The organism is Pseudomonas guariconensis, from assembly GCF_900102675.1.
Classification (GTDB): Bacteria; Pseudomonadota; Gammaproteobacteria; order Pseudomonadales; family Pseudomonadaceae; genus Aquipseudomonas; species Aquipseudomonas guariconensis.
The window spans coordinates 1-56174 of sequence record NZ_FMYX01000003.1 but is presented as its reverse complement, the minus strand read 5'-3'; the positions used below and the strand labels follow the sequence as shown (position 1 = coordinate 56174).

The 56174-nt window shown below is 63.5% G+C and carries 54 protein-coding genes, 1 rRNA gene and 1 riboswitch (1 of these 56 running past the window's edge); of the genes, 20 read left to right on the top strand and 35 right to left on the bottom strand.

Annotation, left to right across the window (positions count from 1 at the left end; translation table 11 throughout):
- The 8 genes in view from cobT to cobO are tightly spaced (at most 1 nt apart) and all read right to left on the bottom strand, a layout consistent with a single transcriptional unit that may run on beyond the window.
- A protein-coding gene (cobT, locus tag BLS27_RS05575; RefSeq protein WP_090343603.1) for a nicotinate-nucleotide--dimethylbenzimidazole phosphoribosyltransferase crosses the window boundary here: on the bottom strand, positions 1–20 show its 5' end (the start). It extends 1036 nt beyond the left edge of the window; 20 of the gene's 1056 nt are visible here — the first part of the coding sequence; the start codon lies at positions 18–20; its stop codon lies off the left edge, out of view.
- Positions 17–538: a bifunctional adenosylcobinamide kinase/adenosylcobinamide-phosphate guanylyltransferase gene (gene cobU / locus BLS27_RS05570; RefSeq protein ID WP_043215725.1), complete on the bottom strand. Its 522-nt coding sequence runs from the start codon at positions 536–538 to the stop codon at positions 17–19. The genes cobT and cobU overlap by 4 nt, the downstream gene beginning before the upstream one ends.
- A 1-nt stretch (position 539) precedes the next feature.
- Positions 540–1994: a cobyric acid synthase gene (locus BLS27_RS05565; protein WP_043215724.1), complete on the bottom strand. Its 1455-nt coding sequence runs from the start codon at positions 1992–1994 to the stop codon at positions 540–542.
- On the bottom strand, positions 1991–2983 hold the full coding sequence (cobD, locus tag BLS27_RS05560; RefSeq protein ID WP_090343601.1) for a threonine-phosphate decarboxylase CobD: 993 nt from the start codon (positions 2981–2983) through the stop codon (positions 1991–1993). Before cobD ends, BLS27_RS05565 begins: the two co-directional genes overlap by 4 nt.
- A complete protein-coding gene (cbiB, locus tag BLS27_RS05555; RefSeq protein ID WP_090343599.1) occupies positions 2976–3884 on the bottom strand; it encodes an adenosylcobinamide-phosphate synthase CbiB in 909 nt (302 codons plus the stop codon). The genes cobD and cbiB overlap by 8 nt, the downstream gene beginning before the upstream one ends.
- Positions 3881–4531 (bottom strand): 5,6-dimethylbenzimidazole synthase, encoded by a 651-nt coding sequence (bluB, locus tag BLS27_RS05550; protein WP_043215661.1) that lies wholly within the window; start codon positions 4529–4531, stop codon positions 3881–3883. The genes cbiB and bluB overlap by 4 nt, the downstream gene beginning before the upstream one ends.
- Positions 4528–5823 carry a cobyrinic acid a,c-diamide synthase CobB gene (locus BLS27_RS05545; RefSeq protein WP_090343596.1) on the bottom strand — a complete coding sequence of 432 codons (1296 nt, stop codon included), beginning with the start codon at positions 5821–5823 and terminating at the stop codon, positions 4528–4530. The genes bluB and BLS27_RS05545 overlap by 4 nt, the downstream gene beginning before the upstream one ends.
- Entirely contained in the window at positions 5820–6431 is a 612-nt protein-coding gene (gene cobO / locus BLS27_RS05540) for a cob(I)yrinic acid a,c-diamide adenosyltransferase (RefSeq protein ID WP_043215681.1), read from the bottom strand. The genes BLS27_RS05545 and cobO overlap by 4 nt, the downstream gene beginning before the upstream one ends.
- Before the next feature lie 122 nt (positions 6432–6553).
- Positions 6554–6777, bottom strand: a riboswitch (cobalamin riboswitch).
- A gap of 140 nt (positions 6778–6917) precedes the next feature.
- On the opposite strand from cobO, the gene BLS27_RS05535 reads away from it, so the two are divergent.
- On the top strand, positions 6918–7496 hold the full coding sequence (locus tag BLS27_RS05535; RefSeq protein WP_043215665.1) for a hypothetical protein: 579 nt from the start codon (positions 6918–6920) through the stop codon (positions 7494–7496).
- A 126-nt stretch (positions 7497–7622) separates the two neighbouring features.
- A complete protein-coding gene (locus BLS27_RS05530) occupies positions 7623–8924 on the top strand; it encodes a PQQ-dependent sugar dehydrogenase (protein ID WP_377736058.1) in 1302 nt (433 codons plus the stop codon).
- A 7-nt stretch (positions 8925–8931) separates the two neighbouring features.
- On the opposite strand, the gene BLS27_RS05525 is transcribed toward BLS27_RS05530, so the two are convergent.
- The 5 genes from BLS27_RS05525 to BLS27_RS05505 form a co-directional block, all read right to left on the bottom strand.
- Positions 8932–9468 (bottom strand): C40 family peptidase, encoded by a 537-nt coding sequence (locus BLS27_RS05525; RefSeq protein WP_043215667.1) that lies wholly within the window; start codon positions 9466–9468, stop codon positions 8932–8934.
- Positions 9469–9608: 140 nt separating this feature from the next.
- On the bottom strand, positions 9609–10247 hold the full coding sequence (locus BLS27_RS05520) for a C40 family peptidase (RefSeq protein ID WP_090343591.1): 639 nt from the start codon (positions 10245–10247) through the stop codon (positions 9609–9611).
- A 126-nt stretch (positions 10248–10373) separates the two neighbouring features.
- The gene (gene hda, locus BLS27_RS05515) at positions 10374–11078 is read right to left on the bottom strand and encodes a DnaA regulatory inactivator Hda (protein ID WP_070091725.1); all 705 of its coding nucleotides are present in this window, start codon (positions 11076–11078) and stop codon (positions 10374–10376) included.
- Between the two features lie 192 nt (positions 11079–11270).
- Complete coding sequence (locus tag BLS27_RS05510) at positions 11271–12344, bottom strand: AI-2E family transporter (protein WP_043215674.1); 1074 nt, start codon at positions 12342–12344, stop codon at positions 11271–11273.
- Positions 12345–12356: 12 nt separating this feature from the next.
- A complete protein-coding gene (locus BLS27_RS05505) occupies positions 12357–13412 on the bottom strand; it encodes a DUF2066 domain-containing protein (protein WP_090343588.1) in 1056 nt (351 codons plus the stop codon).
- 343 nt (positions 13413–13755) lie between these two features.
- Here BLS27_RS05505 and purM point away from each other — a divergent pair, with 343 nt between their 5' ends.
- The 4 genes from purM (at position 13756) to BLS27_RS05485 (ending at position 16606) form a co-directional block, all read left to right on the top strand.
- Positions 13756–14814, top strand: coding sequence for a phosphoribosylformylglycinamidine cyclo-ligase (gene purM / locus BLS27_RS05500; RefSeq protein ID WP_070572965.1), 1059 nt, complete (start codon positions 13756–13758; stop codon positions 14812–14814).
- Positions 14814–15467: a phosphoribosylglycinamide formyltransferase gene (gene purN / locus BLS27_RS05495; protein ID WP_090343586.1), complete on the top strand. Its 654-nt coding sequence runs from the start codon at positions 14814–14816 to the stop codon at positions 15465–15467. The genes purM and purN overlap by 1 nt, the downstream gene beginning before the upstream one ends.
- An 8-nt stretch (positions 15468–15475) precedes the next feature.
- On the top strand, positions 15476–16186 hold the full coding sequence (locus BLS27_RS05490) for a DUF3108 domain-containing protein (RefSeq protein WP_043215178.1): 711 nt from the start codon (positions 15476–15478) through the stop codon (positions 16184–16186).
- Positions 16187–16423: 237 nt separating this feature from the next.
- Positions 16424–16606: a hypothetical protein gene (locus tag BLS27_RS05485; protein ID WP_043215180.1), complete on the top strand. Its 183-nt coding sequence runs from the start codon at positions 16424–16426 to the stop codon at positions 16604–16606.
- A gap of 45 nt (positions 16607–16651) precedes the next feature.
- Here BLS27_RS05485 and BLS27_RS05480 read toward each other — a convergent pair whose 3' ends face one another.
- The 7 genes from BLS27_RS05480 to BLS27_RS05450 all read right to left on the bottom strand — a co-directional run bounded on the left by BLS27_RS05480 (position 16652) and on the right by BLS27_RS05450 (position 24960).
- The gene (locus BLS27_RS05480) at positions 16652–17191 is read right to left on the bottom strand and encodes a DUF2058 domain-containing protein (protein ID WP_043215184.1); all 540 of its coding nucleotides are present in this window, start codon (positions 17189–17191) and stop codon (positions 16652–16654) included.
- 24 nt (positions 17192–17215) lie between these two features.
- On the bottom strand, positions 17216–18049 hold the full coding sequence (gene mazG, locus BLS27_RS05475) for a nucleoside triphosphate pyrophosphohydrolase (protein ID WP_043215186.1): 834 nt from the start codon (positions 18047–18049) through the stop codon (positions 17216–17218).
- A gap of 104 nt (positions 18050–18153) precedes the next feature.
- Positions 18154–20394, bottom strand: coding sequence for a GTP diphosphokinase (gene relA / locus BLS27_RS05470; RefSeq protein ID WP_043215189.1), 2241 nt, complete (start codon positions 20392–20394; stop codon positions 18154–18156).
- A 97-nt stretch (positions 20395–20491) separates the two neighbouring features.
- Entirely contained in the window at positions 20492–21850 is a 1359-nt protein-coding gene (gene rlmD / locus BLS27_RS05465) for a 23S rRNA (uracil(1939)-C(5))-methyltransferase RlmD (protein WP_090343583.1), read from the bottom strand.
- Positions 21850–22749 (bottom strand): cysteine synthase CysM, encoded by a 900-nt coding sequence (cysM, locus tag BLS27_RS05460; RefSeq protein ID WP_043215206.1) that lies wholly within the window; start codon positions 22747–22749, stop codon positions 21850–21852. Before cysM ends, rlmD begins: the two co-directional genes overlap by 1 nt.
- 94 nt (positions 22750–22843) lie before the next feature.
- Positions 22844–24241: a sensor histidine kinase gene (locus BLS27_RS05455; RefSeq protein ID WP_090344018.1), complete on the bottom strand. Its 1398-nt coding sequence runs from the start codon at positions 24239–24241 to the stop codon at positions 22844–22846.
- A gap of 2 nt (positions 24242–24243) precedes the next feature.
- Entirely contained in the window at positions 24244–24960 is a 717-nt protein-coding gene (locus BLS27_RS05450; protein WP_043215192.1) for a response regulator transcription factor, read from the bottom strand.
- A gap of 238 nt (positions 24961–25198) precedes the next feature.
- Between BLS27_RS05450 and BLS27_RS05445 the strand changes: the two genes are divergently transcribed.
- The 4 genes from BLS27_RS05445 (at position 25199) to BLS27_RS05430 (ending at position 29962) form a co-directional block, all read left to right on the top strand.
- Complete coding sequence (locus BLS27_RS05445) at positions 25199–27961, top strand: response regulator (protein ID WP_043215194.1); 2763 nt, start codon at positions 25199–25201, stop codon at positions 27959–27961.
- A gap of 141 nt (positions 27962–28102) precedes the next feature.
- Entirely contained in the window at positions 28103–29092 is a 990-nt protein-coding gene (locus tag BLS27_RS05440; protein WP_090343580.1) for a 2-hydroxyacid dehydrogenase, read from the top strand.
- Between the two features lie 31 nt (positions 29093–29123).
- Positions 29124–29561, top strand: a complete 438-nt coding sequence (locus BLS27_RS05435; protein ID WP_043215198.1) for a hypothetical protein — start codon at positions 29124–29126, stop codon at positions 29559–29561.
- Positions 29558–29962, top strand: a complete 405-nt coding sequence (locus tag BLS27_RS05430; protein WP_043215199.1) for an META domain-containing protein — start codon at positions 29558–29560, stop codon at positions 29960–29962. Before BLS27_RS05435 ends, BLS27_RS05430 begins: the two co-directional genes overlap by 4 nt.
- Positions 29963–30035: 73 nt before the next feature.
- On the opposite strand, the gene BLS27_RS05425 is transcribed toward BLS27_RS05430, so the two are convergent.
- Positions 30036–30500: a TlpA disulfide reductase family protein gene (locus BLS27_RS05425; protein WP_043215201.1), complete on the bottom strand. Its 465-nt coding sequence runs from the start codon at positions 30498–30500 to the stop codon at positions 30036–30038.
- A gap of 85 nt (positions 30501–30585) precedes the next feature.
- On the opposite strand from BLS27_RS05425, the gene arsC reads away from it, so the two are divergent.
- From arsC to BLS27_RS05410, 3 genes are read left to right on the top strand one after another with little or no spacing between them, the layout of a single operon-like run.
- Positions 30586–30939, top strand: a complete 354-nt coding sequence (arsC, locus tag BLS27_RS05420; protein WP_090343576.1) for an arsenate reductase (glutaredoxin) — start codon at positions 30586–30588, stop codon at positions 30937–30939.
- On the top strand, positions 30936–31541 hold the full coding sequence (gene wrbA / locus BLS27_RS05415; RefSeq protein ID WP_070572948.1) for an NAD(P)H:quinone oxidoreductase: 606 nt from the start codon (positions 30936–30938) through the stop codon (positions 31539–31541). Before arsC ends, wrbA begins: the two co-directional genes overlap by 4 nt.
- Positions 31534–31947, top strand: coding sequence for a DUF2069 domain-containing protein (locus BLS27_RS05410; protein WP_043214543.1), 414 nt, complete (start codon positions 31534–31536; stop codon positions 31945–31947). The genes wrbA and BLS27_RS05410 overlap by 8 nt, the downstream gene beginning before the upstream one ends.
- Positions 31948–32040: 93 nt before the next feature.
- Here BLS27_RS05410 and BLS27_RS05405 read toward each other — a convergent pair whose 3' ends face one another.
- Together BLS27_RS05405 and ttcA are read right to left on the bottom strand one after the other, a co-directional pair.
- Positions 32041–32712, bottom strand: coding sequence for a DNA-3-methyladenine glycosylase I (locus tag BLS27_RS05405; RefSeq protein WP_090343573.1), 672 nt, complete (start codon positions 32710–32712; stop codon positions 32041–32043).
- 3 nt (positions 32713–32715) lie between these two features.
- Positions 32716–33540 carry a tRNA 2-thiocytidine(32) synthetase TtcA gene (gene ttcA, locus BLS27_RS05400; RefSeq protein ID WP_043214547.1) on the bottom strand — a complete coding sequence of 275 codons (825 nt, stop codon included), beginning with the start codon at positions 33538–33540 and terminating at the stop codon, positions 32716–32718.
- A gap of 253 nt (positions 33541–33793) precedes the next feature.
- Here ttcA and BLS27_RS05395 point away from each other — a divergent pair, with 253 nt between their 5' ends.
- Entirely contained in the window at positions 33794–34393 is a 600-nt protein-coding gene (locus BLS27_RS05395; RefSeq protein WP_043214549.1) for a Yip1 family protein, read from the top strand.
- A 128-nt stretch (positions 34394–34521) separates the two neighbouring features.
- Positions 34522–35016, top strand: a complete 495-nt coding sequence (locus tag BLS27_RS05390) for a SprT family zinc-dependent metalloprotease (RefSeq protein ID WP_043214551.1) — start codon at positions 34522–34524, stop codon at positions 35014–35016.
- A 140-nt stretch (positions 35017–35156) separates the two neighbouring features.
- Here BLS27_RS05390 and BLS27_RS05385 read toward each other — a convergent pair whose 3' ends face one another.
- The 4 genes from BLS27_RS05385 to BLS27_RS05370 all read right to left on the bottom strand — a co-directional run bounded on the left by BLS27_RS05385 (position 35157) and on the right by BLS27_RS05370 (position 39654).
- The gene (locus BLS27_RS05385) at positions 35157–36479 is read right to left on the bottom strand and encodes a dicarboxylate/amino acid:cation symporter (protein ID WP_043214554.1); all 1323 of its coding nucleotides are present in this window, start codon (positions 36477–36479) and stop codon (positions 35157–35159) included.
- Between the two features lie 411 nt (positions 36480–36890).
- Positions 36891–38237, bottom strand: a complete 1347-nt coding sequence (locus BLS27_RS05380) for an ATP-binding protein (RefSeq protein ID WP_090343570.1) — start codon at positions 38235–38237, stop codon at positions 36891–36893.
- Positions 38234–38911 (bottom strand): response regulator, encoded by a 678-nt coding sequence (locus tag BLS27_RS05375; protein ID WP_043214559.1) that lies wholly within the window; start codon positions 38909–38911, stop codon positions 38234–38236. Before BLS27_RS05375 ends, BLS27_RS05380 begins: the two co-directional genes overlap by 4 nt.
- A 140-nt stretch (positions 38912–39051) precedes the next feature.
- Positions 39052–39654, bottom strand: coding sequence for an outer membrane beta-barrel protein (locus BLS27_RS05370; RefSeq protein WP_043214562.1), 603 nt, complete (start codon positions 39652–39654; stop codon positions 39052–39054).
- A gap of 131 nt (positions 39655–39785) precedes the next feature.
- Here BLS27_RS05370 and BLS27_RS05365 point away from each other — a divergent pair, with 131 nt between their 5' ends.
- The gene (locus BLS27_RS05365; RefSeq protein WP_090343567.1) at positions 39786–40577 is read left to right on the top strand and encodes a dienelactone hydrolase family protein; all 792 of its coding nucleotides are present in this window, start codon (positions 39786–39788) and stop codon (positions 40575–40577) included.
- A gap of 77 nt (positions 40578–40654) precedes the next feature.
- Entirely contained in the window at positions 40655–41356 is a 702-nt protein-coding gene (locus BLS27_RS05360) for a 4'-phosphopantetheinyl transferase family protein (protein ID WP_043214567.1), read from the top strand.
- Positions 41357–41359: 3 nt separating this feature from the next.
- On the opposite strand, the gene BLS27_RS05355 is transcribed toward BLS27_RS05360, so the two are convergent.
- Positions 41360–42931: an ATP-binding protein gene (locus BLS27_RS05355; RefSeq protein WP_090344016.1), complete on the bottom strand. Its 1572-nt coding sequence runs from the start codon at positions 42929–42931 to the stop codon at positions 41360–41362.
- Positions 42932–42960: 29 nt separating this feature from the next.
- The gene (locus tag BLS27_RS05350; RefSeq protein WP_090343562.1) at positions 42961–43674 is read right to left on the bottom strand and encodes a response regulator; all 714 of its coding nucleotides are present in this window, start codon (positions 43672–43674) and stop codon (positions 42961–42963) included.
- Positions 43675–44452: 778 nt separating this feature from the next.
- Between BLS27_RS05350 and BLS27_RS05345 the strand changes: the two genes are divergently transcribed.
- The 3 genes from BLS27_RS05345 to BLS27_RS05340 all read left to right on the top strand — a co-directional run bounded on the left by BLS27_RS05345 (position 44453) and on the right by BLS27_RS05340 (position 49399).
- Positions 44453–47332 carry a ribonucleoside-diphosphate reductase subunit alpha gene (locus BLS27_RS05345; RefSeq protein WP_043214572.1) on the top strand — a complete coding sequence of 960 codons (2880 nt, stop codon included), beginning with the start codon at positions 44453–44455 and terminating at the stop codon, positions 47330–47332.
- Positions 47333–47503: 171 nt separating this feature from the next.
- The gene (locus BLS27_RS24045; RefSeq protein ID WP_256544354.1) at positions 47504–47635 is read left to right on the top strand and encodes a hypothetical protein; all 132 of its coding nucleotides are present in this window, start codon (positions 47504–47506) and stop codon (positions 47633–47635) included.
- 513 nt (positions 47636–48148) lie between these two features.
- Positions 48149–49399 (top strand): ribonucleotide-diphosphate reductase subunit beta, encoded by a 1251-nt coding sequence (locus BLS27_RS05340; RefSeq protein WP_043214574.1) that lies wholly within the window; start codon positions 48149–48151, stop codon positions 49397–49399.
- A gap of 84 nt (positions 49400–49483) precedes the next feature.
- Here the strand turns inward: BLS27_RS05340 and BLS27_RS05335 are convergent, their stop codons facing one another.
- The 6 genes from BLS27_RS05335 to rrf all read right to left on the bottom strand — a co-directional run bounded on the left by BLS27_RS05335 (position 49484) and on the right by rrf (position 56052).
- Positions 49484–50383, bottom strand: coding sequence for a LysR family transcriptional regulator (locus BLS27_RS05335; RefSeq protein WP_043214582.1), 900 nt, complete (start codon positions 50381–50383; stop codon positions 49484–49486).
- A gap of 46 nt (positions 50384–50429) precedes the next feature.
- Positions 50430–52445, bottom strand: coding sequence for a pyridoxamine 5'-phosphate oxidase family protein (locus tag BLS27_RS05330; RefSeq protein ID WP_090343559.1), 2016 nt, complete (start codon positions 52443–52445; stop codon positions 50430–50432).
- Positions 52446–52463: 18 nt separating this feature from the next.
- A complete protein-coding gene (locus BLS27_RS05325) occupies positions 52464–53093 on the bottom strand; it encodes a glutathione S-transferase family protein (protein ID WP_043214578.1) in 630 nt (209 codons plus the stop codon).
- A gap of 157 nt (positions 53094–53250) precedes the next feature.
- Positions 53251–53805 (bottom strand): UPF0149 family protein, encoded by a 555-nt coding sequence (locus BLS27_RS05320; protein WP_043214580.1) that lies wholly within the window; start codon positions 53803–53805, stop codon positions 53251–53253.
- 157 nt (positions 53806–53962) lie between these two features.
- Positions 53963–55606, bottom strand: coding sequence for an acetolactate synthase large subunit (locus BLS27_RS05315; protein WP_090343556.1), 1644 nt, complete (start codon positions 55604–55606; stop codon positions 53963–53965).
- 330 nt (positions 55607–55936) lie between these two features.
- A 5S ribosomal RNA gene (rrf, locus tag BLS27_RS05310) occupies positions 55937–56052 on the bottom strand.
- Positions 56053–56174: the final 122 nt, after the last annotated feature.

The following is a 56174-nucleotide window of genomic DNA, read 5'->3' as shown; positions in this document are numbered from 1 at the left end:
CGCCACCAGGGTTGAGTCATAGGGAGGGTCCTTTGAGCATGAGAGGAAGGCCAGCCACCGTCAGTACCACGCGCTCGCAGCGCTCGGCCACCGCCTGGTGCAGCCAGCCGGCCTGGTCGACATAGCGACGGGTCAGCTCGCCCATGGGCACCACGCCCAGGCCGGTTTCGTTGCTGACCAGGATGATGGTGCCTGGCAGTGTCTGCAGGCATTCGAGCAGCGCATCGCGCTCCTGGGCCAGGCGTGTGTCGTCGTCCAGCATCAGCAGGTTGGTCAGCCACAGGGTCAGGCAGTCCACCAGCAGGCAGCGCCCTTCGGCGGCTTCGGCACGCAGCACGCTGGCCAAGGCCAAGGGCTCTTCGATCAGCCCCCAATCGGCGGGGCGACGTTGGCGATGCAGTTGCACGCGCTCGTTCATCTCACCGTCCAACGGCTCGCTGGTGGCAATGTAGGTCACCGGCAGGCCGCTGGCCTGGGCCAATTGCTCGGCCAGGCGGCTCTTGCCGGAGCGGGCACCGCCCAGGATCAGGTTGCGCATGTCAGGCGACTCCACACAGTTGGCGCAGGCGCGCGGTGTCCAGGTGTTGTTCCACGAGGTCGGCCAGGCGCTCGATGTCCCGCTCGCGCAGGGCGTCGTAGTCGATGGTCTGGGCGTCTTCCAGCCCGGCCCAACGCAGCAGCGCCGCACACGAGTGGCTGCCCTCGAACAGGCCGTGCAGGTAGGTAGCGAGCACCTGTCCGTCGGCGCTGATCGCGCCGTCACAACGGCCATCTTCCAGGTGCACGGCGGGGTGCTCCAGGGCCGGGCCGCGGGTGACGCCTGCGTGGATTTCATATCCCCCTACCTCAGCCTGCTCCAGGCTCAGGGTGCCGCGTACGTTACGCAGTTGCTTTTCAGCCTCCAGCTGCGTGACGTAATCCAGCAGACCCAACCCCGGGCTCGAGCCTGCTGGGCCTTCCAGGCCAAGCGGATCGTGAACTTCACGGCCGAGCATCTGTAGCCCGCCACAGATACCGATGAGCTTGCCGCCATAGCGCAGGTGCCGGGCGATGGCAGTGTCCCAGCCGCGCGCGCGCAATTGCGCCAGATCGCCCCGCACGCTCTTGGAGCCGGGCAGGATGATCAGGTCCGCCGCAGGGATCGGCTGACCAGGGCCGACGAACTGCAGGTCGACCTGCGGGTGCAGGCGCAGCGGGTCGAAGTCGGTGTGATTGCTGATACGCGGCAACACCGGGACGATCACCTTGAACAGGCGCCCGGCCTGGGTCGCCTGCCGTGCATCGATGGCATCCTCGGCTTCCAGATGCAGGTCGGTCACGTACGGCAACACGCCCAGTACCGGCTTGCCGGTGCGCTGCTCCAGCCAGTCCAGGCCCGGCTGCAGCAAGGCGATGTCACCGCGAAAACGATTGATGACGAAGCCCTTGACCCGCGCCTGCTCGCTCGGCGACAGCAGCTCCAGGGTACCGACCAGGTGGGCGAACACACCGCCACGATTGATATCCGCCACCAGAATCACTGGGCAGTCCACCGCTTCGGCAAAGCCCATGTTGGCGATATCACCCGCACGCAGGTTGATTTCCGCCGGCGAGCCCGCGCCCTCGACCATCACCACCGGATAGGCGGAGCTCAGGCGCTGGTGGGATTGCAGCACCGCTTGCATGGCGATGGCCTTGTAGTCGTGGTAGGCCACGGCATTCATGCACGTGACGGCACGGCCATGGACGATCACCTGGGCCCCGGTGTCGCTGTTGGGTTTGAGCAGTACCGGGTTCATGTCGGTGTGTGGCGCCAGGCGGCAGGCCTGGGCCTGTACCGCCTGGGCGCGGCCGATCTCGCCGCCGTCGGCAGTCACCGCGCTGTTGAGCGCCATGTTCTGCGGCTTGAACGGCACCACACCGATGCCTTGGCGCAACAGCCAGCGGCACAAGGCGGTGACCAGCGTGCTTTTGCCGGCATCGGAGGTGGTGCCTTGCACCATGAGCGTGGTCATGCCGATTCCTTCTGGTATTGCGCCAGCGCCTGGCGCAGGCGCTGTTCGTCCGCTTCGTTGGCCGGTAGCCCCAGACGCACGGCCTGAGGCTGTTCGAACAGCCGCACCAGGATGCCCCGACGGGCGAGAAACTCATGCAGGTGCGCGGCTTGCGGCGTACGCACGTACTGGAACAGATCGCAGCCGCCGCTGGGCATCAGCCCCGCCTCTTCGAGCAGCGCCGCCAGACGCTGACTGGCTTGAGCACAACGGCTGGTCTGGGTGCGATGGGCCGCTGCGTCATTGAAGCAAGACTGCCCCAAAACCCGCGTCGGTCCGCTGATGGTCCAGGGGCCGAGCAGTTCGGCCAAGCGCTGCAACAGGGCCTGCTCGGCCATGACGAAGCCTAGTCGCACCCCCGCCAAGCCAAAGAACTTGCCGAACGAGCGCAACACGATCAGGCCCGCGCGATCGGCGCAATCAACGATGCTCTGGGCGGGGGTGTTGTCCATGAAGGCTTCGTCGACCAACAACCAACCGCCACGACGCGTCAGGCGAGCGTGCCAGTCGAGCAAGCGCTCGCGCGGTACGCACCGCCCCGTAGGGTTGTTGGGGTTGACCAGCACCAGCACATCGAGGCTGTCCAGGGCCTGTTCGACCTGCTCATCGGCCAGTTCGACCACTTGGTGTCCTGCACGCCGCCAGGCGTGAGGGTGCTCGGCATAGCAAGGCGCGAGCACGCCAACCCGTCCGGCGGGCCGCAGGGACGGCAAGCCTTGGATCGCCGCCTGGGAGCCGGCCACCGCCAGCAGGCTGTCGACGCCATAGTAGGTGCGCGCTGCCTGCTCCAGGCCATCTTCGACCTCGGGCAGGCGCGCCCAAGCCTCCACCGCAATCGCCGGGATGGCGTAGGGCCACGGGGCGATGCCGCTGGAAAGGTCTAGCCAGTGTTCACGGGCAATGCCGTACTGCCGCACTGCGCGCAGCAGACGACCACCATGTTCAAGCATTCCAATACGCTCCCAGGCAGATCACCAGCAACCACAGCCATACCCCGCGCTGCACCAGGCTCCAACCGCGTTCGATGGCCTCGGCGTCGGCCACAGGCCCCTCCCCCAGGCGCGCACGCTCGTGCAACTCGCCGTGGTACACCGCAGGTCCGCCCAGCTCGACACCCAGGGCACCTGCACCCGCTGCCATCACCGGGCCGGCATTCGGGCTGTCCCACAACGGCGCCTGGTTGCGCCAGCAGGCCAGGGCCAGGCGGGTCTTGCCCAGCAGCGCGTAGGTCAGCGCCACCAGCCGGGCTGGAATGTAGTTCAGGACATCGTCGATACGCGCCGCGGCCCAGCCGAAGCGTTCGAAGCGTTGATTGCGATAGCCCCACATGGCATCGAGGGTATTGCTCAGGCGATACAGCACCACCCCGGGCGCACCGGCCACGACAAACCAGAACAACGCCGCAAAGACCGCATCACTGCCGTTCTCCAGTACCGATTCGGTGGCGGCGCGGGCCACGGCGGGCTCATCCAGCTCGCGGGTTTCACGGCTCACCAGATACCCCACCCGCCGCCGCGCCTCGTCCAGATCCCCCCGACGCAGAGCTTCAGCCACCGGCTGAACATGCTCGCCCAGGCTGCGTAGCCCCAGGGCGCAATACAGCGCCAGCACATCCACCAGCCAGCCGATAAAGGGCAACCAGGAGAGCACCAGCGCCAGCAGAGTCAACGGCACCACGGCAAGCAGCCAGGCACTGACGCCATGGCTGCGCCAACCCCGACCGCCCGCGTTCAGCCGCTGCTCCAGGCGCGCGGCGAAGTTGCCGAACCCCACCAGCGGATGACGCCGTCTCGGCTCGCCCAGCAAGGCATCCAGGGCCACCCCGGCCACAGTCAGCAAAGCCACGCTCATTGCCGCTCTCCCCAATGGTTCTCATAGAGCATTTCACTCAGCGGCCGCTCCTGGGCCCATTGCTCCAGCACCAGCATTGGCGCCGGGTAGAACTCGACCACTGGCCCCAGGCACAGCACGGCCATCGGCTTGGCGCCCGCCGGCATGCCCAGCAGATCGCCCAGTGCCTGCGGGTCGAACAACGACACCCACCCCATGCCCAGGCCCTCGGCACGGGCTGCCAGCCAAAGGTTCTGAATGGCGCAGGCCAGCGATGCCAGGTCCATCTCCGGCAAGGTCCTGCGGCCGAAGATGTGCGCTTCGCGGTGGTCCATCAGTGCCGCCACCAATACCTCGGCACAATCCTGGATACCTTCGACCTTGAGCTTCATGAATTCATCGGAGCGCTCTCCAAGGGCCTGGGCGGTGCAGGCTCGCTCCTGTTCCACCAGCGCCTGGACTTGGCCACGCAAGGCGCGATCACTGATGCGGATGAAGCGCCAAGGCTGCATCAACCCGACACTGGGCGCCTGATGGGCAGCGGCCAGCAGGCGGGCGAGCAGCTCGGGCGCGACCTCGCCGCCTGCGAAATGGCGCATGTCGCGACGCTCGCCGATAGCGCGGTAGACCGCGGCGCGCTCGGCAGCGGAAAAGGCATGTTCACTCATGGTCGCAGCAGCGCCGCCGTCGCGTGGGGGTTGGAGGGGAAATAGAAGTGTACGTACGACGCAGTCAGGCGCCCGATCCGATAGACCGCCTCGTTGCCGCGCCCACCGTTGGGGCTCTGGCCTCGGGCGATCGGCTCGAGCGCCGTCTCGGTCAAGGAGTGATGATAGGTGTGGCCGCGCAAGGTGCCCTCCGGCAATTCCACCGCTTGCAGGGCAAGGGCAGCCAGGCGCTTTTGCATCACCGCTTCACCCGGCAGCAGACCCAGCAACTCGGCGCGCTCGCCTGCCACATCAGTCAGGGCGTCGAGCAAATAGAGCATGCCGCCGCATTCGGCCAGCAAAGGCTTGCCCTGGGCATGGTGGGCGCGGATCGCCTCGCGCATCGGCGCGTTTCTGGCCAGGGCGTGGTGGTGCAGTTCGGGATAGCCGCCAGGCAGGTAAAGGCTGTCCACGGACGGCAACGCCTGATCGTGTACAGGAGAGAAAAACACCAACTCCGCACCCAGCGCACGCAGCAAATCGAGGTTAGCGCCATAGGTGAAGGCAAAGGCTTCATCCCGGGCCACGCCAATGCGCACACCCGCCATGCACGGCAGCGCCTGTGCAGTTGTGGGGGCGGCGAATACCACCGGGGGCGGCAAGGCGGCATCACAGCTTTCGCCCAGGGCCTGAGCAGCGGCGTCCAGGCGCAGGTCCAGATCGTTGAGTTCACTGGCCTGGACCAATCCCAGGTGACGGCTGGGCAGCTCGATGCCGCGCTCGCGGGACAGCCCGCCATACCAGCGCAAGCCTTCAGTGAGGCTGCCTTCGAGCAACTGTGCATGACGCAGGCTGCCGACCCGGTTGGCCAGCACGCCGGCAAAGGGCAGGTCGCGCTGGTAGTGCGCAAGGCCCAGGGCCAGGGCACCGAAGGTCTGCGCCATGGCTGTGCCATCGATCACCGCGAGCACTGGTACGCCGAAGTGGCGCGCAAGGTCCGCGCTCGATGGCGTGCCATCGAACAACCCCATGACCCCTTCGATCAGGATCAGGTCGGCATCGCCTGCCGCCTCCCACAGCAGACGCCGACTCTCGTCAGCCCCGATCATCCACAGGTCGAGTTGGTACACCGGCGCGCCGCTGGCGCGCTCGAGGATCATCGGGTCGAGAAAATCTGGCCCACACTTGAACACTCGGACCTTACGGCCAAGGTTGCGGTGCAGGCGCGCCAGGGCAGCGGTGACAGTAGTCTTGCCCTGGCCAGAAGCGGGTGCCGCGATCAGCACCGCCGGACAATGCCGGGGCTGGCTCATAGCTCCACGCCCTTCTGGGCACGGATGCCAGCCTGGAAGGCGTGCTTGATCACGCCCATCTCGGTGACGGTGTCGGCCAGCTCGATCATTTCGGGCTTGGCGGCGCGGCCGGTGACGATCACGTGTTGCATGGGCGGGCGGGCCTGCAGATCCGACAGCACTTGGTCGAGGTCCAGGTAGCCGTGCTTGAGGGCGATGTTCAGCTCGTCCAGCACCACGAACTGTACCGAAGGGTCCTGCAACAGCTGGCGCGACACCGCCCAGGCGGCTTCGGCGGCGGCGATGTCACGTTGGCGATCCTGGGTCTCCCAGGTGAAGCCCTCTCCCATGACGTGGTAGCGCACCTGTTCGGGGAAGCGGCGGAAGAACAGCTCTTCGCCTGTGCTGTCGCGGCCCTTGATGAACTGCACCACGCCGCACTGCATGCCATGCCCCATGGCGCGGGCGAGCATGCCGAAGGCCGAGCTGCTCTTGCCTTTGCCATTGCCGGTGAGCACCAGCAGCAGGCCGCATTCATTGGGGGCATTGGCGATGCGCTCGTCGATGATCGCCTTCTTGCGCTGCATGCGCGCCAGGTGGCGTTCGTCGCGTTCGGTGGATTCGCTCATCAGGATTCTCCGCAAGCTGTCGACGCGCACGGAAGGCGACGACAGGTCGATAGACAGGCAGACGGAGAACGCGCAGAGGCCGCGGCAGAAGGCCACGGTGCACCGCACATCACCCTCCGTGATGCCGTTGGCAGTGACAGGCCGGTCTCCGGGCTCGTGAGCAGGGCCTTGGCCCATGGATCGCGCGCCTTCCCGGATACCTGTATCCAGTGGCCCTGCACGACCTTTGACTCACCTACCGTTGCGGGGGCAGCGCCGGATTCGCGCCTTGCTGGCGCCCACCGGCTTCCCAGTTTCACCCTGCCCAACCGAAGGCTGGCAGAGCACCTGAAACACGCCGCGAAGGTTAGAGGGTTGGGGCGGGAGCGTCAATGAAGCGCGCCCGAGGCAATGCTCGACTTCATGGCTTGTGCCGGACGTGCAGCAGTGATATCACATAGCCATCAGCGTTCGGCAATGCGATCAAAACTATAAGGAGAGCGCAGCATGCGAGGCCTGATCATCAACAACCAGAACCTGGAATTCCTGCGACCGGCCCTGGAAGGCTGGATCGAGTGCATCGACCGCTTCAACCAGGTCCATGGCGACAGCGAGGCGCCCTACTGGCACGGCGCGGCCACCAACAGCGGACTGCTCGCGGCCGCCGCCTGGCAGGCCGAACAGGTCGCCTTGGCGCACTATCCCAGCAAGAAGCAACGCGACGAAGGCGAACGCGAAGGCCGCTGCGACCTGTCGATCAGCACCGCCGAGCAATCCGTTCATCTACATGTCAGCCAACGCTGGCCGCGCATCGCCCGCCTGGACCTGGCCACTGCCCTGCAGGAAACCGCCACTCTCGCCCGCCCGATCGCCTACCCCAGCCAGCTCAAGGCCGGCGCGTTGTTCGTCAGCCCCTGGAAGGCCGGGCAGCACGCTAGTCCCGAGGAGCTGCAAGACTTGGTCGACGACCTGCAAAAACACACAGCCTGCGCCATCGCCTGGCATTTCCCCTACGCCTACCGTTCGCTGCACAACGAACTGGGGCAGTATTTCCCTGGGGTGGCATTGTTGCTCAAGCAGGCGTAGGCAAGCCGATGAGCCCACGCGGAAGCCATCCGGCGGTCGCTAGGCCCATTCGCCTGGAGTGAACCTACCCCGACGCATCCGACTCTCAATTCTCACAAGCCAATGAGGATTGCGAGCATGGACAGGATGCGTATCGCGATGGTGTTGGCCCTGAGTGCCAGCCTAAGCGCCTGCGGCGAGTCCGCGCGCCTGGAGGTCAGCGACGGCTTCGGCCCCTCGCCTCGCCTGCCCGAGCCCAACAAGACCCTGATCCCGACCGTCAACATCGCCCCGGCGACCGGCTGGCCGGACGGCGCCACGCCGACGGCCGCCGCGGGCACCCGAGTGGTGGCCTTCGCCAGGGACCTCGATCACCCACGCTGGCTCTACGTACTGCCCAATGGCGATGTCTTGGTGGCCGAAACCAATGCCCCGCCCAAGCCCGAGGACGGCAAGGGCCTGCGCGGCTGGGTAATGGGCAAAGTCATGGAGCGTGCCGGTGCCGGGGTCCCCAGCGCCAATCGCATCACCCTGCTGCGCGATGCCGACCATGATGGTGTCGCCGAGGTGCGCAGTACGTTCATCGAAGGGCTCAACTCCCCCTTCGGCATGACCTTGGTAGGCAAGGACCTCTATGTGGCCGACACTGACCGGCTGTTGCGCTTTCACTACGAGGAAGGCGCGATGCAGATCCGCGCCGAAGGACGCCCGGTCACCGACCTGCCCGGCGGCCCGTTGAATCACCACTGGACCAAAAACGTCATCGCCAGCCCCGATGGCAAGAAGCTTTACGTTACCGTGGGTTCCAACAGCAATGTCGGCGAGAACGGCCTGGAAAAGGAACAAGGCCGCGCCGCGATCTGGGAGGTTGACCCGGCCAGCGGTGAACACCGCATCTTCGCCTCAGGCCTGCGCAACCCCAACGGGCTGGCGTGGGAGCCCCGTACCGGCGCGCTATGGACGGCGGTCAATGAACGCGACGAGATCGGCAGCGACTTGGTGCCCGACTACATCACCTCGGTGAAGGACGGCGGCTTCTATGGCTGGCCTTTCAGTTACTACGGGCAGCATGTGGATCAACGGGTCGAGCCGCAGGATCCTGGCAAAGTCGCCCAGGCGATCGTCCCAGACTACGCAGTGGGGGCCCATACCGCATCGCTGGGGCTGGCGTTTGCCCAGGCCGGCGCGTTGCCGCCGCCCTTCGAGCAGGGAGCCTTCGTGGGCCAGCATGGGTCTTGGAACCGCAAGCCGCACAGTGGCTACAAGGTGATCTTCGTGCCGTTCGACAGCGAGGGTAAGCCCGCAGGCAAACCGATCGACCTGTTGACCGGTTTTCTCGATGGCAAGGGCAAGGCCATGGGACGCCCGGTGGGCGTGGTCAATGACCGAGGCGGGCTCTTGGTGGCAGATGATGTGGGCAATGTGGTTTGGCGCGTGAGCCGAAAGTGAGCGCAGCTCAGGGATTTTGAGCCAGATGCCCGGTTGGCAATACGCGTTTGGCCTGCAGATAGGCCCGGGACCAGTAGCTGTTGGAGAGGTAATCCAAGCGCACCGTGCCGCCTGTGGATGGCGCATGCACGAAACGCCCCTCCCCCACGTAGATCCCGGCGTGGCTGACCTGCGACCCGCCGCTGGTGGCGAAGAACACCAGATCTCCGGACTGCAGGGCGTTGATGTCCACATTGGGCGCCCGCATGACGATCATCTCGCGGGTCGAACGCGGCAGGCTGATCCCGGCGGCGTCCCGATAGACGTAGCCGATCAGGCCACTGCAATCGAACCCCGAATCCGGCGTGTTGCCGCCCCAGCGATACGGCGTGCCTACCAGGCCGATCGCACGGAACAGCACGTCCTCGGCCATGGGCGAAGACGACCCTTGCTGATTGAAGATGACCTTCGGCTTGACCACCGGAGCCGGTGCCGGAGCATGGCTGGAGCAGGCCGCGAGCAGTGCCGCCAGGGAAAGGAATGCGAAGCGCGCCAACATCGCCATGGTCAGAACATCCTGTCTGGAACCGTTCGGCCGCAGCCGAAGCCAAAAGTGGTGAGAATTTAGATTAGACGCTTTCTGTAAATGCGCACGGCGGCGAGCTTTTCAGCATCGCCGCCGCGGCAGGGTACATCATTTTGATATCAGTTGCGCGAGATTGTGGTCGGCGCCATCGCCAAGGCGCGCTTGGCTTCAATGAAGGTCTTGCTCCAGTAACGATCGCCAAGGCTGTCGATGCGTACACCGCCGCTGCGGCGGCTGCTGGAGTGGATGAACTGGTTGTCACCCAGGTAGATGCCGGCATGGCTGACACGGCCACGGCCGTTGGTGCTGAAGAACAGCAGGTCGCCAGGCTTGAGCTTGTTGCGGGACACCTTCGGCGCATCGACGTTGATCATTTCACGCGTCGAGCGCGGCAGGTTCAGACCGGCTTCTTCGCGGAACAGATAACCAATGAAACCACTGCAATCGAAGCCGGACTTCTCCGAAGTACCGCCAAAACGGTAACGGGTGCCGATCAGCGACATGCCACGCTCCAGGATGCTGTCGGCCAGGGCTGGCAGCTCGTAGGGCTTGCTGTTGCTGGAAAAGGCTTCCAGGTCTTCTTCAGTGGCCAGCGGCTCTTCACCGAAGACGGAAGAGGCAGAGGGTTTGATCAGGCTCGCGGAGTGCGCGGCGAGCGAGTGTTGATCCTGCGGCTGGGAAACGGGGCCTTGGGAGGCGCAGCCAAAAAGCAGGGTCACGAGTGCAAGTGGCACGAGGGGTGCGAAGCGCTTCAGCATGGGCACGACCGTGTCTGTAATCCTTTAGAAGGGTGAAACTATGCCCTCTATCATGGCCATTTGCAAATTTTATCGAAAAAAATGTGACTTTTCTGTTTTCGGGCTCTGGCCCGCGCTTTTCGGGGGTTACCAGCCCAAGGTTTCCTTGAGAAACGGAATGGTCAGCTTGCGCTGGGCCTGAAGCGAAGCCTGGTCGAGACGCTCGAGCAGGTCGAACAGCGCGCTCATGCTGCGCGCACCGCGTGTCAGGATGAAATGACCGACCTCATCGGTAAGGTGCAGACCGCGCCGGGAAGCGCGCAGTTGCAAAGCGCGCAGCTTGTCCTCGTCGGACAATCCGCGCATCTGGAAGATCAGCGCCAAGGTCAGCCGGGATTTGAGGTCAGGGAGTTTGATCGGCAGCTCGCGCGGCGAGGCGGAGGCCGCGAGCAATAGGCGTCGACCGCTATCGCGCAGGCGGTTGAACAGATGGAACATGGACTCTTCCCAATCCGCCTTGCCCGCGATGACATGCAGATCGTCGATGCACACCAGCTCGTACTGCTCAAGGTAATCGAGCAATTCCACGCCTCGGTCGAGCAGTTGTGCCAGAGGGAGGTAGACCGCAGGTTCACCCAACTGCTGGAAGCGGTGGGTGGCGGCCTGGAGCAGATGGGTACGACCCACGCCCTGCTTGCCCCACAAGTAGATGAGGCTCTCGGTCCAGCCGGCGTCGGCTTCGCATAGCCGCTCGACGTAGCCCAATGCCGCGGCATTGGCGCCCGGATAATAGTTGATGAAGGTGGCGTCATCGCGCAGGCGCACACCCAGGGGCAACTGGATCGGTTTCATGCTGGCGGGCGGTCGCGAGGACCACAGGGGGCCTTTGGTGAACAGTGTGCAAAGTCTATACCCGCAGCGCGGGCGGCACAATGCGCGAGGGTAAGAGCATAAGGAAAATCAAGGAGTTGCGAGAGCATTTTACCGTTTGAAGCCCATCGCCCCCCTTGCCTACGAAAAGGGCCGCAAAGCAGCCCTCTCGCATCAAAGCTGCGGATCGATATCCCCCGCATACATGTCCGACTCCTTGTAGAGGTCGTGCACATGGCGCAACAGCACCATGATCACCGCCGCCACTGGCAGCGCGAGCAGTACACCGGTAAAGCCGAACAGCTCGCCCCCGGCCAGGATGGCGAAAATCACCGCTACCGGGTGCAGCCCGATTCGATCGCCCACCAGCAGTGGCGTAAGCACCATCCCCTCGAGAGCCTGGCCGACCATGAACACCGCAACGATGCCCAACATCGGGTACAGGTCGCCGCCAAACTGGAATAGACCGGCGATCAAGGCCGCACCGATACCGATGATGAAGCCCATGTATGGCACGATGGCCGCAAGCCCTGCCAGAAGGCCGATCAACAGGCCCAGCTCCAGGCCTACCAGCATCAGACCTCCTGCATAGATCAAACCAAGCGCCAGCATTACAAGCAACTGGCCACGCACGAACGCCCCCAGCACTTCATGGCACTCGCCCGCCAGCCCCATCACCTGGCGCTCACGCTGACGCGGCAGCAGGCTGCGCAGCTTGGCCATCATCAGGTCCCAATCGCGCAGCAGGTAGAAGCCCACCACCGGAATCAGCACCAGATTGGCCAGCCAGGCGAGCAATGCCAGGCCCGAGGCAGTGGCCTGGGACAACAGCATGCCGACGATATCGGTGGTCTGGCCCATGTGCGCACCGATGGCGGCCTTGATCTTGTCGAACTTCCAGAACCCATCGGCCAGGCCCAGGCGGCTCTGCACCCAGGGCAAGGCGACATGCTGCAACCAGTCGAGCATCTGTGGTGTCAGTTCGTACAGGCGCACCAGCTGCTTGGCCAGCATCGGAACCAGCACCAGCAGCAAGGCCAGGAAAATGAGCGTGAACAGGCTGAACACCACCACCACGCCCCAGGTGCGCGACAGCCCCATGCGCTCCAGCCGATCGACCAGCGGGTCGGCCAGATACGCTAAAAGAATGCCTACCAAAAACGGCGACAAGATGTTGTGCAGGAAATAAAGCAGCGCAGCGACCAGCAGCGCCACACCCAGCCACGCCCAACGGCGAACCTCGATCATGCCTGGCACTCCTTACCAGCGAAAACGCAGGCCGTCGAACGGCTTGGGCGCAGCCGGCTGGGCGGCGGCGGGTTGTCCATCTGCCGCCGGAGCAGGTGCCGGAGCAGAGGACTGCTCAGGGGGCAACTCCTGCAACTTGGCCAGCCCCAGCTGAGCACGCAACTGTTCGCGGTTACCGGTGACGCTGTAAGTCAGGGTACCGCCGTCGACTTGCCGCAAACGCGGGGCGTAGGGTTCGAGTACCCGACTGAGCTCTGCATAATGCTGCAGGTTCATGCCCTGCACCTGCAGTTGCAGCTCGCTGCTGGCGCCCGGGCGGGTGACGTAGCGCGGCGCCAGACGCGTGCTGATCGCCAGCATCACCGCATCGGCCAGGGCGGCCTGGTCGGCGCCTTCGGCAGTGCCTTGCTCACGCTGGTCGCCCAGCCACAACTGCCATTTGCCCTGCCACTTGCCATCGGCCTCGTGGGCATGCACAGCCAGCAACGCATCGGCGCCGTAGCGCTCGGATGCCTCGCGCAGCGGCGCAGGGTCGCTGCCTTCGAGCTGCTTGGCGTTGGCGACCAGTTGCTCCTGCAGATCGGCCAAAGGCAGGCGCAGCGGCAAACCTCGGTGCTGGGCGGCGCGGCGCAGTGGCGCAGCTGTCGACTGGCCGTCGCCGACCAGGTTGCTGCCCTCGGCACTGTCGTTCAGCCACCAGCCGAGTATCGAGGGACGGTTGCTGCCCCACAGTGCCAGGCCAGCCTGGCGTAGGGCACGCTCGGTGCTGCCGGGGTCGAATTCCACCAACAGGGTTTCAGGCGGACCGGCTTCGGAGCCCACCTGGTTGATGATTTGTTGCGGGTCCTTGCGCAGGGCCGCCAGGGCTGGGCTTTGCGCGGCCTTGGGATCGCCGGTCAAACGCAGCACCAGTGTGTCCAAAGCTTTGCCAGTGGCTTGGGCGCGGGCGTCGCTGCCCTGCCCTTCGATCGGTTCACGGACTTGGTAGAGCCCCGAAACCGGCTCGGCCTGTGCGACGACACTGCCCGCGATCAGGCAGGCGGCAGCCAGGTAATTGAGAAAACGCATGGAGGATTCCTGTCCAGATGACCAAGGGGCACCGAGCCCCGAATCTGCTGCTGTGACCACGACACCGCGCAAAACGCTCCGCCATGCCGGACAGATTCGGCCCGCCGCCATTGCTATTACCTTATACAGGCACTGGCGAGGCAACCAGTCGCGGCCTGTGAAAGGATGTTTTTTGCCAGATTCGCGGCCTGCCCGTCGGCCTGAGGATGGCCGCTGCCCGGCAACCCTGATAAAATCGCGCGCCTTCGCAGACCAGTGACGTACAGGCAGCCGCCGCCCTTCGAGCCGGCCTTGGCCGTCGCGGTCGTTTTCCCGAATCCCTCCCTCTTAAAGGCCTGGATCAATGAGCAAGCAACCCTCCCTGAGCTACAAGGACGCCGGTGTAGACATCGACGCCGGCGAAGCACTGGTCGAACGCATCAAGGGCGTGGCCAAGCGCACCGCACGCCCTGAAGTCATGGGTGGCCTGGGCGGCTTCGGCGCCCTTTGCGAGATCCCGGCCGGCTACAAGCAGCCGGTTCTGGTCTCCGGCACGGACGGCGTCGGCACCAAGCTGCGCCTGGCGCTGAACCTGAACAAGCACGACAGCATCGGCCAGGACCTGGTCGCCATGTGCGTCAACGACCTGGTGGTCTGCGGTGCCGAACCGCTGTTCTTCCTCGATTACTACGCCACTGGCAAGCTCAACGTCGACGTGGCCGCCACCGTGGTCACCGGCATTGGCGCCGGCTGCGAACTGGCCGGCTGCTCGCTGGTCGGTGGCGAAACCGCCGAGATGCCTGGCATGTATGAAGGCGAGGATTACGACCTGGCCGGCTTCTGCGTCGGCGTGGTGGAAAAATCCGAAATCATCGACGGCTCCAAGGTCGTCACCGGCGACGCCCTGATCGCCCTGCCATCCTCCGGCCCGCATTCCAACGGTTACTCGCTGATTCGCAAGATCCTCGAAGTCTCCGGCACCGACATCGAGAATACCCAGCTCGACGGCAAGCCTCTGGCCGATCTGCTGATGGCTCCGACCCGCATCTACGTCAAGCCGCTGCTCAAGCTGATCAAGGACACCGGCGCGGTCAAGGCGATGGCCCACATCACCGGCGGTGGCCTGCTGGACAACATCCCACGCGTCCTGCCCGACAACGCCCAGGCCATCATCGACGTGGCCAGCTGGCAGCGCCCGGCGGTATTCGACTTCCTGCAGCAAAAAGGCAACGTCGACGAGCACGAGATGCACCGCGTGCTGAACTGCGGCGTGGGCATGGTCATTTGCGTGGCCCAGGACAAAGTCGACAGCGCCCTGCAAGTGCTGCGTGACGCCGGCGAACAGCCATGGGTCATCGGCCGCATCGCCGAAGCGCCGGCTGGCGCCGCCCAGGTCGAATTGCAGAACCTCAAGGCGCACTGATGCCAAGCAAGACCTGCAATGTCGTAGTACTGCTGTCGGGCTCCGGCAGCAACCTGCAAGCGCTGATCGACAACAGCCGTGGCGAAGACAGCCCGGTGCGCATCCGTGGCGTGATCTCCAATCGCGCCGATGCCTATGGCCTGCAACGGGCCCAGGCAGCGGGCATCGAGACCGCCGTGCTCGCGCACGGTGGCTTCGATGGCCGTGAAGCCTTCGACGCGGCGCTGATGGCGTTGATCGACGGCTTCAAGCCTGATCTGGTGGTGCTGGCGGGCTTCATGCGCATCCTCAGCGGCGGCTTCGTGCGCCACTACCAAGGCCGCCTGCTGAACATCCACCCGTCGCTGCTGCCCAAGTACAAGGGCCTGCACACCCACCAGCGTGCGTTGGAGGCGGGCGACGCGGAGCATGGTTGCAGCGTACACTTCGTCACCGAGGAACTCGATGGCGGCCCTCTGGTCGTACAGGCTGTGGTACCGGTGGAGCCAGGCGATACAGCCGACAGCCTGGCACAGCGCGTTCATCGCCAGGAACACCAGATCTACCCGCTGGCGGTGCGCTGGTTCGCCGAAGGACGCTTGCGTCTGGGCGAACAAGGTGCACTACTGGATGGCCAGCCCCTGGCGGCCAGCGGTCACTTGATTCGACCCTAGGAGAATTTATGCGTCGTGCCCTGCTCTTGGCTCTCGCCGTGCTCGCCCTGCCCCTCCAGGCAGCTGATCTGAAGCCTTTCTCGGCCAGCTACACCGCCGACTGGAAGCAGCTGCCCATGAGCGGCACCGCCGAGCGCAGCCTGGAAAAAAACGCCAACGGTACCTGGAGCCTGAACTTCAAGGCGTCCATGATGATCGCCAGCCTGACCGAGCAAAGTACCCTGCGCCTGGACAACGACACCCTGCTGCCGCAGAAGTATCACTTCGAACGCGGCGGCCTGGGCAAGGCGAAGAAAGTCGACTTGGATTTCGACTGGAACAGCAAGAAGGTCACCGGCACCGACCGTGGCGATGCGATCAACCTGCCGCTCAACCGCGGCGTGCTGGACAAATCGTCCTATCAGCTGGCCCTGCAGCATGACGTGGCCGCAGGCAAGAAGAGCATGACCTACCAGGTCGTCGACGGTGACGAGATCGACACCTATGACTTCCGCGTGCTCGGTACCGAGAAAGTCACCACCAAGACCGGCCAGGTCGATGCCGTGAAGGTCGAGCGCGTCCGCGACCCGAGCCAGAGCAAGCGCATCACCGAGCTGTGGTTCGCCAAAGAGTGGGACTATTTGCTGGTGCAACTGCGCCAGGTCGAGACCGATGGCAAGGAATACGTGATCGTGCTGCAGGATGGCACGGTCGACGGCAAGTCGGTGAAGGGCAACTGATCACCGTTGTGAGCCCCCGAAGCCCCGCCTAGTGCGGGGCTTTTTGTTGCCTGTCCCGCCGGCTTGCGGGCAAACCCGCTTCCTATAAACACTGTTTACCTAGGGGAGCGGGTTTAGCCGCAAACAGCCCTTCATGAACTTTGTTTCATCGTTGTTTTATTTACTTAGCCTGCTAACTAACTCTATAAAGAAGGCCTGCGACATGTTGCCGCAGCCAACCGAAAGTGGAGTTTAACGATGACTGTCCAAGTAACCGAACGCGACGAATCGAAAATGTCCCACGAAAGCCAGGCCCACGGCCTGCGGATCTGGGATGTGCATCAGCAGGGCGAGCTGGTGGGGATGTTCCACTCCGAACACGAAGCCCAACAGTACCGCAGCGAGCTGGAATGCCTAGAGAACCAGCACAGCCCGCAATGACCGCACTGCCCACGAAAAACCCCGCCTGAGCGGGGTTTTCGTCTTTTACCACATCAAATCGTCAGGGATCTTGTAGGCCGCGTACGGATCGTCCTCGTCCGCTTCTTCGACATGGGTGTTGAGCAGCAGGATGCGATTGGGGTCACGCTCCTGGATCTTCACCGCCGCTTCACGCGGGATCACTTCGTAACCGCCGCCGAAAGACACGATGGCCAGGGCGCCGTTGCTCAGTTTGCTGCGCATCAAGGCGTTGACGGCGATGCGCTTGACCTTCTTGTCGTCGACGAAGTTGTAGTAGTCCTCGGTATTGAGCTTGGGCAGACGGGTCGCCTCGATCAGTTGCTTGATCTGCGCGGCGCGGGCCTTCTGCTCGGCCTTTTCCTGAAGCTGGCGGTTCAGCTCCTGGTCTTTCTTGGCCTTTTCGGCCATGGCCTCCTTGGCCAGGCGCTGCTGGGTGTCGTCGACCTCGGCCTGGCCTTTGTGCTCCAGACGCTTTTGTTTCTTCTCGGCTTTGTTGACCTGCTTGACCTGTTTCTGGTTGACCAGACCGGCCTTGAGCAATTGGTCGCGAAGGGAAAGGCTCATGTATTCACTCACTTATGCAACAGCTCAGCCGCAGCTGGGCAGGTTCTTTTCCTGACGCTTGGCTTCGCCCCACAGGGCGTCCAGTTCATCGAGGGTACAATCTTCGATCGGCCGGCCATTGTCGCGCAATGCCTGTTCGATGAAACGAAAACGCCGCTCGAACTTGCGGTTGGCCCGGCGCAGGGCGTTTTCCGGGTCTTGCTTGAGATGGCGGGCCAGGTTGACCGCGGCGAACAGCAAATCGCCGATTTCATCTTCCAGTGCATCAGCTTCGCCATCGGCCATGGCCTGCAGCACTTCGTCCAGTTCCTCACGGACCTTGTCCAGCACCGGCAGGGCATCCGGCCAGTCGAAACCGACCGTGGCCGCGCGCTTTTGCAGCTTGGCCGCACGGGACAAGGCCGGCAGGGCCGCCGGCACGTCGTCGAGCAACGACAACTGTTCGGGCTCGCTCTTTTCGGCACGCTCCTGGGCCTTGATCTCTTCCCAGCGCGCCTTGACCTGCGCCTCGTCCAGACGCGGAGTGTCCAGCGGGGCATACAGGTCGCCGGTAGGAAACACATGGGGGTGACGGCGAATCAGCTTGCGGGTAATCGCGTCGACCACGCCTGCGAACTCGAAACGCTCCTCCTCCCGCGCCAGCTGGCTGTAGTAGACCACCTGGAACAACAGGTCGCCCAGCTCGCCCTGCAAGTGCTCGAAATCGCCACGCTCGATGGTGTCGGCGACCTCGTAGGCCTCTTCAAGGGTATGCGGGACAATGCTCGCGTAGTCCTGCTTCAGGTCCCACGGACAGCCGTATTGCGGGTCGCGCAGACGGGCCATCAGGTGCAGCAGGTCATCGACAGTGTAGGTCATCGGGCAGGTCCTTCGGCGGCGGCTTCTGGCGGTTGAACCGGCTTCCACAAGCGGGGTGAAATCGCTGTGGGAGCGGGTTCACCCGCGAAAAAGGCGCCTCGGTCTCAAGGGGTACGGTTACGCCGCGTCTCGATGATGTTCGGCAACTGCGAGATTCTGCCCAGCAAACGCCCGAGGGCGTCCAGGCCTGGGATCTCGATGGTCAAGGACATCAGCGCGGTATTGTCTTCCTTGTTCGAGCGGGTGTTGACCGCCAGCACGTTGATCTTCTCGTTGAGCAGCACCTGCGACACGTCGCGCAGCAACCCCGGACGGTCATAGGCGCGAATGATGATGTCGACTGGATACGTCTGCACCGGGATCGGCCCCCAGCTGACTTGGATCATCCGCTCCGGCTCCTTGCCGGCCAATTGCAGCACCGAGGCGCAGTCCTGGCGGTGAATGCTCACCCCGCGACCCTGGGTGATATAGCCGACGATGGCGTCGCCCGGCAGCGGCTGGCAGCAGCCGGCCATCTGGGTGAGCAGGTTGCCGACACCCTGGATCTGGATATCGCCACGTTTGCCGGAGCGGGTACCGCTGGCCTTGCGTGGGATCAGTTCGATCTGCTCGCTGCGCTCCGGCTCGAGCAACTGCTGGGCCGCGTTGACCATATGCGCCAGGCGCAGGTCGCCTGCGCCCAGGGCAGCGAACATGTCCTCGGCGGTCTTGACGTTGGCTTTTTCGGCCAGGCGTTCGAAGTCCACCTGGGGCAGGCCCAGGCGGCTAAGCTCACGCTCGAGCAGGGTCTTGCCGGCAGCGACGTTCTGGTCGCGGGCCTGCAGCTTGAACCAGTGGACGATCTTGGCCCGTGCGCGGGACGTGGTGACGTAGCCGAGGTTGGAGTTCAGCCAGTCACGGCTCGGGCTGCCGTGCTTGCTGGTGATGATCTCCACCTGCTCGCCGGTCTGCAGGCTGTAGTTGAGCGGGACGATACGCCCGTTGATCTTGGCGCCGCGGCAGTTGTGGCCGATCTCGGTGTGCACACGGTAGGCAAAGTCCAGCGGCGTGGCGCCCTTGGGCAGGTCGATGGCATGGCCATCGGGGGTGAACACATAGACCCGGTCCGGCTCGATGTCCACCCGCAGTTGCTCGGCCAGGCCGCCGATATCGCCCAGTTCCTCGTGCCACTCGAGCACCTGGCGCAGCCAGGAGATCTTCTCTTCGTAGTGGTTGGAACTGGACTTGACGTCGGTGCCCTTGTAGCGCCAGTGGGCGCACACACCGAGCTCGGCTTCCTCGTGCATGGAATGGGTGCGGATCTGCACTTCCAGCACCTTGCCCTCGGGGCCGATCACTGCGGTGTGCAGGGAGCGGTAGCCGTTCTCCTTGGGGTTGGCGATGTAGTCGTCGAATTCCTTGGGGATGTGCCGCCACAGGGTATGGACGATGCCCAACGCGGTGTAGCAGTCGCGGATCTCCGGGACCAGTACACGCACGGCGCGCACGTCGTAGATCTGGCTGAACTCCAGGCCCTTGCGCTGCATCTTGCGCCAAATGGAATAGATGTGTTTTGCCCGGCCGCTGATGTCGGCCTTGACGCCCGTGGCCAGCAGCTCGTTCTGCAGTTGGTTCATCACGTCGCTGATGAAGCGCTCGCGGTCGAGCCGGCGCTCATGCAACAGCTTGGCGATCTGCTTGTACTGGTCGGGTTCGAGGTAGCGGAAGGACAAGTCCTCCAGCTCCCATTTGATGTGACCGATGCCCAGGCGGTGGGCGAGCGGAGCATAGATGTCGAACACTTCGCGCGCCACACGCAGGCGCTTCTCGTCATCGGCGGCCTTGACCGCCCGAATGGCGCAGGTACGTTCGGCCAGCTTGATCAGGGCAACGCGCACGTCGTCGACCATGGCCACCAGCATCTTGCGCAGGTTCTCGACTTGCGCCTGGGAACCGAGCACCAGCGACTGGCGCGGGCTGAGGCTGGCGCTGATGGCGGCCATGCGCAGCACGCCGTCGATCAACTTGGACACCACCGGGCCAAAGCGCTGGCCGACCTCGGCCAGGGTCACCTTGCCCTCGCGCACCGAGCGATAGATCACCGCAGCCACCAGGGAATCCTGGTCGAGCTTGAGGTCGGCGAGGATTTCGGCGATCTCCAGACCCGCCTGGAAGCTGGACGTACCGTCGGCCCAGGAATGCTTGGCCGGGTTGCCCTTCTTCTCGACCTCCTGGGCGAAATCGCAGGCCTCCTTGAGCGCCTTGCGGTCCAGCGCCGAGTCGACGCTCACCACATGATCCAGCCATGCTTCGAGATTGATACTACCGTCGGTATTGACCGGCTGGTGCACTCTCACCTGTACCATCTTTCTTTTACCTTTCCATACAGCGCACCACGCGGGTGCGCTGGCAATCACCGTACGCCGCCCAGTCCCTGGACGCCGCACCAAGGGGCCAGCCTGGCTAGCCCGCTTCGAATAACGCCATGGCCTCGACATGTGCCGTCTGAGGAAACATGTCGAGGATCCCGGCCCTTGTTAACCGGTACCCCTGCCCGACCAGAACCTGGGCGTCTCGCGCCAGCGTGGCCGGGTTGCAGGACACATAGACCAGCCGCTTGGCCTTGAGGCGTGCGATGCCTTGCACCACCTCGAAAGCACCGTCGCGCGGTGGATCCAAGAGTACCGCAGAAAAGCCCTCGGCGGCCCATCCGGCGCCCGCCAAAGGCTGCGATAAATCGGCCTGAAAAAACCGTGCATTATGCACATTGTTGCTACGGGCATTGGCCTCGGCCCGTTCGACCATGGCCTGTACACCTTCCACGGCCACCACTTCCCGGGCCCGCCGGGCCAACGGCAGGGCAAAGTTGCCCAAGCCGCAGAACAAATCCAGCACCCGATCCTCGGGTTGAGGGGCCAGCCACGCCAGCGCCTGCTCGATCATCAACGTATTGACCTGAGCATTGACCTGGACGAAATCCCCCGGCCGCCAGGCCAACTCCAGCCCCCAAGGCTCGAGTGCAAAACCAAGTGTCTGACCGGCCTCGACCGGCGCCGGTTCGCCGTCGCCCTGCAACCACAGCTGGGCGTCAGCCTGCTTGCAGAAGGCCTCCAGGCGCGCCAGATCCTCCGCCGGCAACGGCGCCACATGCCGCACCAGAACCGCTTGCGCGGTGCCGCTGAACAGCTCGACATGCCCCAACGCCTGAGGTTTGCTCAGGCTGCGCAGCACCGTCGGCAGATGGCGGAAAATCGCCTGCAAGGGCTGTACCAGCACCAGGCATTCGTCGATGGCGACGATGTCCTGGCTGGCCTCGGCCCGAAAGCCCACGTCCAGATGACGCGCCTTCGGGTCCCAGCGCACGGCGATCCGGGCCCGGCGCCGATAGCCGAATTCAGGGCCGACCAGTGGCGTGGCCCATTGCTCGGGTTGTACGCCGGCCACCCGCTGCAGTTGCTCGGCGAGCATCCGCTGCTTGAGTGTCAATTGGCCGTCGTGAGGCAGGTGCTGCAGGTTGCAGCCACCGCAACGCTCATAATACTGGCACGGCGCCTCGCGCCGTTCGGGGCTGGCCTGCAGCACCCGCTCCAAGCGTGCATCGACCACCTTGCCACGGGCGCCCAGCACGCGGGCCTCGACGGACTCCCCAGCCAAAGCGCCACTGACGAACCAAGTGCGTCCCTCGACAAAGGCGATGCCACGACCGTCACCGGCCAGGCGCTCGATTTGCAGGCGTTGTTTCTTGCCGACCGGCACTTGTGGCGCACGATCGCCGCCGGCCGGCTGGAAGCGCAGGCCGCTGTTGCTTTTCTTTCTGGACATCAGGTTGCGTCGAACAGGCCAGTGGACAGATAGCGGTCGCCACGGTCGCAGATGATCGCCACCATGACCGCGTTCTCGACCTCGCGGGACAGGCGCAACATTGCCGCGACCGCACCACCGGAAGAAACGCCGCAGAAAATCCCTTCTTCACGAGCAAGACGACGGGTGGTCTGCTCGGCTTCGTCTTGGGACATATCGACCACGCGGTCGACGCGGGTGGCGTCGAAGATCTTCGGCAGGTACTCCTCGGGCCAGCGGCGAATGCCAGGGATGGCCGAGCCTTCCATCGGTTGCAGGCCAACGATCTGCACTGCCGGGTTCTGCTCCTTGAGGTATTGGGAGCAGCCCATGATGGTCCCGGTGGTGCCCATGGAGCTGATGAAATGGGTGATGGTGCCGTGCGTCTGCTGCCAGATCTCAGGGCCAGTGCTGGAATAATGGGCAATCGGGTTGTCGCCGTTGGCGAACTGGTCGAGCACCAGGCCGCGACCTTCGGCCTGCAGCTTCTCGGCCAAGTCTCGCGCCCCTTCCATGCCCTCTTCCTTGGTGACCAGGATCAGTTCGGCACCGTAGGCGGTCATCGCCGCCTTGCGCTCGGCGGTCGAGTTGTCCGGCATGATCAGGATCATCTTGTAACCCTTTATCGCCGCCGCCATGGCCAGGGCGATGCCGGTGTTGCCGGACGTGGCTTCGATGAGCGTGTCGCCCGGTTTGATCTGGCCACGCAACTCGGCGCGGGTGATCATCGACAGCGCTGGGCGGTCCTTGACCGAACCCGCGGGATTGTTGCCTTCGAGCTTGAGCAGGAGGGTGTTGGTGGTCTCGCCGGCGATACGCTGCAGGCGAACCAGAGGCGTATTGCCGACGCAATCGGCGATGGTTGGGTACTGCAAGGTCATGGCGTTGTTCGCAATCCGGACGGCAGGGGCGACTATCATACCGGCAAACCTTTGCTCGCCATATCACGCAATCTGTAGTCGCTATAGCTACAAGCTATAAGCTCGTACCGGTCCAAACCTGAACGCGCGGACCTGCCTCGCGATCCGACGCCACATGCGCCGGCAAACGCATGCACAGGCGTAGCCCTTGCTTGCCATTTTCGGCCCACAACGTGCCACCTTGGCGCTGAATCGCACTGCGAGCAATGCTCAGCCCCAGGCCGAAGCCGCCATCCCCGGGTCGGGAGCCATCGAGGCGGGAGAACGGCGCGAAGATCCGATCCAGATCCGCCTCGTCCACGCCTCCCCCCTGATCTTCCAGCCATAGCCGCCAATAATTGCCTTCGCGGTAACCGCCCAAGCGCACCAGCCCGTGTTCGGGCGAATGGCGGATCGCATTGCGCAGCATGTTCTCCAGTGCCTGGGCCAGGTGGTTGAGGTTGCTTTGCACCCAGCATTGGACGGGCAATTCACAGCGCAAGCGTTCAGGCGGCCAGCCGCTTTCGTAGCAGGCATCCTCGGCGAGCATGTCCCACAGGGCCTGGAGCTGGATCGGCTCGAGGTTCATCGGTGCCCGCTCGGCATCCTGCCAGGCCAGTTGCAGGGTGTTTTCGACCAATTGCTGCATGCAGTCGATTTCCCGCGCCACCCGCTCGCGCAGGCATTGATGATCGGTCTCGCCGTCGCAGGCCACGCGCAAGCGGCTCAAGGGCGTGCGCATCTCATGGGAAAGGTCGCGCAGCATCTGCTGTTGCATGGCCACGCTCTCCTGCAGGCGCTCGGCCATCTGATCGAACGCCCTGGCCAGCTCGCCCAGCTCGTCATGCCGCCCAACGGTACGCGAATCCAGACGGGCCGACAGCTGGTCGGCACGCCAGGCGTTGGCCTGCTCGCGCAACTGGTTCAGCGGCACGATCAGCATCCGGTACAGACCGACACACAACAACAAGGTGAACAGGCCAGGAATCACGCCGTTGGTCAGGATCTGCCAGAACAGCAGGTATCGCCCGGGATTCAGCCGCTGCGGCAACTCGATCACCAACATGCCCTGCTCCGGCGCCTCGGGAAACGGCAGGCGCAGCCAAGGCTGGGTGATGCTGCGTCGGCTCATGGGCCAGTCGACTCCACGCAGACGTGTCAGTTGCTGGATTTCATCGGTGGACAGCGTGGCGCTGCCCAAAGGGCGCAGTTGGGCATCGAGCACATTCACCCAGCCGGGCTCGCGCTGGTGCATGCCGGCTAGCCAGCGGTCCACCCCCGCCCTGCCTTCTTGGCGCCAGGCCTGCTCGGCTTCGGCGGCATAACCGATCAGCTGCGCTTGGGCCGGCGCGTCGAGGAAGGCGTTGCGGGTTTCCATGTGCCGGCCCCAGGTGTAGCTCAGGCCAATCATCAACAGGCAGAAGCCCACCAGCAGAATGGCCAGCTTCCAGAACAGCGAATGCCGATCCAGCACTGTCATTCGGCCTCGCCGGCGCACAAGGTATAGCCCTTGCCCCAGACAGTACGGATTTGCCGTTCGTGATAGCCGAGCGCCTTGAGCTTGCGACGTATCTGGCTGACATGCATGTCAAGGCTACGGTCATGGCGGGAATAACCGCGCTGCAAGACCTGTTGATAAAGGAAGGGTTTGCTGAGCACTTCGTCCTGGCTGCGATGCAGCGTCTCGAGCAGGCGGTACTCGCTGGGTGTGAGCCCTGCCGAACGGCCGTCGAGCCAGACATCGCAAGCCGCTTCGTCGAAACGCAGCTGCCCGCTGACCACCTCCCGTGGCGCCTGGTGCCGGCGCTCCAGCGCCACCCGTCGCAGGATCGCTTCGATGCGTACCCGCAATTCGGCCATGCTGAAGGGCTTGGGCAGGTAGTCATCGGCGCCGCGCTTGAAACCGCTGATGCGATCGGACTCGGCGCCCAGCGCGGACATCAGAATCACCGGGGTGGTGCTGTGCTTGCGCAGCCGGGCCAAGGCGTCCAGACCATTGAGGCCGGGCAACAGGATATCCATCAACACCACATCGAAGGCCTGGCGGCTGGCGGCCTCCAGGCCTTCGAGGCCGTTACGGCACCAAGTCACCAGGAAGCCGTCGCGCTGCAACTCGTCGTGCAGGTAGGCACCCAGCACCGGGTCGTCCTCGATGGCCAGAATGGTAGACGGGTGAATAGCTTCGGGATTCATTGGCTTCTGACATTAATTCTCAACTGCGCGATTATTGGCCATGCATCCGGCCAAGGCAACCGGGTCGCGCTCGCCGATGACCTGAGGCCAACGCAGGCGCCACTGATGATTCAGGCCGCCAAGGCTGGGAACCGCAAAAAGAGCTACAAAGAAGTGCATCAGACGGCCCTGGAGAGTAACGTTCCGCCTGGGGCCGTCTTTATGCTGACGGCAGGCAAGCACATGACAGGAGACAAATGTGCTCGATCGTTTGGGAATCAGAAGCCGGGTCCTGCTGTTGGCGCTGCTGCCAGCCAGCCTGATGGCCCTGGTGCTGGGAAGTTATTTCAACTGGCTACAGCAAAATGAGCTGCGGACTCAGTTGCTCCAGCGCGGCAAGATGCTCGCCGAGCAGCTCGCGCCCTTGGCAGCGCCCTCCCTGGCCAACCCGGCCCAAGCCCAGGAGCTGCTTGAACGCATCGCCGCCCAAGCCCTGGAGCAAGCCGATGTGCGCGCCGTGGCATTCCTGGCCCCCGACCGCTCGCGCCTGGCCCATGCCGGCCCGAGCATGCTCAACCAGGCGCCGACCGGGGGCACCGGCACTCAATTGCTGCAACGCACCGGCAATGACGCTACTCGCTACCTGATGCCCGTCTTCGGCCATCATCGTGACCTGGCCTCCCAGGCGGTCCCCGCCGAAGCCGAGCGCCTGCTCGGCTGGGTCGAAATCGAACTGTCCCACGACGGCACCTTGCTGCGCGGCTATCGCAACCTGTTCACCAGCCTGTTGTTAATCTTCGGCTGCCTGTCGCTCACCGTGTTGCTCGCCCTGCGCATGAGCCGGACGATCAACGATCCGCTCAGTCGCATCAAGCACGCCGTCACCCAACTCAAGGAAGGCAACCTGGAACAGCGCCTGCCGGCGATGGGCAGCCATGAGCTGGATGAACTGGCGGCGGGCATCAACCGCATGGCCGAGACCCTGCAAAATGCCCATGAGGAACTGCAGCACAGTATCGACCAGGCCACCGAAGACGTGCGCCAGAACCTAGAAACCATCGAGATCCAGAACATCGAACTGGACATGGCGCGCAAGGAGGCGCTGGAGGCCAGCCGCATCAAGTCCGAGTTCCTGGCCAACATGAGCCACGAGATCCGCACACCGCTCAACGGCATCCTCGGCTTCACCCACCTTTTGCAACGCAGCGAGATGACCCCGCGCCAGCTCGACTACCTCAATACCATCGAGAAGTCCGCCGACAACCTGCTGGGGATCATCAACGAGATCCTGGACTTCTCCAAGATCGAGGCCGGCAAACTGGTGCTCGACAGCATCCCGTTCAACCTGCGCGATCTGATCCAGGACACGCTGACCATCCTCGCCCCTGCGGCCCACGCCAAGCAGCTGGAGCTGCTCAGCCTGGTCTACCGCGACACCCCGCTGTCGCTGATCGGTGACCCGCTGCGGCTCAAGCAGATCCTCACCAATCTGGTGAGCAACGCCATCAAGTTCACGCGCGAAGGCACCATCGTCGTGCGTGCCATGATCGAGGATGAACAGGAGGACAGCGTACAACTGCGCATCAGCGTGCAAGACACAGGCATCGGCCTCTCGCCCCAGGATGTGCGCACCTTGTTCCAGGCCTTCAGCCAGGCCGATAACTCGTTGTCACGCCAGCCCGGCGGTACCGGCCTGGGCCTGGTGATCTCCAAGCGCCTGATCGAGCAGATGGGTGGCGAGATCGGCGTGGACAGCACCCCAGGCGAAGGTTCGCAGTTCTGGATCAGCCTCAGCCTGCCGCGCGCTCATGACGACGCGCAGGAGCAACCGCTGCAACCGTTGCTCGGGCGCCGCGCCGCCATCGTCGATGGCCACGAGCTGGCGCGCCAAGCCCTGGAGCACCAGTTGGAAGATTGCGGTCTGAGCGTCAGCCTGTTCGCCTCCTTCGACCAGTTGCTGCAAGGCGTGCAGGCGGCGAGCCAGGCAGGCCAACCCTTCGAGTTCGCGGTGCTGGGGGCCAACCTGAGCACGCTCTCGCCGGAGCAACTGGGCCATTATCACCAGCAATTGGAACGCCTGGGCTGCCTGTGCGTGGTGCTTTGCCCGACTACCGAGCAGGCGCTCTATCACCCCTACCTGCCCAATCCCCATGGCCAGTTGCTGTCCAAGCCCACCTGCACGCGCAAACTGCGCCGCCTGCTGCTCGAACTGGTGCAACCGCGCCGAGCGACCAACGACGCGCGCGCCAGCGGCAATACCCGGGCGCCGAGGATTCTCTGCGTGGACGACAACCCTGCCAATCTGTTGTTGGTGCAGACCCTGCTCGAAGGCCTGGGCGCCGAGGTGTTGGCGCTGGACAACGGCTATGCCGCAGTCAAGGCAGTGCAGGACGAGCCTTTCGACCTGGTGCTGATGGATGTGCAGATGCCGGGAATGGACGGACGCGCCTGCACCGAGCAGATCCGCCGTTGGGAAGCCAGCCAGAGCGGCAGCCCGCTGCCCATCGTCGCGCTCACCGCACACGCCATGGCCAACGAGAAACGGGCCTTGCTGCACAGCGGCATGGACGATTACCTGACCAAGCCGATCAGCGAGCGCCAGCTGTCCCAGGTGGTGATGAAATGGACCGGAATGAGCCTGGTGCCGTCCATGCAGGAGCGCGGCAGCGAACGGGCCATCGACAGTAACGAGCTGAAGGTGCTCGACCCTGAGGAAGGCCTGCGCCTGGCCGCCGGCAAGCCGGACCTGGCCGCGGACATGCTGGCCATGCTGCTGGCGTCTCTTGAGACCGACCGTGAATCGATCCGCGTCGCCCGCGAGCTGGGTGATCGCACGGCGATGATCGAACGGGTCCATCGCCTCAACGGCGCATCGCGCTACTGTGGCGTGCCGCAACTGCGCGCGGCCTGCCAGCGCAGCGAGACCTTGCTCAAACAGGACAGCCCCCAGGCGGCGCAAGCCCTGGACGAGCTGGACCGGGCCATCGTGCGGCTCGCGGCTCAGGCTCGGCTGAGCGCCTGAGCGCAAAGCCCTGGGGCCGCAGGACGGCCCCAAAATCGGGGGCGTTGCACTATCCGAACAGTGACGCCACTGAGCAAGATCAACGTCCTTCTTCGCAGGCTGTCTACACTGCCGCGATGACGAAACCTGGAGATTCACACCATGCGTGTCCTGTTGTTCAGCAGCCAGCACTACGACCAGGAAAGCTTCACCCAGGCCTCCCGCGACAGTAGCCTGGAGCTGCACTACCAGTCGGCCCGGCTGACCCAGGACACCGTCGCTTTGGCCCAGGATTTCGAGGTGGTCTGCGCGTTCATCAACGATGAGCTCGATGCCACGGTGCTCGAACGCCTGGCTGCCGGCGGGACCCGTCTGATCGCCTTGCGCTCGGCAGGCTACAACCACGTCGATCTGGCCGCCGCCCGGCGCCTGGGACTGTCGGTGGTGCGGGTACCGGCCTATTCACCCCATGCCGTGGCCGAGCATGCCGTGGCCTTGATCCTGGCGCTCAACCGACGCCTGCACCGGGCCTACAACCGCACCCGCGAAGGTGATTTCACCCTGCATGGCCTGACCGGCTTCGACCTGCACGGCAAGACGGTCGGCGTGGTCGGCACCGGCCAGATCGGCGCCGCCTTCGCCCACATCATGGCCGGTTTCGGCTGCCAGTTGCTGGCCTACGACCCCTACCCCAACCCTGAACTGCTTGCCCTGGGCGCCCGCTACGTGGAATTGCCCGAACTGCTGAGCCAGGCCCGCATCATCAGCCTGCACTGCCCGCTGACCGAGCACACCCGCCATCTGATCAACGCCCAGAGCCTGGCCACCCTGCAACCCGGCGCCATGCTGATCAATACCGGGCGCGGCGCGCTGGTCGACACGCCGGCCCTGATCGACGCGCTCAAGTGCGGCCAGCTCGGCTACCTGGGGCTGGATGTCTATGAAGAGGAGGCGCAGCTGTTCTTCGAGGACCGTTCCGACCTGCCGCTGCAGGATGACGTGCTCGCCCGGCTGCTGACCTTCCCCAACGTGATCGTCACCGCACACCAGGCGTTTCTCACCCATGAAGCGCTGGCGGCCATCGCCTCGACCACCCTGGACAACATCATCCGCTGGACGGAGGGCGATCCGCAGAATCTGGTGAACGGTTGATGCTAGGATACGCGGCAATTTTGGAGGACCCATGGTCGAACACGATTTCCGCTACACCCTTTTCAACCCGCAACACACCCTGATCGAATGCCGCGCCCTGGTGCCGGGCCGCTATCAGGTGACTGGCAACGGTGGCTCGATCCAGAAGGACGATGTCCTGCTGGTGACTCTAAAAGGCAGCAAGGATCTTTCCATGCGCCTTACCGTGGAGAGCGTGCGCCACCTGATCAACCCGCGCGGCCAATGGGTCGCCGTGGCCAGCGGCCCGATCTTCAACGAGCTGGAGATCCTCAACTGGAAGGTCAAGTGCAACAGTTGCCAGGCTGAGCTGGACTTCGAGTTCGCCGTCGACGGCAAGCTCGGCAACAAGGCCCGCCAGCCCGCGGCCAGCGCCCGCATCGCCGAGCTGGGTTGGGCCAGCCGTGGCGACCAGCACCTGTGCCCGGCCTGCCAAGGGAGCGCGCAGTGAAGCATCTGTTGACCGGTGCACTGATTGCCGTCGGCCTGCTCGGCTGCGCATCGGAGCCTTCGAAATTGCAACCGGAGCAAAGCTATGTGCTGGAGTGGATCGGCGAGCGCCCGTTGATCGACTACAGCCACCTGACCCTGATCCTCGGCGAGGACGGCCGTGCTTATGGCAATGCTGGCTGCAATCACTGGTTCGCGTCCTACACCCTGCAAGGCGACCGCATCAGCTTTGGCAAGGTCGGCAAGACCCGCAAACTGTGCGCCCCTGCATTGATGGACCAGGAAAAACGCTTCCTTCAGGCGCTGGAGACCGTGCAACGCTGGGACGTCTCATCGATCGAGCAGATTCGCTTCTGGCCGGCCGAGGGCAAGCCACTGCGCTTCTGGCCTGAGGAAGGTTAAGGGCAGCTGCAAGCTGCAAGAAAAGCAAGCCCGACACGGTCCGCTCTTTCTTGAAGCTTGCAGCTCGAAGCGCTTAAGCGCCCTTGAGGGCCTTGATCTTGGCTTGCAGTCCTTCGAGGGTCTGCTCCCCCATCAACTGCTCACGCACTTTGCCTTTGTCATCGATGATGTAGGTCACCGGCAGCGCCTCGCTGCGCGGCAGCTCGTAGCGCTCGGCCGGGTCCTGGGCGAGGACGGTAAAGGCGATGCCGAGAGTTTCGGCGGCCTGCTTGAGATCCTGGCCCTGCAACCCATCGAAGTTCACCCCGACCACCTTGATACCCTGGGCCTCCCACTGCTTGGCCGCAGCGTTGAGCTCGGGAATTTCCGTACGGCACGGGCCGCACCACTCGGCCCAGTAGTTGAGCACCAGCCAGTGCCCGTCGATCTGCTCGGCCTTTACCGTGTTGCCGTGCTGGTCCACGCCGTAGTCCGCACCGCAACCGCCGAGCAACAGGCTCGCGGTGATGGCCAGTACTGCTGCCAAACGCCTTGCCATGGGTCAATCCTTCTAGAAGTTTCAAGCAAACGACACAGTCGCTGCGGTTAGAATAGCCGCCACACCCAGCTGGATGCGACCCGTCATGACTGATCTGACCCTCTATCATAACCCGCGCTGTTCGAAATCCCGCGGCGCCCTGGAACTGCTCGAAGCGCGCGGCCTGGCCCCGACCATCGTGCGCTACCTGGACACCCCGCCGGATGCCGTCACCCTGAAAACCCTGCTCGGCAAGCTGGGCATCGCCCCGCGCCAGCTACTGCGCACCGGTGAAGAAGAATACAAGGCCCTGGATCTGGCCAACCCCGCCCTGGGCGACGCGCAACTGATCGACGCGATGGTCCAGCACCCCAAGCTGATCGAGCGTCCGATCCTGGTCGCCGGTGACAAGGCGGTGATTGGCCGTCCGCCGGAGAAAGTACTGGAGATCCTGCCGTGAGCGATCCCTACGTTCTAGTGCTCTATTACAGCCGCCACGGCTCGACCAGCGAGATGGCCAGGCATATCGCCCGCGGCGTCGAGATGGCCGGCCTGGAGGCGCGCCTGCGCACTGTGCCGGCGATCTCCACCGAATGCGAAGCCGTGGCCCCGGACATCCCGGCCAGCGGCGCGCTCTACGCCACCCTCGACGATCTGCGCCACTGCGCGGGCCTGGCGCTGGGCAGCCCGACCCGATTCGGCAACATGGCCGCGCCGCTCAAGTACTTCCTCGACGGCACCAGCAGCTTGTGGCTGGGCGGAGAGCTGGTCGGCAAGCCCGCGGCAGTGTTCACCTCGACCGCCAGCCTGCATGGCGGTCAGGAGACCACGCTGCTGTCGATGATGCTGCCGCTGATGCACCACGGCATGCTGGTGCTTGGCCTGCCATACAGTGAGTCGGCGCTGCTCGAGACCCGTGGCGGCGGCACCCCCTATGGCGCCAGCCACCACGCTGGAGCTGATGGCAAGCGCGAACTCGACCCGCACGAAATCGCCCTGTGCCGCGCCCTGGGCCAACGCCTGGCGAGCACCGCCAAGGCTTTGGGGGGCGAGCGTGGCTAGAAAGCCCAAGGTATTGCCACCGCTGGAATGGCTCACGCCACGGGTGCGCGTCACCCGGGCGCTGAGCCTGGCTTGCTTTTTTGGCCTGATCGCCCTGCTGGCGGTCAACAACCTGTGGTTCGCGGACCTGCATGGGGCACGGGTCGAAGTGATCCTGGCCATCGAGCTGATCCCTCTGTTGCTGCTGGTGCCGGGCATGCTGACGGGCAGCGCCCGGGCCCATGCCTGGACGTGCTTCGTGGTGAATATCTATTTCATCAAGGGAGTGCTGGCGGCGTTCGACCCGGCACGGGCGGTGTTCGGCTGGATGGAGGTGCTGGTGAGCCTGGGGCTGTTCGTCAGTGCCCTGCTGTATGTGCGCTGGAAGTTCCAGCATGAGCGGCGTGTGGCCGGTGAAGGGCAGTAGAAGCGGCGGCCTTTTCGCGGGTAAACCCGCTGCCACAAGTACTGCACCGCCCCTGTGGCAGCGGGTTTAGCCGCGAAGCACGCGTCGCACCTCTCAATGATTGACGGTATGCGCCAGCATCACCGACAGCTGGCACAGCGGTCGCCCGCTCTGCTCATGCCACTGATTGAACGCCTGCTGCACCAGCGCCAAATCGCGCTGGCTGGTCGGCTGCTTGTCGATCACGCCCTGGGCGATGAGGGCTGCGCTCATGTCATCGGTGGGAATGAACGTGTCCTTGCCGACCATGCGCAAGAAACGCGGCGCCGACAACCCGCCCAACTGATTGCCATGCTTGGCCAGGTACTTCCATAGTCCGACGATGTCGGTCACCGGCCAATCGGCGATGAACGCGCCGAAACTGCCCCGCTCCTTCGCCACATCGAGAATCATCTGCGCATTGCGTGGCACGCTCTTGAGCTTGCCCAAATGGCGGATGATCCGCTCGTCCTGCATTAACCGCTCAAGGTGCTCGGCGCCCATCAGCACGACCTTTTCCGGATCGAAGCCGAAGAACACCTGCTCGAAGGCCGGCCACTTGGCGTCCACCAGGCTGTGCTTGAGCCCTGCACGGAACACCCGCAGGGCCAGCGTCGACAGGTAGCGGTCATCGCTGATGTCACGCAATTGCGCTGGCGTGCGCGGCTGCGGCAGGAAGGCCTCCAGGGCCTGTGCCGAGCCGAAGCGGTTCAGGCAGTACTCATGCAGCCATTGGTAGTCGCGCATGGGTCAGATGTTCAGTACATCGAGAAAACGCGGAGTGGCGCTTTCGTCGATCTTGAGGCTGGTGAAATCGAACAGGTTGCGATCGGCCAGCTGCGATGGCGCGACGTTCTGCAGAGCGCGGAAGATGCTCTCGGTGCGGCCCGGGTGCTTGCGTTCCCATTCCACCAGCATGTCCTTGACCACCTGGCGCTGCAGGTTTTCCTGAGAGCCGCACAGGTTGCAAGGGATGATCGGAAAGCCCTTCATGTCCGAGTAGGCCTGGATGTCCTTCTCGCTGCAGTAGGCCAGCGGGCGGATCACCACGTTGCGACCGTCGTCGGCGCGCAGCTTCGGCGGCATGCCCTTGAGCGAGCCGTTGAAGAACATGTTGAGGAAGAAGGTCTCGACGATGTCGTCGCGATGGTGCCCGAGGGCCATCTTGGTCGCACCGATCTCGTCGGCGAAGGTGTACAGCGTGCCGCGGCGCAGGCGCGAACACAGCGAGCAGGTGGTCTTGCCTTCCGGAACCAGCTCCTTGACCACCGAGTAGGTGTCCTTCTCGACGATGTGGTACTCGACGCCCAGCTCCTTGAGATAGGCCGGCAACACGTGCTCAGGGAAGCCTGGCTGCTTCTGGTCCATGTTCACAGCGACGATCTCGAACTTGATCGGCGCCACCTTCTGCAGGTGCAACAGAACGTCGAGCATGGTGTAACTGTCCTTGCCGCCAGACAGGCAGACCATGACCTTGTCGCCATCCTCGATCATGTTGTAGTCGGTGATGGCTTCGCCAGCGAGGCGACGCAGGCGTTTTTGCAGTTTGTTCTGGTTGACCGAGAGGGTGCCCATAGCGCTTGGATCCGCGAGGTGTGACAAAAGCGGGCTATTTTACGCACAAACCGAGCGGGGGCGTAGGCCATTCCGATAAAGAATCAAGCGCGCATCTGACAGCGCAATTTGCTCTAAAAACCCAGGTTTATGTAGGTAACGGCTTCCTATACTGCGAGATAAGGCCACACGACCGCTTGCATCGGTGTCCAGGCCTCGGGCCGCAAGCGCTCCACTTGGGGGGCGTTTGACAACGACGATAGGAGTGACCGGCATGATCCATCACGTTCTGGGGCTGTTTACCCACCCTGACCAGGAGTGGAAGGAGATTCGTGGCGAGGACGAAAGCATCAGCCACATGTACCTGACCCACACGCTGATACTCGCCGCGATCCCGGCTGTGTCGGCGTTCATCGGCACCACCCAGGTCGGCTGGGTCATAGGCGATCGACCGGCGGTGATGCTGACGATGGAAAGCGCACTATGGATGAGCATCATGTCCTACCTGGCGATGCTCGCCGGGGTCGCGGTCATGGGGGCTTTCATCCACTGGATGGCCCGCACCTACGATGCCACCCCATCCATGGCGCAATGCGTGGCGTTTGCCACCTACACCGCCACCCCGCTGTTCATCGGCGGCCTGGCGGCGCTCTACCCGCACCTCTGGCTTGGCATGCTGGTGGGCACGGCGGCCATTTGCTACACGGTCTACCTGCTCTATGTCGGCCTGCCGACCTTCATGAATATCCCCACCGACGAAGGCTTCCTGTTCTCCAGCTCCGTGCTGGCGGTAGGCCTGGTGGTGCTGGTGGCGATCATGGCCTCCACGGTGATCATCTGGGGGCTGGGTGTGGGGCCTGTCTATACCAACTAGATCCAACGCAACATAGGAGCGTCACCCCGGGGCCGCCGCAAGGCGGCCTCTGGCTGTGTGCTGACAGATGGCCCGGCAGGCACCTGGCGCTTGCGGCATAATTGCCCGCTCAGGAGAACCACCCCGCCATGCCCGAGCTGCTCAAACAACGCGTCGAAACCTGTTACCAGCAAGCTGAAGCCTTCTTCAAACGCACCTTCCCTCGCCCGCAAGTCAGCTTCAAGCTGCGCGGCCAGAAGGCCGGCGTCGCTCATCTGCACGAAAACCTGCTGCGCTTCAATCTGCAGCTGTACCGGGAGAACCAGGAAGACTTCCTGCGTCAGACCGTTGCCCACGAAGTGGCACACTTGGTGGCGCACCAGCTGTTCGGCGACAAGATCCAGGCCCATGGCGAGGAATGGCAACTGATCATGCGGGGCGTGTATGAATTGCCACCGAACCGTTGCCACAACTATGAAGTGAAGCGGCGCGTGGCCACCCGCTACATCTACCGCTGCCCCTGCCCGGAAAGTGACTTCCCGTTCACTGCCCAGCGGCACAAGCTGGTGCGCCAGGGGCGACGCTATCTGTGCAGGCGGTGTCGTGAGATCCTGGTTTACAGCGGCGAGACCCGCATCGAATGACAAGCAGCATTCGCGGCTAACCCCGCCCCCACAAGGCTTGCGCCAAACCTGTGCAAGCGGGTCTACCTGCGAACAGGCCGGCAGGCATTACAAATAAAGAAGGCGACCCGAGGGTCGCCTTCTTCGATTTCACAACGCAATCAGCGCGCCGGGCCTTCAGCCACGCCCAAGTCATCGACCGGACGAGGGTCGACCAGCGGCGAACCACCGGAGGCCAGCTCGGCCTGCAGCGTGTCGGTGTCCAGCTCGTTGACCCACTTGGCCACGACTACCGTGGCCACGGCGTTGCCGATCAGGTTGGTCAGCGCACGCGCCTCGGACATGAAGCGGTCGATACCCAGGATCAGCGCCAGGCCTGCCACCGGCAGGTGGCCCACGGCGGACAGGGTCGCGGCCAGCACGATGAAGCCGGAACCGGTGACGCCTGCTGCACCCTTGGAGGCGATCAGCAGCACCAGCAGCAGGGTGATCTGGTGGGTGATGTCCATGGTGGTGTCGGTAGCCTGGGCGATGAACACCGCAGCCATGGTCAGGTAGATCGAGGTGCCATCCAGATTGAACGAGTAGCCGGTAGGGATCACCAGGCCGACCACCGACTTCTTGGCACCCAGGCGCTCCATCTTGGCCAGCATGCGTGGCAGGGCCGATTCCGAGGAGGAGGTGCCGAGCACGATCATCAGCTCTTCACGAATGTAGCGGATCAGCTTGAGTACGCTGAAGCCATGGAACCGGCAGATACCGCCCAGCACCACCAGGATGAACAGCAGGCAGGTGACGTAGAAGCAGATCATCAGGTAGCTCAGCTGCACCAACGAGCCCACACCATACTGGCCGATGGTGAAGGCCATGGCGCCGAAAGCGCCGACCGGAGCCAGCTTCATGATCATGTTGATGATGTTGAACATGACATGGGCGAAGCGGTCGATCAGGTCCAGCACCGGCTTGCCGTAGCTGCCCAGGCGGTGCAGGGCAAAGCCGAACAGCACGGAGAACATCAGCACCTGCAGGATATCGCCATTGGCGAATGCGCCCACCACGGTGTTGGGGATGATGTTGAGCAGGAAGCCCACGGTGGTCTGCTGCGCGCCTGCGGCGGCGTAGGCGGCGACGCTGCTGGCGTTCAGGGTGCTGACGTCGACATGCATGCCGGCACCGGGTTGGACCACGTTGACCACGACCAGGCCGATGATCAAGGCGATGGTGGAAACGATCTCGAAGTACAGCAGCGCATAGCCACCGGTCTTGCCGACCGACTTCATGCTCTGCATGCCAGCGATGCCGCTGACGACGGTGCAGAAGATGATCGGGGCGATGACCATCTTGATCAGTTTGACGAACCCGTCGCCCAGGGGTTTGAGGGCTACGCCGGTTTCCGGGTAGTAGTGACCGAGCAGGATACCGATGGTGATGGCGACCAACACCTGGACATACAGGGATTTGTACAACGGCTGACGTGTCGTCATGGCTAGTTTTTCCTCAAGTGTGCCGAGCCCACCCTTCCCAGGGCGTTGGGGCACCTAAAGCGCGAACCCTCCTGCACTTGGAGGGATTTGTCGTTGTGTTCGAGCTGCCTTGTGACAGGCCTCTGCCAGGTCGATAGCAAGGCCGATGCCAAAATGCTCGCAATCAGTGCAGCCCGCGGATTTCGGGGCTTTCGGCGCCCCATGGCGGGGCAGGCGCGCAGTTTGAGGTTGGCGGATTTCCGCCCATTGGCGGGTTTGGAACAAGGCTGTTGGCGGGAATCCGCCCAGGAAGGGAGAACGTACCCCGGCCGGCTCGCCCTGTGGCGTTAACTTCGGGGTAAATCCCACAGGATCCACAAGCCCCAGGATGGGTGAGGCCTTGGGACGTGCCGCGCAGCGCCTCAGTGGGTTTCAGTCCAGATGGAACACGATCCGGAACGCCGCGCCTCCCAGTGTCGAATCATCCAGGCTCAGCTCGGCGTCATAGCTGTCGATGATGTCCTTGACCACCGCCAGGCCGATGCCCTGCCCCGGATGCTGCCGATCGAGCCGTTCGCCCCGTTTGAGAATGCGCTCACGCTGATTGCCCGGTACGCCAGGGCCATCGTCTTCGACGCATAGCACCAACTGCCCAGGCGCTTGTTGCAGGCTCACACGCACCTGGCCGAGGCTCAGCCGATAAGCGTTCTCCAGCAGGTTGCCGAACAGCTCCAGCGCTGCCCCTTGATCCATCGGCACCCAGGCATCCGGGGGCATGTCGAGGCTGACGGCCACGCGCTTGTCGCGATAGACCTTGTCCAGCGTGTTGCACAGGCTGTCGAGCACCGGTCGTAGTTGCACCCGATGACGGACCAGACCGCTCTTGCGCAGGCTGGCGCGCTGCAGTTGGTAGTCGATCTGCTGGCTCATGCGTTCGATCTGGCTTTGCAGCACCCGCGCCTGCTCGCGTTCGCTGTCACCCTGGCCGAGGCTTTCACCGACGCCCTGCAGCACCGCAAGGGGCGTCTTGAGGCTGTGCGCCAGGTCATCGAGCGAATCGCGGTAGCGCTGGCGCTGCTCACGTTCGCTGCGCAGCAGGCGGTTGAGCGAGCCGGTCAGGCGCAGCAGTTCACGCGGGTGCTCGCCGCTCAGGCCATCACGCGCACCCGCTTCCACTTCGTCAAGCTCCAGGCTCAGCCTGCGCAACGAACGAAGCCCCCAGGTCAGGCCGGCCCATAACAGCACCATCAGCGCCAGCAGGGCCGCCCCGAAACCCAAGTAGAGTTTTTCACGCAGGCCATCGAGGGTGTGCTGGTACTCACGCACCGGCTGCAGCGCCACGATACTGAACGCGGCACTCTTGCCCCCGAGCAGCTTGACCTCCACGTCGTAGACGAAGAATTCCTCGCCGTCATCCTGGTGGATCCGGGCGAACTCATTGCCGCGCCCGTCATATCGGGGGCGGTAGTTGATGTTCTGCCCGTTGGTGGCGCGCGAACGCCACACCAGAGCACCCTGGCGATCGAAGATGTAGCCGAGCAGGCCGGTGTAGGGCAGGTTGTAGCGCTCGTCGGGCAACTGCTCGGGCATTTGCAGCCGCCCCTGCTCGATCCGCGCGGCGGAAATCAAGGTGGTCACATCCGAGGCCAAGCGCTGTTCGATCGACTCCTGCAACGCCAGGCTGAAGGTCTTTTGCAGGGCCGGTAGCAGCGCCAGCATGAACAACAACGCCAACAGCGCCGCCGCCAGCATCAGGCGCACCCGCAGGGAGCGGATCATCGGCAGCGCTCGGTGAACAGGTAACCCAGGCCACGCACCGTGTCGATCGGTTTGAAACCACGGTCGCCCTCGAGCTTGCGTCGCAGACGACCGACCAGCACCTCGATGACATTCGGATCGCGCTCCTCGTCATCGGGGTAGAGCTGCTCCATCAGACGATCCTTGGCCACCACTTGCTGGTGATGGCGCATGAGGTATTCGAGGATGCGGTATTCATAGGCGGTCAGGGCAAGCGGTTGCTCGTCCAAGGTCGCCTGCTTGCGATTGAGGTCCAGCACCAGGGGCCCTGCCGCGATGGTCGACTGGGTGAAACCGCTGGAGCGGCGCAGCAAGGCATTCAGGCGCGCCTCCAGCTCTTCGAACTGGAACGGCTTGACCACATAGTCGTCGGCCCCGGCGGCCAGGCCTTCGACCTTGTCCTGCCAGTTGCCGCGGGCGGTGAGGATCAGGATCGGAAAGGTCTTGCCCTGACTGCGCAACTGGCGGATCAGGTCCAGGCCGCTCATGCCCGGCAGCCCGAGGTCGACCACGGCCAAATCGTGGTTGTATTGCTCGGCCTGGTAGAGCGCCTCTTCGGCATTGGCCACCGCCTCGACCACATGCCCGCTCTCGCCCAGGCGCGTGTACAGGTGGTGGCGTAGCAGCGCCTCGTCCTCGACCACCAGCAGCTTCATGTCACTCTCCTTGATTCATACCTGTATCCGCCTCCCGTGCCGGTCAAGCCCGCTTCTGCACGACGCCTGGCGGCAGGAGCGGGCTTGGTCGCGGAGGGACCGGTGCAGCATACCAGCGTTGCCCTGGCCCCTCCTGTGGGTCAGAAGGTGTAGTTGGCCGACAGGTAGGTCTGGGCGCTGCTGGTCAGACGCAGGGTGCCTGCCTTGGGACCGCCATGTTCGGCCAGTTCGGTGCTGGCGTTGCTGCGCAGGTAACGGTAGCCCAGCTCCACCGAGGCGTTGTTGGTGATCTGCTGCAGCACGCCGGCCTGCAGGCCTACGGCATAACCCACATCGGTGTCACGGCTGTAACCGGAGGATTCCTGGGACAGTTTGGTCAAGCCCAGGCTGCCGCCACCGAACAGCTTGGTGGTGTCGCCCACCGGCAAGAACGCATCGTAGCTGCCAAGCAGGTTTTCCTGGCGCAGCTTGATGCCACTGTGGTCGCCCGAGACATTGTCGTAGGTCAGGTAATAGCGGGCATCGTCATTGATCTTGCCCACGCGCACGCCCCAGGTGCCGTCCTTGCCGATGATGCCGTCGGCGTTCAGGTGATCGGTGTTGCGTTGCAGCAGGCCGGACTTGCGGACCTTGTCGCTGGTCTGGCCATAGGTGAGGCTGGCGAAGGTGTCATCGGCGGCCTGGGCGGTGAGACTGGCGGCACATACGGCCATGGCGACCATCAAGGTATTGAGTGTTTTCATGGTGGGATACTCCAGTTGGATGCGATGTCTGTGTCTGGTGGCTAGAGTAGGGAGTGAGCCCTGAACCGCGGCTGAACCCTGACTGAACCCCGGCTGAACGAATCGCACCCTTTGCCCAAGGAGTACCGACCATGCGTTCCCTGCTTGCCCTGGCCCTGTTGTGCAGCGCTGCCGTCGCCCAGGCGGCGGTGCAGACCCGCGAAATTCCCTATCAGGACGCCGATGGCCAGCGCCTGGTGGGCTACTACGCTTACGACGATGCAGTCGAGGGCAAGCGCCCCGGCATTATCGTGGTGCATGAATGGTGGGGGCTGAACGACTATGCCAAGCGCCGGGCCCGGGACCTGGCGGCGCTGGGTTACAACGCCTTGGCCATCGACATGTATGGCGATGGCAAGCACACCGAACATCCGAAGGACGCCCAAGCGTTCATGGTGGCGGCGACGAAGGACCCCAAGGCTGCTGCACGGCGCTTCGATGCGGGGCTTGAGCTGCTGAAAATCCAACCCAACACCAATAAACATCAGTTGGCGGCGGTCGGTTACTGCTTCGGCGGCAAGGTAGTGCTCGATGCCGCGCGCCGAGGCGAGAAACTCGACGCCGTGGTGAGCTTCCATGGCCCACTGGCCACTCAGACGCCAGCCAAGCCGGGTGTGATCAGGGCGAAAATCCTGGTAGAGCACGGCGAGGCCGACAGCATGATCCCGCCAGCGCAAGTGGCAGCGTTCAAGCAGGAAATGCAAAGCGCCGGCGCCGACATGACATTCGTCTCCATTGCCGGAGCCAAGCATGGATTCACCAATCCCGATGCCGACCGCTTGAGCCACGGCGACCATGGCGGGCCGGACATTGGCTATAACAAAGAGGCAGATGACCGCTCGTGGGCGGACATGCAGGCCTTCCTCAAGAAGTCCTTCGACTGAAGACTGTCGGGGTGGCGGTCGAGGGTGCGGCACACGCCTGGTTTGCGCATCAGGGCGCCACTGGCACAATACTCACCATGACCAGACACCCCACCTGCTGCTCCCCCCTCAAGCACCACTGGCCCCTGCCCCGCCCGGTTCCCGGCGCGGTGTTGGTCAGTTGCACCTTCGACCCCGCGCGCCTGGCGCCGGACGACTTCCAGCGCGCCGGCATCGAACAAAGCGCCAGCCTGCAGCGCTCGGTGGCCAAGCGCCAGGCCGAGTACCTGGCAGGCCGGGTCTGCGCACGTGCGGCGCTGCATGCGCTGGATGGACGCGACTACGTGCCCGCCACCCATGAGGACCGTTCGCCGATCTGGCCGGCCGGCATTCACGGCTCGATCACCCATGGCAAAGGCTGGGCCGCCGCTGTGGTTGCTGCCGATGGCGACAGCGCTGGCCTGGGCCTGGACCAGGAATCCTTGCTGAACGACGAACGCGCCGAACGCCTGGCTGGCGAGATCCTCACCCCCGCCGAGCTCCAGCGCCTGGACTATAGCCAGCTCGGCCTGGGCGTGACGTTGACGTTCTCACTCAAGGAAAGCCTGTTCAAAGCGCTCTACCCCTTGACCCGGCAGCGCTTCTACTTCGAACACGCCGAGCTGCTGGAATGGTCTGTCGAGGGTTATGCCCGCCTGCGCCTGCTCACCGACCTTTCAGCCGACTGGCAGGCTGGCCGCGAGCTGGAAGGTCAGTTCTGTGTCCAGGATGGCTACCTGCTCAGCCTGATCAACGTATAACCCCTAGACCTGCGGCCGGTGGCTCGGCCAGATCAGGCTGAAGCAGGCCCCGCCCAACGCCTCGCTGCGTCCGACCATTGCCCGGCCCCCGTGCCAGTAGATGATCCGGCGCACGATCGACAACCCCAGGCCATGCCCGCCGGAGGCGCGGGTACGGCTGTCGTCGAGGCGGGTGAAAGGGGTGAAGATGCGATCCCAGACCCCTTCGGGAATTCCGGGCCCATCGTCTTCCACATCGATGCGGCAGCGCTCCAGGCCCAATTGATAGCTCAACCTGACCTGGGATTCGGCGTGCCGCATGGCATTGCCCACCAGGTTCTGCAGCGCCCGGTGCAGGTAGCGGGGTTCGGCATCGACCCAGGCGCCTGCCGCATCCGCACCCTGGCAGTCGCCGCGTACCACCTTGACCTCGACCCGCAACGGCGACAGCTCCTGGATCACGCGCTCGAGCAGGGCGTCGAGGTCCACCGCCTGGAATTTCAAGGCCGGTGTGCCCTGCTCCAGGCGGGCGTAGGTCAGCATCTCGTCCACCAGTTTGTCCAGGTCCTGGATGTCGCTGTCCATCCCAGCCAGGTGCTTGGCCCTGGCCTGCTCGTTGCTGGCGCTTTCGATCATTTCCAGGCCAAAGCGCAGGCGCGCCACGGGTGTACGCAACTCATGGGACACCGCCCGCACCAGCTCGCGCTGCATGGTCAAGGAACGCTGCAGATGCTCGGCCATGCCATTGAAGGCCTCGGCCAGGCGCCCCACCGAGTCGGCGTCCCCCTCGGGCACGCGGGTCTCCAGGCTGCCCTGGGCAATGCGCGTGGCCGCGACCTCCAGCCCCGACAGGCGTCGCTCCAGCTGGCGCACCAGCAGGTACACCACCAGGCCGATCAGGCACAAACCAAGGAAGGCGATGAGGACCAGCAACTGCGGCGGATACGGGTTGAGCTGATGCAACGGCCCGATCTCCAGCACCCAGGGTGAGCCAGTCAATCCGGAAAACACCCGCACCGAATCGCCATCTTTGCCCAACGCCATCACCGTGTCGCCCTCCTCCACCCGGCGCCGCTGGTCGTCGTCCAGCCCTGCCCGCTCCAGGCGCTGCAGGGCGATGTCGAAACCAAAGCCCTTGCTCTTGCTGATCTCGGCCAGACGTCGCTGCTGTTCGGCGACCGGGTAGCGCACCAGCTCATCGGCCAGTAGATAGAGCGTGGCGCGGGCCAACTGTTCACTGACCTGCTTGACCTGGGCCACCAACAGCTGGTCTTCATCGCCGATCTGGCGCAAGACGCGCACGGCATGCGGGCCGGTCTTTTCCACCACCACCAGGCCCCGACGAAGGCGCGTGCGCTGGCCACCATCCAAGGTGAAGGCCGAGGCCGGCTGCAAGTCCAGCGGCACGCCGAGCAAGCGCTCCCAGATCAACAGCGAGCGCTTGCGCTCGACCGGATCTTGCAGGGCCAGGTTGTCCGCCATGAGGCTGAAGGTGCCTTGGGCCAGTCCCTCGCGGTGCCGTTCAGCGCGCACCTGGTTGACCAGATGCAGGCTGAGCACCCCAAGCACTGCCACCAGCACCAGCACGGCGAGCATGCCACCGTAAATGCGCAAGAAGATCGAATTCACGGGGCCGCTGCCTGGGCGGTCTCGCCGACGAACAGGTAGCCCTTGCTACGCAGGGTCTTGATCAGACGCGGGTGGATCGGGTCATCACCTATCTTGGGGCGGATCTTGGAAATACGCACATCGATCGAGCGGTCCTGGCCGTCGTAGCCGACGCCACGCAAGGAGGTGAAGATCTCTTCGCGAGACAACACCCGCCCGGCATTGCTGCTCAACAACCAGAGCAGGTCGAACTCGGCGCCGGTCAGTTCGATCGCCTGCTCGCCCAACCAGGCCTCGCGCACGCGGCTGTCGATGCGCAATGCACCGAACTGCAGCTCCTGACGCTTGCTCTGCGGGGCTTCGCTGCGCCGCAGCAAGGCGGTGATGCGCGCCAGCAGCAAGCGTGGACGCACCGGTTTGCACACATAGTCATCGGCGCCCATGTCCAGGCCCTGGACCTGATCGAGTTCATCGCTGCGAGCGGTGAGCATGAGGATGGGGCCGGCGTATTGCCCGCGGATGCGTCGACAGATGCTCAGGCCATCTTCGCCGGGCAGCATCAGGTCGAGGATCACAAGGTCCGGCTGGCTGTCGATGATACGCCGCGCCGCCCGACCGCCATCGCCCTCCACTGCCACCTCGTAGCCGTTGGCCTGCAGATACTCGGCGGTGAGTTCCGCCAGTCGCTGGTCGTCCTCGACGATCAAAATCCGATTGTTGGGCTGGTCCATGGTCCGCCTTCACTGATTATTCTTGTTCTGGAGCCGCCTGCTGGCGTTGCAGTGTACAACCGGCGATGGCATCGGGCCCGTCAGCCACCGTTCACCAAAAGGCAACATTGCCCCCGGATACTACGTCCCACCCTCGCCCCTGCCAACCACGCCAAGCCGCCTGTCGCAGGCCCTCGGCCGGGACGATTTTTGTGATAGGGTTCGCGCCCGAAAAAATCAGCGACAGGGCATGGGAACGCAGAAAAAAAGTGAAGGCCAGCTAGGACAAGGCCTACAGCGAATACCCACGGATCACACACAAAGTACGCACAAGTTATCCACAGGCGCTCACCTTGCAAAGCCCCTGATACCGCATTATCTTGTATCCCCATCGCAGCGAACCACTAGATATTGGGGTTCGAGCAAAATCACAAACACAAGTCAACAGAGAAGTTCAAGCGATTTGTCTGGCTGAACTTAACGTGATTCCAACAGCCAAACCGCTCCTGCGGAGGCGACCGAGGCAAGCCCATCCAGGGACTTGTTCGGGCATGGGTGTTGCAGGCCAGGCCTGGCACTCATCAGCAACAGTTTTTGGGCTCAGCCCAAAACCTTTGACTTCGGCCAGGGAGCGGCAGGTTATTGCCCCTTATTCCTGAGTCTGTCCCGAAGTCGGTACGCCCGAGCGGGCGGATGCGCGTGCATGCGCGTCCCCGCGCGTGGCCATCAGGCTAGTGGATGGAACGGTGGGCGCCCCAAAGGCGCCTGAACAATATAGAAACTGTGGAGACACCCACCCATGCAAACCGACACAACTCGCGAGAACCCGCAGGCCAAGGTGCCGCAGGCCGCCGATTCGAACCAGGATCTGGCCGCGACCGCACCCGGTCAACTGCGCGTGATCAAGCGTAACGGTACTGTCGTTCCCTACACCGACGACAAGATCACCGTGGCCATCACCAAGGCGTTCCTCGCAGTTGAAGGCGGCACCGCCGCTGCCTCGTCGCGCATCCACGACACCGTCGCTCGCCTGACCGAGCAGGTCACCGCGACCTTCAAACGTCGCATGCCATCGGGTGGCACCATCCACATCGAGGAAATCCAGGACCAGGTCGAACTGGCCCTGATGCGCGCCGGCGAGCAAAAAGTCGCCCGTGACTATGTGATCTACCGCGAACAGCGCGCCAAGGAGCGTGCCACCCGCGCCAACACCGAATCCGTGGTCGAGCCGCACCCAAGCATCCGCATCACCCTGGCCGACGGCAGCCTGGCGCCGCTGGACATGGCGCGCCTGAACACCATCATCAGCGAAGCCTGCGAAGGCCTGGCCGAAGTCGATGGCGAGCTGATCCAGCGCGACACCCTGAAGAACCTGTACGACGGCGTGGCCATCAAGGACGTCAACACCGCCCTGGTTATGACCGCCCGTACCCTGGTCGAGCGCGAGCCGAACTACTCCTTCGTCACCGCGCGCCTGCTGATGGACACCCTGCGTGCCGAGGCCCTGGGCTTCCTGGGCGTGGCCGACAGCGCCACCCACCACGAAATGGCCGACTTGTACGCCAAGGCCCTGCCGGCCTACGTCGAGAAAGGCGTCGAGTTCGAGCTGCTCGACCCTGCCCTCAAAGGCTACGACCTGGAGCGTCTGGGCAAGGCCATCGAGCACGAGCGTGACCAACAGTTCACCTACCTGGGCCTGCAGACCCTGTACGACCGCTACTTCATCCACAAGGATGGCGTACGTTTCGAGCTGCCACAGGTGTTCTTCATGCGCGTGGCCATGGGCCTGGCGCTGCAGGAAAAAGACAAAGAAGCCCGTGCGATCGAGTTCTACAACCTGCTCTCCTCGTTCGATTACATGGCTTCGACCCCGACCCTGTTCAACGCCGGTACCCTGCGTCCGCAGCTGTCGAGCTGCTACCTGACCACCGTGCCGGATGACCTGTCGGGCATCTACAAAGCCATCCACGACAACGCCATGCTGTCGAAGTTTGCGGGTGGCCTGGGCAATGACTGGACTCCGGTACGCGCCCTGGGTTCGTACATCAAGGGCACCAACGGCAAGTCGCAAGGCGTCGTGCCGTTCCTGAAAGTCGTCAACGACACCGCCGTCGCGGTCAACCAGGGCGGCAAGCGCAAGGGCGCGGTCTGCGCCTACCTGGAAACCTGGCACCTGGACATCGAGGAATTCCTCGAGCTGCGCAAGAACACCGGTGACGACCGTCGTCGCACCCACGACATGAACACCGCCAACTGGATCCCGGACCTGTTCATGAAGCGCGTCTTCGACGACGGCAAGTGGACCCTGTTCTCGCCTTCGGAAGTGCCTGATCTGCACGACCTGACCGGCAAGGCCTTCGAAGAGCGCTACGAGTACTACGAAGCCCTGACCGAGTACAACAAGATCAAGGTGTTCAAGACTGTCCAGGCCAAAGACCTGTGGCGCAAGATGCTGTCGATGCTGTTCGAGACCGGCCACCCATGGCTGACCTTCAAGGACCCGTGCAACCTGCGTTCGCCGCAGCAGCACGTGGGCGTGGTCCACAGCTCGAACCTGTGCACCGAGATCACCCTGAACACCAACGCCGATGAAATCGCCGTGTGCAACCTGGGTTCGATCAACCTGCCGAACCACATCGTCGACGGCAAGCTGGACACCGCGAAACTGGCGCGTACCGTCAAGACTGCCGTGCGCATGCTCGACAACGTGATCGACATCAACTACTACTCGGTGCCCCAGGCGCAGAACTCGAACTTCAAGCACCGTCCGGTCGGCCTGGGCATCATGGGCTTCCAGGACGCACTGTACCTGCAGCACATCCCCTACGGCTCGGACGCTGCGGTCGAGTTCGCCGACAAGTCGATGGAAGCGGTCAGCTACTACGCCATCCAGGCATCCTGTGACCTGGCCGACGAGCGCGGCGCATACCAGACCTTCGAAGGCTCCCTGTGGTCCAAGGGCATCCTGCCGCTGGACAGCCAGCAGATCCTGATCGAAGCCCGTGGCGCCAAGTACATCGACGTCAACCTGGAAGAGTCCCTGGACTGGGCCCCTGTCCGCGAGCGCGTCAAGAAAGGCATCCGCAACTCGAACATCATGGCCATCGCGCCGACCGCGACCATCGCCAACATCACCGGCGTTTCGCAGTCGATCGAGCCGACCTACCAGAACCTGTACGTCAAATCGAACCTGTCGGGCGAGTTCACCGTGATCAACCCGTACCTGGTCCGTGACCTCAAGGCTCGCGGCCTGTGGGACTCGGTCATGATCAATGACCTGAAGTACTACGACGGTTCTGTGCAGCAGATCGAGCGTATTCCGCAAGAGCTCAAGGACCTGTACGCCACCGCGTTCGAAGTCGAGACCAAGTGGATCGTCGATGCCGCCTCCCGTCGCCAGAAGTGGATCGACCAGGCCCAGTCGCTGAACCTGTACATCGCCGGCGCCTCGGGCAAGAAGCTGGACGTGACCTACCGCATGGCCTGGTACCGTGGTCTGAAGACGACCTACTACCTCCGTGCCCTGGCCGCCACCAGCACCGAGAAGTCGACCATCAACACCGGCAAGCTCAACGCTGTTTCCAGCGGCGGCGACAGCGCCCCGGTCCAGGCAGCGGGCCCAGCCCCGGTACCTAAGGCCTGCGCGATCGACGAGCCAGACTGCGAAGCCTGCCAGTAACACCCCATGCCGTGGGAGGCGCCTTAAGGCGCCGCTTGCGGCATTTTTGTATCCGCGTCATCGAGAGACTCTGCCCTCTGCACGTCGCTTTCGCGAAGGGATAAAACAGTACTGCTCCGTGCCCTGGACGCCAGGACACGGGCTTCACTGACCCACACGGAAGACATCACGATGGCTCGGAAGAAACCTGCAACTCGCAAGATTGGCCGCAATGCCGAAACCGGCCGTTTCACCACGGTCGAAGAGGCGCGCAACAACCCCAGGACGCACATCGTCCAGACGCTGCGCAACCGCTGCCGCTAAGACCCGCCCGGAAGGCCAAGGCCCTCCGGGTGCGGTTTTTCGACGCTGACAACCCCACCTCGAAAACACAATATTTTGTGTTAGATCAAAAAATCAAACACCACATCTGCGATTTTTCCGCTAAACTCCTTCCCCGTGGAAACGACGCGTGATTCGTGAACGGACGCGCCTGATACCGGTCGAAAAATTACAGCAGACCGGCCTAGCGTCGCTCCGATCGGTAGCGAATTCCGTTATACTTCGCCCCCCTCGAAAAAGGGTTTAGCCAATGATCGACTGCGTGACACAAGCCGTACCCAACCGCTTGGCCAGCCCGCACGTTTTATCGTTGCCACACTGTATTCAGGCGTCCTGGCCCCTCCTGCGAGGCATGGACAGGCGCTGATCCGACACCTTCAAACGTGACGAGCGCGCGCGCTCACTGCCTGCCGTATCGCCCTTGGGGCCTTGCAGGCGTCACCTTTTAAAATCCAATCGGTTGCCCCGCGCAACCCTCTAGCAGGAGCCAGGACCATGCTGAGCTGGGACGAATTCGACAAGGAAGACGGTGAAGTCGCCGCCAAAGGCGCCACCCCCGCACAGGCCAACGCCGCCGCCACCCTCGACAAACTCGACAGCGCCGGTGACGCCGCCGCCCAGGAAGCCCGCGCAGCGACCGCCGACGACTCCGACGCCGTCAAGCGCGCCAAGGCCGCCCTGAACGAACTCGACATCGCCGAAGGCCTGGCCGAACTCGAAGGCTCCTCCGCCCGCGTGCGCGTTGACGAAAAGCGCATGATCAACTGCCGCGCCGACCTCAACCAGCTGGTTCCGTTCAAGTACGACTGGGCCTGGCAGAAATACCTCGACGGCTGCGCCAACCACTGGATGCCGCAAGAGGTCAACATGACCGCCGACATCGCCCTGTGGAAGAGCATGGACGGCCTGACCGAAGACGAGCGCCGCATCGTCATGCGCAACCTCGGCTTCTTCTCCACCGCCGACTCCCTGGTGGCCAACAACCTGGCCCTGGCCGTGTACCGCCTGATCACCAACCCCGAGTGCCGCCAGTACATCCTGCGCCAAGCCTTCGAAGAGGCGATCCACACCCACGCCTACCAGTACTGCATCGAGTCGCTGGGCATGGATGAAGGCGAGATCTTCAACATGTACCACGAGATCCCATCGGTCGCTAAAAAGGCAGCCTGGGGCTTGAAGTACACCCGCGCCATCTCCGACCCCGAGTTCAACACCGGCACCGTCGAGACCGACAAAGAACTGCTGCGCAACCTGATCGCCTACTACTGCGTCCTGGAAGGCATCTTCTTCTACTGCGGTTTCACCCAGATCCTCTCCATGGGCCGCCGCAACAAGATGACCGGCGTCGCCGAGCAGTTCCAGTACATCCTGCGTGACGAATCCATGCACCTGAACTTCGGCATCGACGTGATCAACCAGATCAAGATCGAAAACCCGCACCTGTGGGATGCCGCGATGAAGGAAGAAGCGACCCAGATGATCCTGCAAGGGACCCAGCTGGAGATCGAATATGCCCGTGACACCATGCCACGCGGCGTACTGGGCATGAACGCCGCGATGATGGAGGACTACCTCAAGTTCATCGCCAACCGTCGCCTGACCCAGATCGGTCTGAAAGAAGAATATCCAGGGACCACCAACCCGTTCCCGTGGATGAGCGAGATCATGGACTTGAAGAAGGAGAAGAACTTCTTCGAGACTCGCGTTATCGAGTACCAGACCGGTGGTGCGCTGAGCTGGGACTGATTGTCCAGCCACTTAGAAAAGGCTGCCTCCGGGCAGCCTTTTTATTTTGAGTTGATACCTCTGGGACCGCTCGCGTGCCAACAGTCAGGCCAGATGCGACTGGCTGCGCAGATGCTCGGCCAGCATGTCGATGAAGGTGCGCACCTTGGTCGAGCCGTATTTGCTTTCGCGGTGCAGGATGTGGATCGGCCAGGACGCCTCCTCGTACTCGGCCAAGATCACCTGCAGGCGCCCGTCCGCCAGTTCATCAGCCACCTGATAGGACAGCAGCCGGGCGATGCCGAGGCCAGCGCTGGCGGCGGCGATTGCAGCGTCGTTGCTGGTCACGGTCAGGCGCGGCTTCATGCGTACCAGCGTCGGCTCGTCGATCGCGCCGAAGCGCCAGTCCGTGCGCGGCGACAGCGCCCCGGCAGCGATGATCTGATGCCTGTGCAATTCCGAAGGATGGCGCGGTGTGCCGTGGCGCTCCAGATACTCCGGCGAGGCGCACAGTAAGCGGCGCATCTGGCCCACGCGCAGTGCCTTGAGCCCAGAATCCGGCAACTGCCCGATGCGTACAGCCACGTCCAGGCCCTCCTCCACCAGATTCACCACACGGTCGAGAAAATACGCCGACACGTCCACCTCGGGGTACTGCTGCAGGTAACGGACGATGCAGGGCATGACGAACTTCTTGCCGAACAGGATCGGCGCGGTCACCGCCAGGTCGCCCTTGGGCGCGGCGTTGATGCCGGCAGCGGCTTCATTGGCTTCGACGATGCTGGCCAGAATGTGCCGCGTATCTTCCAGGTAACGGCCACCGGCCTCGGTCAGACGCACGCTGCGGGTGGTGCGCAAGAGCAGCTTGACGCCAAGTTGCTCCTCCAGCGCGGTGACCGCCCGGGTCACGGCAGCAGGCGAAATCGCCAGGCGGCGGGCAGCGGCGGCGAAGCTTTCCTGCTCGCCCACGGCCACGAACACTTTCATTAGGTGAATCTGGTCCATGCCGCGCCCCATGCGTTGTCATGGGGCGATTATTCCAGCGCTGACGCTAGAGCTCCAGCACCAAGGGCTGCACACCTTCTTCAGCCTGAGCCGGAATGGCGCAGCAGATCAGTACGCTACCAAGTTCAGGCAGTTCGGCGGGCGGGTTCGGGTAGTGGACCTGCCCACTGACCAGTCGGGTCTTGCAGGTGCCGCAGGAGCCGCCTCGGCAACTGAACTCCGGCGACAGGCCACGGCGCTCCGCCAGCTCTAGCAGCGTGCCACTGTCCGGTGCCCAGCGGGCCTCCTTGGCAGAGCTGGCGAAGTACACCGGCACAGGTTCTTTGGCGGGCGGAGGCTGTTGCAGCGTGGGCTGATTGTCGTCGGTGTGACGACGCAAGGTCGAAGGGCCAAAGGCTTCGGCATGAATGCGCGAATCGGGCACATGCACGCTGCGCAGGCCTTCGTACAGATCCTGGGTGAAGCTGGCCGGACCACAGAGGTAGAAGTCGTAGTCGTCCAGTGCCAGTGTGGTCTTGATCTGGTCGATGCCCAGGCGGCTGGCGAAGGTGTAGTCACGGCCCTGCACCGCATGCGCTTCCGGCTGACTCAGGGCACGATGGATATTCAGCAGGCCAGCGGATTGCTTTTGGAGTGCGCCTAGCTCCTGCTGGAACGGCAGGTCAGCCAAGGTACGTCCGCCATGGAACAGATAAATGCGCCGGCCCTGCCCGCTGGCCAGTTGCTCACGGAGCATGGCGATCAGCGGCGTGATGCCGACGCCCGCGCCAATCAGCACGAGGGGGCGTTCGCTGTCTTGGTCCAGCGTGAAGCTGCCCATAGGCAGGCGTACATCTAAAAGATCACCGACCTTCAACGCTCGGTGCAGATGCCATGAAGCCGGCCCCTGCGCCTTGACACTGATACGCAAGTAACCGTCGGACGGCGCGCTGGACAAACTATAGGTGCGGATAAGTGGCGTCTGCCCTTCGGTCCGCAAACGCACGGGAATATGCTGGCCGGGCGCAAAGGTTACGGCGGCGCCGTCCCCAGGTTGCAGGTAGAACGAGCGGATATCACGGCTCTCCTGCTCGATCCGCGATACTCGCCAGCTCAACCATTGACGTTGCCGTTCACGCTGTTGCAGGCGCAGCTCGGCTTCGGCCCAGGTGCCGGTCGCCAGGCTGGTGGGGGCGTACTCATGGAATGCCCAGCGCAGCGACACGGCAGCTGGACGCAACACTACCTGTTCGACATCCAGGGTCCAGATTCGCTCGGCACCTTCGAAAGCACTGATCAGTGGGCTGTCGAGAATGACCTGGGCCTGCCCGACCACCTGAAGCATGTCGCCAGTGGCGAAGTCAACGAACAGCAGGCCTGCGACAGGGTTCACCAACAAGTTGCCGAGGGTGTTGAAATGCAGATTGCCGGCATAATCGGGGACGGTCAGGCGGTTGCCTTCGACCCGCACGAATCCGGCCCGACCACCGCGGTGGGAGACATCCACCGAGCGTTGGCCGCTTTCATGTTCGACGTAGCTGGCCACGAAGAATGTATCCGTGCTCTCGATCATGGCGCGAGCCCTGGCATCGATCGCCGTTGAATCCTGACGCCCTTGCGACGGTACGTCGACACGGGTGTATTCGCGCAATTGAATGTACTGCGGGCAGTTGCCGAACGACTGCTCGACCTCCACCTCCAACTGGCCGGCACTGGCCCTGCGAATCATGCCATTGAGGCGATTGCGCCGGCGGGTGTGCAACTCGATCCCCAACAGACCGACGGCACCGCCAGCCACCAATCCCGGCGTTGCCGGATCGTCGGCGGCAAGCTCGGTGCCGATCAGCAACTGCCGCGGATCAGGCGAGCTGACGAAGCCCTCGGGGCCTTCGAGCAGCGTCGCCCAAGGTTTGCCCTCGGCATCCACGGCACCGACCACCATGAATGGCAACTGATGGTAGAACGCGCGATGCTGGTCGGGCATGTAGTCGCGGATGACCTTTTGCCCAAATGCCTCCATGCGCTCTGCAACACCGGCTTGCTCCTGCAGCCGTTTCTCACCTGCATGCCAGGGTGATCGCATGGCGGCATTCCTCTGGACTCAGAGAGTGGTCTGCAAACCGATAACGGTGCGCGGCATCGGCACGAAGCCTGGCAGCGCCTCGATACGGGCCAGCCAGGCACGCACGTTGGGGTACGGCTCGAGCGACACGTTACCTTCCGGTGCATGGGCGATGTACGAGTAGTTGGCGATATCGGCGATGGTCGCCTGGTCGCCGACCAGGAACGGGCCCTTGGCCAGCTCAGCATCGATCACCTTGAGCAGGGTGTGGGCGCGGCCGATGACTTCATCGGTGTTGAACGAAGCACCGAACACGGTCACCAGGCGCGCAGCCGCTGGGCCGAAGGCCAGAGGACCGGCCGCTACCGACAACCAACGTTGCACGCGAGCGGCACCGACCGGATCCTCAGGCAGCCAACGCGAACCACCATAGGCCTTGGCGAGATACACCAGAATGGCATTGGAGTCAGCGATGACAGTACCGTTGTCGTCGATCACCGGCACCTGGCCGAATGGGTTGATGGCCAGGAAATCGGGCTGCTTGTGCTCGCCCTTGGCCAGGTCGACGAAGACCAGTTCGGTGGGCAGTTCGAGCAGCGACAGCATCAGCTCGATGCGGTGAGCATGGCCGGACTTTGGAAAGTTGTAGAGTTTGATCGGGCTTGGCATGTTCTGGGCTCCGGATCAGCGCCGGGAGTGGCGCTGCTGGAGGACATGCTGCACCGGATCGGTGAGCAGCAGAATCAGTGCTGTGAGCAATCCAGTATTTCGGCTGGTGGAATAATCGTGGGAACCGCGCTATCGCAGGCGTCGGATAGATCCATGCTCAGTGCCGCTGTCGCTTTTGATATAGGTACAACCCCCGCGCCGCCTCGACCACCTGTGGCACGCATGCCTGGAGCTCGTCGAAACTCATCGCGTCGAGCAGCTCGAAATTATCCTCCAACCCATGCAGGGAAATGGCCTTGAGCAGGCGGTCCTGCTCCGGCGGCAACTCGCTCCACTCGGCCACCTGGGTACCGCGCATGTAGCCGAAGCACCACTCCTCGAGAATGATCGACGACCCCTCTTCGCCTTCGCTCTCTTCGAACAGCGGCTCGAAGTGCTCAAGATCATCGGCCAAGGATTCAGCCACCTGGTTGGCGTAACGCAGCATCAGTGCGGTGTAGGCCTCCTCATGGGCGGGTTTCTTGAACTTGGGGACTTTTCCACCAGCGACCGAAGGCAGCCACTGCTCAGGCATGACGGCATTCGGTGAGCTGGCCAGGGCGGTGAAAAAGCCGTTGAGTTCAGCCAGGTTGAGTACCGAATAGTCGTTGCCGTAGGTGATCAACAGATCTTCGAGACGGTCGAGTTCTTTTTCGCTGAGGGCGGGGAGCATCATGAGTGTCCTAGGGCAGAAGTCTGGGTGCACCCTAGCACATGGGGAAAGGTATAGCGGGAATTGTGGGCAGAACGACAGTAATCGCGGGTCAATCCCGCTCCCAAAAGCTGTAATGCCATGGGAGCGGGGCTTGCCCGCGGCAGACCGTCAGTCGTTAGACCGCCAGTGCGCGTTCACGCAGTTCCTGATTCAGGATGCGGTCGTTTTCGCTGTAGTCCACCGGGCAGTCGATCACGTGTACGCCCGGGGTCTTGATGCAGTGCTCGAGCAGCGGCAGCAGGCCTTCGGCGCTTTCGACGCGGTGACCGTTGGCACCGTAGGCTTCGGCGTATTTGACGAAGTCCGGGTTGCCGTAGTCCAGGCCGAAGTCGGTGAAGCCCATGTTGGCCTGCTTCCAGCGGATCATGCCGTAGCCGTCGTCACGCAGGATCACTACGGTGATGTGCATGCCCAGACGTACTGCAGTCTCCAGCTCCTGGCTGTTCATCATGAAGCCACCGTCACCGCACACCGAGATGACCGGGCGGTCTGGGTACACCAGATGCGCCGCCATGGCCGACGGCAGGCCGGCGCCCATGGTCGCCAGGGCGTTGTCCAGCAGCACGGTGTTGGGCTTGTGGGCCTTGTAGTTGCGGGCGAACCAGATCTTGTAGATGCCGTTGTCCAGGGCCACGATGCCTTCGGACGGCAGGACGCGGCGGATGTCGGCGACCAGACGCTGCGGGTAGACCGGGAAGCGGTCATCGTCCTTGCCTTCGGCGATCTGCGCTTCATTGGCTTCGCGAATCGCCAGCAGGCGGGTGAAGTCCCAGTGCGAGGTGTCGCCCAAGCCTTCGCCGATCTGCCAGACGGCATTGGCGATGTCGCCGATCACTTCGATCTGCGGGAAGTACACGGCGTCGACTTCTGCGGAGCGGAAGTTGACGTGGATGACTTCGGTACCGCCACGCACCATGAAGAATGGCGGCTTCTCGATGACGTCGTGGCCGATGTTGATGATCAGATCGGCCGCTTCGATGGCGCGATGCACGAAGTCACCGGACGACAGCGCGGCGTTGCCCAGGAAGCTCGGATGGCGCTCATCCACCACACCTTTACCCAGCTGGGTGGTGACGAATGGAATGCCGGTCTTGTCGATCAGTTGCTTGAGGACCTTGGCGGTCATCTTGCGGTTGGCGCCGGCACCGATCACCAGGATCGGGCTGCGGGCGTTGCGCAGCTTCTCGATGGCCGCTTCGATGGCCACGTGCTCGGCCAACGGGCGGCGGTGCAGGCTGGGCTGGATCGGCATGGCATCGGTCTGCTCGGCGGCGATGTCTTCCGGCAGTTCCAGGTGCACAGCGCCGGGTTTTTCTTCTTCAGCCAGGCGGAAGGCTTCGCGCATGCGGGCCGGGATGTTGTCGGCCGAGGCGAACTGGTGGGTGTACTTGGTGATGGGGTCCATCATGCCGCACACATCGATGATCTGGAAACGGCCCTGCTTGGACTTCTTGATCGGCTTTTGGCCGGTGATCATCATCATCGGCATACCGCCCAGGTAGGCGTAGGCGCTGGCGGTCACCAAGTTGGTGGCACCTGGGCCGAGAGTCGACAGGCTGACGCCGGTCTTGCCGGTCAGGCGGCCGTAGGTGGCCGCCATGAAGCCCGCGGACTGCTCATGGCGGGTCAGAACCAGCTTGATCTTCGATTTGCGCAGGGATTCCAGCAGGTCGAGGTTCTCCTCGCCGGGAATACCGAACACATACTCGACGCCTTCGTTTTCCAGGCATTGCACAACGACATCGGCGGCCTTGGCCATCTTGCTTGCTACCTCAAGTGATAGGACGGTGGTGAAGTCCAGGAATGCGCAGCACGGTGCGCTGGCATCGCTCGGTCCGGGTGCCAGGATTGCCCCGAACCTAAGCCTTGACGCAGGGTAGGTACGGGGAAGTCACTTAATGTGGCAGCAATATTGTCGCACTTACAATGAAGCGACGTGAGGTAGCCGACGAGCAAAAGATATTTGCTGTGAGGACAGAGTTAGCACCTGTAGGAGCGGGCCTTATGCGAACCCTTAGGTGGTACATGTGCAGCAGCGCAAAGACAAAACCCCTACCTGCTCGCGCAGATAGGGGTTTTGCGAAATGAATCTTGACGATGACCTACTCTCACATGGGGAAGCCCCACACTACCATCGGCGATGCATCGTTTCACTACTGAGTTCGGGATGGGATCAGGTGGTTCCAATGCTCTATGGTCGTCAAGAAATTCTGTTGCCAGACTGTCTTATGACACTCCAGCCAATTCGGATATGTGATCGTTGTGGTTGCGAACTTTCGGTTCTTTCGTCTTCACCACCGCAATCTGCAGAAGCAAATTGCTTGGGT

Excerpts from the sequence above, each read along its gene's own strand:
- cobU (WP_043215725.1), bottom strand. The coding sequence starts at position 538 with ATGCGCAACCTGATCCTGGGCGGTGCCCGCTCCGGCAAGAGCCGCCTG.
- BLS27_RS05390 (WP_043214551.1), top strand. The coding sequence starts at position 34,522 with ATGCCCGAGCTGCTCAAACAACGCGTCGAAACCTGTTACCAGCAAGCT.
- BLS27_RS05345 (WP_043214572.1), top strand. The coding sequence starts at position 44,453 with ATGCAAACCGACACAACTCGCGAGAACCCGCAGGCCAAGGTGCCGCAG.
- BLS27_RS05480 (WP_043215184.1), bottom strand. The coding sequence starts at position 17,191 with ATGAGCCTTTCCCTTCGCGACCAATTGCTCAAGGCCGGTCTGGTCAAC.
- BLS27_RS05330 (WP_090343559.1), bottom strand. The coding sequence starts at position 52,445 with ATGCGATCACCCTGGCATGCAGGTGAGAAACGGCTGCAGGAGCAAGCC.
- relA (WP_043215189.1), bottom strand. The coding sequence starts at position 20,394 with ATGGTACAGGTGAGAGTGCACCAGCCGGTCAATACCGACGGTAGTATC.
- BLS27_RS05440 (WP_090343580.1), top strand. The coding sequence starts at position 28,103 with ATGCGTGTCCTGTTGTTCAGCAGCCAGCACTACGACCAGGAAAGCTTC.
- BLS27_RS05360 (WP_043214567.1), top strand. The coding sequence starts at position 40,655 with ATGACCAGACACCCCACCTGCTGCTCCCCCCTCAAGCACCACTGGCCC.
- BLS27_RS05425 (WP_043215201.1), bottom strand. The coding sequence starts at position 30,500 with ATGGCAAGGCGTTTGGCAGCAGTACTGGCCATCACCGCGAGCCTGTTG.
- BLS27_RS05565 (WP_043215724.1), bottom strand. The coding sequence starts at position 1,994 with ATGACCACGCTCATGGTGCAAGGCACCACCTCCGATGCCGGCAAAAGC.
- BLS27_RS05485 (WP_043215180.1), top strand. The coding sequence starts at position 16,424 with ATGACTGTCCAAGTAACCGAACGCGACGAATCGAAAATGTCCCACGAA.
- BLS27_RS05385 (WP_043214554.1), bottom strand. The coding sequence starts at position 36,479 with ATGACGACACGTCAGCCGTTGTACAAATCCCTGTATGTCCAGGTGTTG.
- mazG (WP_043215186.1), bottom strand. The coding sequence starts at position 18,049 with ATGACCTACACTGTCGATGACCTGCTGCACCTGATGGCCCGTCTGCGC.
- bluB (WP_043215661.1), bottom strand. The coding sequence starts at position 4,531 with ATGAGTGAACATGCCTTTTCCGCTGCCGAGCGCGCCGCGGTCTACCGC.
- BLS27_RS05450 (WP_043215192.1), bottom strand. The coding sequence starts at position 24,960 with ATGAATCCCGAAGCTATTCACCCGTCTACCATTCTGGCCATCGAGGAC.
- BLS27_RS05315 (WP_090343556.1), bottom strand. The coding sequence starts at position 55,606 with ATGGCCAAGGCCGCCGATGTCGTTGTGCAATGCCTGGAAAACGAAGGC.
- BLS27_RS05370 (WP_043214562.1), bottom strand. The coding sequence starts at position 39,654 with ATGAAAACACTCAATACCTTGATGGTCGCCATGGCCGTATGTGCCGCC.
- BLS27_RS05380 (WP_090343570.1), bottom strand. The coding sequence starts at position 38,237 with ATGATCCGCTCCCTGCGGGTGCGCCTGATGCTGGCGGCGGCGCTGTTG.
- BLS27_RS05530 (WP_377736058.1), top strand. The coding sequence starts at position 7,623 with ATGCGTATCGCGATGGTGTTGGCCCTGAGTGCCAGCCTAAGCGCCTGC.
- BLS27_RS05350 (WP_090343562.1), bottom strand. The coding sequence starts at position 43,674 with ATGGACCAGCCCAACAATCGGATTTTGATCGTCGAGGACGACCAGCGA.
- BLS27_RS05525 (WP_043215667.1), bottom strand. The coding sequence starts at position 9,468 with ATGGCGATGTTGGCGCGCTTCGCATTCCTTTCCCTGGCGGCACTGCTC.
- BLS27_RS05355 (WP_090344016.1), bottom strand. The coding sequence starts at position 42,931 with ATGCTCGCCGTGCTGGTGCTGGTGGCAGTGCTTGGGGTGCTCAGCCTG.
- BLS27_RS05535 (WP_043215665.1), top strand. The coding sequence starts at position 6,918 with ATGCGAGGCCTGATCATCAACAACCAGAACCTGGAATTCCTGCGACCG.
- BLS27_RS05435 (WP_043215198.1), top strand. The coding sequence starts at position 29,124 with ATGGTCGAACACGATTTCCGCTACACCCTTTTCAACCCGCAACACACC.
- BLS27_RS05545 (WP_090343596.1), bottom strand. The coding sequence starts at position 5,823 with ATGAGCCAGCCCCGGCATTGTCCGGCGGTGCTGATCGCGGCACCCGCT.
- BLS27_RS05325 (WP_043214578.1), bottom strand. The coding sequence starts at position 53,093 with ATGCCAAGCCCGATCAAACTCTACAACTTTCCAAAGTCCGGCCATGCT.
- BLS27_RS05510 (WP_043215674.1), bottom strand. The coding sequence starts at position 12,344 with ATGATCGAGGTTCGCCGTTGGGCGTGGCTGGGTGTGGCGCTGCTGGTC.
- purM (WP_070572965.1), top strand. The coding sequence starts at position 13,756 with ATGAGCAAGCAACCCTCCCTGAGCTACAAGGACGCCGGTGTAGACATC.
- BLS27_RS05375 (WP_043214559.1), bottom strand. The coding sequence starts at position 38,911 with ATGAAGCTGCTGGTGGTCGAGGACGAGGCGCTGCTACGCCACCACCTG.
- BLS27_RS05505 (WP_090343588.1), bottom strand. The coding sequence starts at position 13,412 with ATGCGTTTTCTCAATTACCTGGCTGCCGCCTGCCTGATCGCGGGCAGT.
- BLS27_RS05490 (WP_043215178.1), top strand. The coding sequence starts at position 15,476 with ATGCGTCGTGCCCTGCTCTTGGCTCTCGCCGTGCTCGCCCTGCCCCTC.
- BLS27_RS05335 (WP_043214582.1), bottom strand. The coding sequence starts at position 50,383 with ATGGACCAGATTCACCTAATGAAAGTGTTCGTGGCCGTGGGCGAGCAG.
- BLS27_RS05365 (WP_090343567.1), top strand. The coding sequence starts at position 39,786 with ATGCGTTCCCTGCTTGCCCTGGCCCTGTTGTGCAGCGCTGCCGTCGCC.
- cysM (WP_043215206.1), bottom strand. The coding sequence starts at position 22,749 with ATGACCTTGCAGTACCCAACCATCGCCGATTGCGTCGGCAATACGCCT.
- cobD (WP_090343601.1), bottom strand. The coding sequence starts at position 2,983 with ATGCTTGAACATGGTGGTCGTCTGCTGCGCGCAGTGCGGCAGTACGGC.
- hda (WP_070091725.1), bottom strand. The coding sequence starts at position 11,078 with ATGAAACCGATCCAGTTGCCCCTGGGTGTGCGCCTGCGCGATGACGCC.
- BLS27_RS24045 (WP_256544354.1), top strand. The coding sequence starts at position 47,504 with ATGGCTCGGAAGAAACCTGCAACTCGCAAGATTGGCCGCAATGCCGAA.
- rlmD (WP_090343583.1), bottom strand. The coding sequence starts at position 21,850 with ATGTCCAGAAAGAAAAGCAACAGCGGCCTGCGCTTCCAGCCGGCCGGC.
- BLS27_RS05395 (WP_043214549.1), top strand. The coding sequence starts at position 33,794 with ATGATCCATCACGTTCTGGGGCTGTTTACCCACCCTGACCAGGAGTGG.
- BLS27_RS05340 (WP_043214574.1), top strand. The coding sequence starts at position 48,149 with ATGCTGAGCTGGGACGAATTCGACAAGGAAGACGGTGAAGTCGCCGCC.
- cbiB (WP_090343599.1), bottom strand. The coding sequence starts at position 3,884 with ATGAGCGTGGCTTTGCTGACTGTGGCCGGGGTGGCCCTGGATGCCTTG.
- BLS27_RS05405 (WP_090343573.1), bottom strand. The coding sequence starts at position 32,712 with ATGCGCGACTACCAATGGCTGCATGAGTACTGCCTGAACCGCTTCGGC.
- BLS27_RS05520 (WP_090343591.1), bottom strand. The coding sequence starts at position 10,247 with ATGCTGAAGCGCTTCGCACCCCTCGTGCCACTTGCACTCGTGACCCTG.
- cobO (WP_043215681.1), bottom strand. The coding sequence starts at position 6,431 with ATGAGCGAATCCACCGAACGCGACGAACGCCACCTGGCGCGCATGCAG.
- ttcA (WP_043214547.1), bottom strand. The coding sequence starts at position 33,540 with ATGGGCACCCTCTCGGTCAACCAGAACAAACTGCAAAAACGCCTGCGT.
- purN (WP_090343586.1), top strand. The coding sequence starts at position 14,814 with ATGCCAAGCAAGACCTGCAATGTCGTAGTACTGCTGTCGGGCTCCGGC.
- arsC (WP_090343576.1), top strand. The coding sequence starts at position 30,586 with ATGACTGATCTGACCCTCTATCATAACCCGCGCTGTTCGAAATCCCGC.
- BLS27_RS05320 (WP_043214580.1), bottom strand. The coding sequence starts at position 53,805 with ATGCTCCCCGCCCTCAGCGAAAAAGAACTCGACCGTCTCGAAGATCTG.